The sequence below is a fragment of the Azospirillum sp. CT11-132 genome, from assembly GCF_047302835.1.
Taxonomy (GTDB): Bacteria; Pseudomonadota; Alphaproteobacteria; order Azospirillales; family Azospirillaceae; genus Azospirillum.
In genome coordinates this window covers 375,450-431,674 of the sequence record NZ_JBGLZA010000008.1, presented here as the reverse complement: position 1 = coordinate 431,674, position 56,225 = coordinate 375,450, and the positions used below count along the sequence as shown (strand labels likewise).

General features: G+C 68.9%; 53 protein-coding genes (2 of these 53 cut by a window edge). 35 read left to right on the top strand and 18 right to left on the bottom strand.

Features of this window, described 5'->3' with window-relative positions:
- The 10 genes from ACCD06_RS30600 to ACCD06_RS30555 form a co-directional block, all read left to right on the top strand.
- A protein-coding gene (locus tag ACCD06_RS30600) for an FAD-binding oxidoreductase (RefSeq protein WP_413345884.1) crosses the window boundary here: on the top strand, window positions 1-910 show its 3' portion. Its footprint begins 680 nt before the window's first position; the window shows 910 of its 1,590 coding nt (coding positions 681-1,590); the start codon falls outside the window, past its left edge; the stop codon is at window positions 908-910.
- A gap of 26 nt (window positions 911-936) precedes the next feature.
- Window positions 937-2,193, top strand: a complete 1,257-nt coding sequence (locus ACCD06_RS30595; RefSeq protein ID WP_413345882.1) for a 3-isopropylmalate dehydratase large subunit — start codon at window positions 937-939, stop codon at window positions 2,191-2,193.
- Between the two features lie 8 nt (window positions 2,194-2,201).
- Window positions 2,202-2,765 carry a 3-isopropylmalate dehydratase gene (locus ACCD06_RS30590; protein WP_413345880.1) on the top strand — a complete coding sequence of 188 codons (564 nt, stop codon included), beginning with the start codon at window positions 2,202-2,204 and terminating at the stop codon, window positions 2,763-2,765.
- A complete protein-coding gene (locus ACCD06_RS30585; protein ID WP_413345878.1) occupies window positions 2,749-3,609 on the top strand; it encodes an isocitrate lyase/PEP mutase family protein in 861 nt (286 codons plus the stop codon). The genes ACCD06_RS30590 and ACCD06_RS30585 overlap by 17 nt, the downstream gene beginning before the upstream one ends.
- A gap of 105 nt (window positions 3,610-3,714) precedes the next feature.
- Window positions 3,715-4,857 (top strand): ABC transporter substrate-binding protein, encoded by a 1,143-nt coding sequence (locus ACCD06_RS30580; protein ID WP_413345876.1) that lies wholly within the window; start codon window positions 3,715-3,717, stop codon window positions 4,855-4,857.
- A 194-nt stretch (window positions 4,858-5,051) separates the two neighbouring features.
- Complete coding sequence (locus ACCD06_RS30575; RefSeq protein ID WP_109073187.1) at window positions 5,052-5,930, top strand: branched-chain amino acid ABC transporter permease; 879 nt, start codon at window positions 5,052-5,054, stop codon at window positions 5,928-5,930.
- Entirely contained in the window at window positions 5,927-6,931 is a 1,005-nt protein-coding gene (locus tag ACCD06_RS30570; protein WP_109073188.1) for a branched-chain amino acid ABC transporter permease, read from the top strand. The genes ACCD06_RS30575 and ACCD06_RS30570 overlap by 4 nt, the downstream gene beginning before the upstream one ends.
- A complete protein-coding gene (locus ACCD06_RS30565) occupies window positions 6,928-7,719 on the top strand; it encodes an ABC transporter ATP-binding protein (RefSeq protein ID WP_413345873.1) in 792 nt (263 codons plus the stop codon). Before ACCD06_RS30570 ends, ACCD06_RS30565 begins: the two co-directional genes overlap by 4 nt.
- Window positions 7,712-8,419, top strand: a complete 708-nt coding sequence (locus tag ACCD06_RS30560; RefSeq protein WP_109073190.1) for an ABC transporter ATP-binding protein — start codon at window positions 7,712-7,714, stop codon at window positions 8,417-8,419. Before ACCD06_RS30565 ends, ACCD06_RS30560 begins: the two co-directional genes overlap by 8 nt.
- 5 nt (window positions 8,420-8,424) lie before the next feature.
- Window positions 8,425-9,873: an FAD-binding oxidoreductase gene (locus ACCD06_RS30555; protein ID WP_413345871.1), complete on the top strand. Its 1,449-nt coding sequence runs from the start codon at window positions 8,425-8,427 to the stop codon at window positions 9,871-9,873.
- Here the strand turns inward: ACCD06_RS30555 and ACCD06_RS30550 are convergent.
- Both ACCD06_RS30550 and ACCD06_RS30545 read right to left on the bottom strand, forming a co-directional pair.
- The gene (locus ACCD06_RS30550) at window positions 9,863-10,669 is read right to left on the bottom strand and encodes a class I SAM-dependent methyltransferase (protein ID WP_109073192.1); all 807 of its coding nucleotides are present in this window, start codon (window positions 10,667-10,669) and stop codon (window positions 9,863-9,865) included. The genes ACCD06_RS30555 and ACCD06_RS30550 overlap by 11 nt on opposite strands.
- 192 nt (window positions 10,670-10,861) lie before the next feature.
- Window positions 10,862-12,058 (bottom strand): MFS transporter, encoded by a 1,197-nt coding sequence (locus tag ACCD06_RS30545; RefSeq protein WP_247871420.1) that lies wholly within the window; start codon window positions 12,056-12,058, stop codon window positions 10,862-10,864.
- Between the two features lie 153 nt (window positions 12,059-12,211).
- Here ACCD06_RS30545 and ACCD06_RS30540 point away from each other — a divergent pair, with 153 nt between their 5' ends.
- Both ACCD06_RS30540 and ilvA read left to right on the top strand, forming a co-directional pair.
- Entirely contained in the window at window positions 12,212-13,150 is a 939-nt protein-coding gene (locus tag ACCD06_RS30540; RefSeq protein WP_109073194.1) for a LysR family transcriptional regulator, read from the top strand.
- 23 nt (window positions 13,151-13,173) lie between these two features.
- Entirely contained in the window at window positions 13,174-14,736 is a 1,563-nt protein-coding gene (gene ilvA, locus ACCD06_RS30535) for a threonine ammonia-lyase, biosynthetic (RefSeq protein WP_109073195.1), read from the top strand.
- A gap of 23 nt (window positions 14,737-14,759) precedes the next feature.
- On the opposite strand, the gene ACCD06_RS30530 is transcribed toward ilvA, so the two are convergent.
- Window positions 14,760-15,242: a cupin domain-containing protein gene (locus tag ACCD06_RS30530; RefSeq protein WP_158281936.1), complete on the bottom strand. Its 483-nt coding sequence runs from the start codon at window positions 15,240-15,242 to the stop codon at window positions 14,760-14,762.
- A gap of 235 nt (window positions 15,243-15,477) precedes the next feature.
- On the opposite strand from ACCD06_RS30530, the gene ACCD06_RS30525 reads away from it, so the two are divergent.
- Window positions 15,478-16,251, top strand: coding sequence for an SDR family NAD(P)-dependent oxidoreductase (locus ACCD06_RS30525; RefSeq protein WP_109073197.1), 774 nt, complete (start codon window positions 15,478-15,480; stop codon window positions 16,249-16,251).
- A gap of 39 nt (window positions 16,252-16,290) precedes the next feature.
- Here ACCD06_RS30525 and vapC read toward each other — a convergent pair whose 3' ends face one another.
- Together vapC and vapB are read right to left on the bottom strand one after the other, a co-directional pair.
- Complete coding sequence (vapC, locus tag ACCD06_RS30520) at window positions 16,291-16,707, bottom strand: type II toxin-antitoxin system tRNA(fMet)-specific endonuclease VapC (RefSeq protein WP_109073198.1); 417 nt, start codon at window positions 16,705-16,707, stop codon at window positions 16,291-16,293.
- Window positions 16,707-16,931, bottom strand: coding sequence for a type II toxin-antitoxin system VapB family antitoxin (vapB, locus tag ACCD06_RS30515; RefSeq protein ID WP_136701964.1), 225 nt, complete (start codon window positions 16,929-16,931; stop codon window positions 16,707-16,709). The genes vapC and vapB overlap by 1 nt, the downstream gene beginning before the upstream one ends.
- 185 nt (window positions 16,932-17,116) lie before the next feature.
- Here vapB and ACCD06_RS30510 point away from each other — a divergent pair, with 185 nt between their 5' ends.
- Window positions 17,117-18,601 carry an L-lactate permease gene (locus ACCD06_RS30510; protein WP_109073200.1) on the top strand — a complete coding sequence of 495 codons (1,485 nt, stop codon included), beginning with the start codon at window positions 17,117-17,119 and terminating at the stop codon, window positions 18,599-18,601.
- Window positions 18,602-18,610: 9 nt separating this feature from the next.
- Here the strand turns inward: ACCD06_RS30510 and ACCD06_RS30505 are convergent, their stop codons facing one another.
- Entirely contained in the window at window positions 18,611-19,486 is an 876-nt protein-coding gene (locus ACCD06_RS30505) for a DMT family transporter (RefSeq protein ID WP_413345865.1), read from the bottom strand.
- 136 nt (window positions 19,487-19,622) lie between these two features.
- On the opposite strand from ACCD06_RS30505, the gene ACCD06_RS30500 reads away from it, so the two are divergent.
- Window positions 19,623-21,116 carry a PLP-dependent aminotransferase family protein gene (locus ACCD06_RS30500; protein ID WP_413345863.1) on the top strand — a complete coding sequence of 498 codons (1,494 nt, stop codon included), beginning with the start codon at window positions 19,623-19,625 and terminating at the stop codon, window positions 21,114-21,116.
- Here ACCD06_RS30500 and ACCD06_RS30495 read toward each other — a convergent pair.
- The 5 genes from ACCD06_RS30495 to ACCD06_RS30475 form a co-directional block, all read right to left on the bottom strand.
- A complete protein-coding gene (locus tag ACCD06_RS30495; RefSeq protein WP_413345861.1) occupies window positions 21,113-23,938 on the bottom strand; it encodes a PAS domain S-box protein in 2,826 nt (941 codons plus the stop codon). The genes ACCD06_RS30500 and ACCD06_RS30495 overlap by 4 nt on opposite strands.
- A gap of 180 nt (window positions 23,939-24,118) precedes the next feature.
- The gene (locus tag ACCD06_RS30490; protein ID WP_413345859.1) at window positions 24,119-24,379 is read right to left on the bottom strand and encodes a GlsB/YeaQ/YmgE family stress response membrane protein; all 261 of its coding nucleotides are present in this window, start codon (window positions 24,377-24,379) and stop codon (window positions 24,119-24,121) included.
- A gap of 5 nt (window positions 24,380-24,384) precedes the next feature.
- Window positions 24,385-25,248 (bottom strand): YihY/virulence factor BrkB family protein, encoded by an 864-nt coding sequence (locus ACCD06_RS30485; protein ID WP_413345857.1) that lies wholly within the window; start codon window positions 25,246-25,248, stop codon window positions 24,385-24,387.
- A 60-nt stretch (window positions 25,249-25,308) separates the two neighbouring features.
- Window positions 25,309-25,485 (bottom strand): CsbD family protein, encoded by a 177-nt coding sequence (locus ACCD06_RS30480; protein WP_136701967.1) that lies wholly within the window; start codon window positions 25,483-25,485, stop codon window positions 25,309-25,311.
- Between the two features lie 82 nt (window positions 25,486-25,567).
- Window positions 25,568-26,575 carry a LysR family transcriptional regulator gene (locus ACCD06_RS30475; protein WP_109073206.1) on the bottom strand — a complete coding sequence of 336 codons (1,008 nt, stop codon included), beginning with the start codon at window positions 26,573-26,575 and terminating at the stop codon, window positions 25,568-25,570.
- Window positions 26,576-26,888: 313 nt separating this feature from the next.
- Here ACCD06_RS30475 and ACCD06_RS30470 point away from each other — a divergent pair, with 313 nt between their 5' ends.
- From ACCD06_RS30470 to ACCD06_RS30425, 10 genes are all read left to right on the top strand, one after another.
- The gene (locus ACCD06_RS30470; RefSeq protein WP_413345855.1) at window positions 26,889-28,211 is read left to right on the top strand and encodes a M20 family metallopeptidase; all 1,323 of its coding nucleotides are present in this window, start codon (window positions 26,889-26,891) and stop codon (window positions 28,209-28,211) included.
- A gap of 26 nt (window positions 28,212-28,237) precedes the next feature.
- A complete protein-coding gene (locus ACCD06_RS30465) occupies window positions 28,238-29,029 on the top strand; it encodes a class II aldolase/adducin family protein (protein ID WP_413346215.1) in 792 nt (263 codons plus the stop codon).
- A 204-nt stretch (window positions 29,030-29,233) separates the two neighbouring features.
- Window positions 29,234-30,889 (top strand): ABC transporter substrate-binding protein, encoded by a 1,656-nt coding sequence (locus ACCD06_RS30460; protein ID WP_413345853.1) that lies wholly within the window; start codon window positions 29,234-29,236, stop codon window positions 30,887-30,889.
- A gap of 183 nt (window positions 30,890-31,072) precedes the next feature.
- On the top strand, window positions 31,073-32,053 hold the full coding sequence (locus ACCD06_RS30455) for an ABC transporter permease (protein WP_413345851.1): 981 nt from the start codon (window positions 31,073-31,075) through the stop codon (window positions 32,051-32,053).
- Complete coding sequence (locus ACCD06_RS30450; RefSeq protein ID WP_109073211.1) at window positions 32,050-32,892, top strand: ABC transporter permease; 843 nt, start codon at window positions 32,050-32,052, stop codon at window positions 32,890-32,892. Before ACCD06_RS30455 ends, ACCD06_RS30450 begins: the two co-directional genes overlap by 4 nt.
- Before the next feature lie 4 nt (window positions 32,893-32,896).
- Entirely contained in the window at window positions 32,897-34,588 is a 1,692-nt protein-coding gene (locus ACCD06_RS30445) for an ABC transporter ATP-binding protein (protein ID WP_413345849.1), read from the top strand.
- A complete protein-coding gene (locus ACCD06_RS30440) occupies window positions 34,589-35,584 on the top strand; it encodes a ketopantoate reductase family protein (protein ID WP_413345847.1) in 996 nt (331 codons plus the stop codon).
- 189 nt (window positions 35,585-35,773) lie between these two features.
- A complete protein-coding gene (locus ACCD06_RS30435; RefSeq protein WP_413345845.1) occupies window positions 35,774-37,015 on the top strand; it encodes a Zn-dependent hydrolase in 1,242 nt (413 codons plus the stop codon).
- Window positions 37,016-37,043: 28 nt separating this feature from the next.
- Window positions 37,044-38,096 carry a histone deacetylase family protein gene (locus ACCD06_RS30430; RefSeq protein WP_413345843.1) on the top strand — a complete coding sequence of 351 codons (1,053 nt, stop codon included), beginning with the start codon at window positions 37,044-37,046 and terminating at the stop codon, window positions 38,094-38,096.
- Window positions 38,093-39,004, top strand: coding sequence for a DMT family transporter (locus ACCD06_RS30425; protein ID WP_413345841.1), 912 nt, complete (start codon window positions 38,093-38,095; stop codon window positions 39,002-39,004). The genes ACCD06_RS30430 and ACCD06_RS30425 overlap by 4 nt, the downstream gene beginning before the upstream one ends.
- A gap of 160 nt (window positions 39,005-39,164) precedes the next feature.
- Here the strand turns inward: ACCD06_RS30425 and ACCD06_RS30420 are convergent, their stop codons facing one another.
- From ACCD06_RS30420 to mdcA, 7 genes are read right to left on the bottom strand one after another with little or no spacing between them, the layout of a single operon-like run.
- Entirely contained in the window at window positions 39,165-40,082 is a 918-nt protein-coding gene (locus tag ACCD06_RS30420) for an ACP S-malonyltransferase (protein WP_413345839.1), read from the bottom strand.
- On the bottom strand, window positions 40,079-40,954 hold the full coding sequence (gene mdcB / locus ACCD06_RS30415; protein WP_413345837.1) for a triphosphoribosyl-dephospho-CoA synthase MdcB: 876 nt from the start codon (window positions 40,952-40,954) through the stop codon (window positions 40,079-40,081). Before mdcB ends, ACCD06_RS30420 begins: the two co-directional genes overlap by 4 nt.
- Window positions 40,951-41,616: a malonate decarboxylase holo-[acyl-carrier-protein] synthase gene (gene mdcG, locus ACCD06_RS30410; RefSeq protein WP_413345835.1), complete on the bottom strand. Its 666-nt coding sequence runs from the start codon at window positions 41,614-41,616 to the stop codon at window positions 40,951-40,953. Before mdcG ends, mdcB begins: the two co-directional genes overlap by 4 nt.
- The gene (gene mdcE / locus ACCD06_RS30405; protein ID WP_413345833.1) at window positions 41,606-42,310 is read right to left on the bottom strand and encodes a biotin-independent malonate decarboxylase subunit gamma; all 705 of its coding nucleotides are present in this window, start codon (window positions 42,308-42,310) and stop codon (window positions 41,606-41,608) included. Before mdcE ends, mdcG begins: the two co-directional genes overlap by 11 nt.
- A 3-nt stretch (window positions 42,311-42,313) precedes the next feature.
- Entirely contained in the window at window positions 42,314-43,189 is an 876-nt protein-coding gene (locus ACCD06_RS30400; protein ID WP_413345831.1) for a biotin-independent malonate decarboxylase subunit beta, read from the bottom strand.
- Window positions 43,186-43,521 carry a malonate decarboxylase acyl carrier protein gene (gene mdcC, locus ACCD06_RS30395; RefSeq protein ID WP_413345829.1) on the bottom strand — a complete coding sequence of 112 codons (336 nt, stop codon included), beginning with the start codon at window positions 43,519-43,521 and terminating at the stop codon, window positions 43,186-43,188. The genes ACCD06_RS30400 and mdcC overlap by 4 nt, the downstream gene beginning before the upstream one ends.
- Window positions 43,522-43,531: 10 nt before the next feature.
- Entirely contained in the window at window positions 43,532-45,175 is a 1,644-nt protein-coding gene (mdcA, locus tag ACCD06_RS30390) for a malonate decarboxylase subunit alpha (protein WP_413345827.1), read from the bottom strand.
- A 362-nt stretch (window positions 45,176-45,537) separates the two neighbouring features.
- Between mdcA and madL the strand changes: the two genes are divergently transcribed.
- The 10 genes from madL to pgk all read left to right on the top strand — a co-directional run.
- Window positions 45,538-45,960, top strand: coding sequence for a malonate transporter subunit MadL (gene madL, locus ACCD06_RS30385; RefSeq protein ID WP_109157229.1), 423 nt, complete (start codon window positions 45,538-45,540; stop codon window positions 45,958-45,960).
- A gap of 5 nt (window positions 45,961-45,965) precedes the next feature.
- A complete protein-coding gene (gene madM / locus ACCD06_RS30380) occupies window positions 45,966-46,733 on the top strand; it encodes a malonate transporter subunit MadM (RefSeq protein ID WP_413345825.1) in 768 nt (255 codons plus the stop codon).
- 78 nt (window positions 46,734-46,811) lie between these two features.
- Window positions 46,812-47,516 (top strand): GntR family transcriptional regulator, encoded by a 705-nt coding sequence (locus ACCD06_RS30375; protein ID WP_169054812.1) that lies wholly within the window; start codon window positions 46,812-46,814, stop codon window positions 47,514-47,516.
- A gap of 204 nt (window positions 47,517-47,720) precedes the next feature.
- Window positions 47,721-49,397, top strand: coding sequence for a diguanylate cyclase domain-containing protein (locus ACCD06_RS30370; RefSeq protein WP_413345822.1), 1,677 nt, complete (start codon window positions 47,721-47,723; stop codon window positions 49,395-49,397).
- Window positions 49,398-49,601: 204 nt separating this feature from the next.
- A complete protein-coding gene (locus ACCD06_RS30365; RefSeq protein WP_413345820.1) occupies window positions 49,602-50,483 on the top strand; it encodes a formate/nitrite transporter family protein in 882 nt (293 codons plus the stop codon).
- A 73-nt stretch (window positions 50,484-50,556) separates the two neighbouring features.
- Window positions 50,557-51,834 (top strand): phosphopyruvate hydratase, encoded by a 1,278-nt coding sequence (eno, locus tag ACCD06_RS30360; protein WP_413345818.1) that lies wholly within the window; start codon window positions 50,557-50,559, stop codon window positions 51,832-51,834.
- 445 nt (window positions 51,835-52,279) lie between these two features.
- The gene (locus ACCD06_RS30355; protein ID WP_413345816.1) at window positions 52,280-53,722 is read left to right on the top strand and encodes a bifunctional enoyl-CoA hydratase/phosphate acetyltransferase; all 1,443 of its coding nucleotides are present in this window, start codon (window positions 52,280-52,282) and stop codon (window positions 53,720-53,722) included.
- Between the two features lie 12 nt (window positions 53,723-53,734).
- On the top strand, window positions 53,735-54,961 hold the full coding sequence (locus ACCD06_RS30350) for an acetate/propionate family kinase (protein ID WP_413345814.1): 1,227 nt from the start codon (window positions 53,735-53,737) through the stop codon (window positions 54,959-54,961).
- 153 nt (window positions 54,962-55,114) lie between these two features.
- On the top strand, window positions 55,115-56,068 hold the full coding sequence (locus ACCD06_RS30345) for a DMT family transporter (RefSeq protein ID WP_413345812.1): 954 nt from the start codon (window positions 55,115-55,117) through the stop codon (window positions 56,066-56,068).
- A 17-nt stretch (window positions 56,069-56,085) separates the two neighbouring features.
- Window positions 56,086-56,225, top strand: the start of a protein-coding gene (gene pgk / locus ACCD06_RS30340) for a phosphoglycerate kinase (RefSeq protein WP_413345810.1). The gene runs 601 nt beyond the window's last position; only the first 140 of its 741 coding nucleotides appear in the window; it begins with the start codon at window positions 56,086-56,088; the stop codon falls past the right edge of the window.

The following is a 56,225-nucleotide window of genomic DNA, read 5'->3' as shown; positions in this document are numbered from 1 at the left end:
CCACCGCCGGCCGGAGCACACCGATTTCCTGTCCTTCGGCTTCACCACCATGCAGGCGATGGCCGCCGCGCAGGTGGAGATGGCGCGGGCGCGCTGCGTGTCGGAAGGCTTCGGCATCGACCGCACCAAGGTCGAGCATTCGGCCAGCGTCAACAAGCTGTCGGACGGGCTGAAGACCCTGGGCAACGTGGCGAAGGCCGGCAAGTCGCTGTTCCAGGGCGCCAAGGAAGCGCTGAGCGTCGCCACCGCCGGCACCGCCTTCCTCAAGGACCACAACTTCACCCTCCATCTGGTGATTGAGGGACGCAGCGAGACCCAGCTGCGCGAGGCGATGCAGACGGTGCGCGAGATCGGCGCCCGCCACGGCAAGGAGATCGAGAACAGCGTGCCGAAGGTCATGCGCTCCAAGCCCTTCGGGCCGGTGCGCGGCATGCTGGGACGCGAGGGCCAGCGCTGGGTCCCGATCCACGCCATCTTCCCGCTGGGCGACGCCGACAAGGTGGTCGCCGCCAACGACGCCTTCTTCGCGGAGAAGCGCAGCTTCATGGAACAGCACGGCATCATCTATTCGGTGATGACCATGACGGTCGGCAACGACTTCTTCCTGGAGCCGGCCTTCTACTGGACCGACGAGATCACGCCGCTGCACGCCGCCAGCCTGGGCGACGAGGTGGTCAAGCCCTGGCGCGACCGTCCGGCCAACCCGGCGGCGCGCAACGCGGTGGCCGAACTGCGCCGCGCGACGCAGGAGCTGTATTGCAGCCTGGGCGGCGTCAGCTGGCAGGTCGCCCGCGACTATCCGTTCCGCGAGATCATGACCCCCGAAACCTGGTCGCTGCTGGAGGGCGTCAAGCGCGCCGTCGATCCGCAGGGACTGATGAATCCCGGCTCCCTCGGCCTCGGCCGCTGAGGACCGGGAGCGGAGACATCCACGCCATGGGCTACACCATCACCGAGAAGATCCTGGCACGCGCGGCGGGGCTGCCCGCCGTCCGCGCCGGACAGGACATCAAGGCGAAGCCGGACTTCGTGCTGGCCTACGACTTCCCCGGCTACACCGACGTCTATTTCAAGACGATGAAGGAGGATTTCGGCATCGAGCGGGTGGCCGAGCCGGAACGCTTCGGCATCTTCATCGACCACATGGTGCCGACCGCCACCGCCAAGGAGGAAGAGCTTCACATCAACACGCGCACCTGGTGCGCGGAGAACAATGTGCCGCTGTTCGAACGGCACGGCATCGGCCATCAGGTGGCGGCGGAGGTCGGCTATGCGACGCCGGGCGCCTTCGTCGTCCATTTCGACGGGCATGTCAGCCAGCTCGGCACCTTCGGCACGCTCGCCATCGGCCTGCGCCGCAACGTGATGGAAGCCTTCGTCAGCGACACCGTGTCGATCCGCGTGCCGGACACCGTGCGGGTGAACCTGCGCGGATCCTTGCGGCCCGGCGTGATGGCGCGCGATGTCTTCCACCATCTGGTGCGCCGGCTGGGGCCGAGCTCCTGCCGCTTCCAGGTTCTGGAGCTGGGCGGGCCGTCGGTGGCGGCGATGTCGACGGAGGGGCTGCAGACCATCACCGGGCTCGCCATGTTCACCGGCGCGCTGACCGCCATCGTCAATCCCGACCCGGTGCGGCTCGACTATGCCCTGCCCCGCGCGCGGAAGAAACTGGAGCCGGTGTCGAGCGATTCGGATGCCCATTATTCCGCCGTTCACGACATCGATCTGTCGGACCTGGAACCGATCGTCGTCGCCCCGCCGACCCCGGCGGACACCCGCAACCTGACCGAGTTCCTCGGGCTGGAGATCAATGCCGGTTATCTCGGCTCCTGCGCCTCGGGCCGCCTGGAGGATCTGCGGGCGGCGGCCAAGGTGCTGGAAGGACGACGGGTCAAGACCGGCGTGTCGCTCCACATCGTGCCGACCAGCCAGGAGTTGATGGCTGCGGCGGCGCGCGAGGGGCTGGTATCCACGCTGGTGGAGGCCGGCGCCTTCGTCTCCTCCCCCAGCTGCGACTATTGCTTCGGCCGCATCGCGACGATGACGGCGGGCCAGCGCGCAGTGTCCACCGGCACGCTGAACGTCCGCGGCCGGATGGGCAGCCCGGATTCGGAGATTTACCTCTGCAATGCGGCGGTGGTCGCCGCCTCCGCCATCGAAGGCCGGATCGCCGATCCGCGCCCCTATCTGTGAGGCCGGCGATGAGCGAAGCCACACTTCAAATGCCGGTGATGAAGGGCCGCGTCGCCTTCATCTTCGACGAGGTGAATTTCGACGTCGACCAGATCGTCGGCGTCAAGAACATCAAGATCACCGACGTGGCCGAGCTGGCGCAGCTCGCCATGCAGGCCTACGACCCGGATTTCGCCAAGTCGGTGCGGCCGGGCGACCTGCTGGTCGGCGCCGACAATTTCGGCTACGGCCACCCGCACTACCCGCCGATGAAGGCGATGCGCCACCTCGGCATCGCCGGGGTCATCGCGGAGTCCTTCTCCCCCGGCTATTGGCGCGGCGAGGTCAGCATGGGCTTCCCGCAGGTCAGCTGCCCCGGGATCCTCGGCTTCGTCCAACGCTGGGACGAGATCGAGGTGGACTGGGCGGCGGGCGTGGTCCGCAACCACACCCAAGGCACCGAAATTCCCTATGAGCCGCTGCCGCAGGCGGATGCCGAGATGATCGAGGCCGGCGGTCTCGTCCCCTTCCTGAAGCGGCAGGCGGCCCAGCAACGCGAACAGAAGGACCATGCCAATGTCTCGGGGCTCTGAATTCCGCAACCGCGTGCTGGCGCAGAAGACCGTCTGGTCGGCCGGCGCCTATGACGCCCTGTCCGCCCGCTTCATCGAGGCGGCCGGCTTCGACGCGCTGATGACCTCGGGCTTCGGCGTATCGGCCTCTTTCCTCGGCCAGCCGGATGCCGAGCTGTACACCATGTCGGAAAACCTGACGGTGGTCCGCAACGTGGTGTCGGCGGTCAATGTCCCGGTCATCGCCGACATCGACACCGGATACGGCAACGCCATCAACGTGATGCGCACGATCCGCGAGTTCGAGGCATCGGGCGTCTCCGCCGTCATCATGGAGGACCAGGTGGCGCCCAAGCGCTGCCCGATCTGCGTCGGCGGGGTCGAGGTGATCCCGATGGACGAGGGCGTCGCCAAGATCCAGGCGGCGGTCGAGGCCCGGCGCGATCCCAACATGCTGATCATCGCCCGCACCGACGTCGTCGATCCGGCCGCCGCGATGGAGCGCGGGCGCGCCTATGTCGCCGCCGGCGCCGACATGATCCAGCCGATCAGCAAGTGCTTCAAGGACATCGAGGGCTTGCGCGCCATGCGCGAGGCCGTCGGCGTGCCGCTGTCGCTGCAGCTTCTCGGCTGGCTGGAAAAGCTGTCGGCCGACGAAGTGGAGGAGGTTGCGGGCATGGCGACCTACGCGCTGGTGCCGCTGATGACCGTCGCCTCGGCGCTGAAGGAGAATCTGGCGGCGCTGGCCGAACGCCGCTCCACCCGCGATTTGCCGCGGCCGGTGACCGACCACAACAGCTTCATCGACTTCATCGGCTTCCCGCAGATCGAGGAACTGCAGAAGCGCTACCTGAAAACCGCCTGACGATCCTTTGCCGGCGCGCACCACCCGCCGGGACTAAGGGGAAATCAAAAGCCGGCCGGGCAAAAGACGGCCAACCAAAAGACGACCAACCCACGGAGGAACCCCATGTTCGGTAGGCGCACTCTCCTTGCCGCCGCGGCGGCCCTGGCCCTCGCCATTCCCGTCGCCGGCACCACCGGCGCTCAGGCGCAGCAGCCCCCGGTCCGCATTGCCCTCATCGGCCCGATGAGCGGCACCGGCGCCTTCGAAGGCCAGCTCGGCCTGGAAGGCGCGCAGGCGATGGCGGCGGTCATCAACGCCAAGGGCGGCGTCGCCGGCGGCCGCAAGATCGAGCTGCTGACCTACGACGACAAGGGGTCCCCCGAGGACGGCGTCAGCGCCGCCAAGCGGGCGATGGAGCAGGACAACGTCGACATGATCATCGGCGGCTGGTTCAGCGCCGTCGCCCTGTCGATGAAGGAAGTGACGCGCGACAAGATCATCACCGTCATGACCAGCTCCCAGCACCCGAAGGTGACGGAGGAGGGGCACAAGTACCTGTTCCGCCTGAACGCCACCTCGGCGATGATGTCGGAGTTCTATTCGAAGGCGATCTGCGACCGCATCAAGCCCAAATCCATCGCCTTCATGAACGTCAACGACGACTGGGGCCGGCTGGAGCTGGAGAACTACACCAAGCTGCTGACCGCATGCGGGATCGAGGTGAAGGGGCACGAGTTCTATAACCGCACCGACACCGACTTCACCACCGCCCTGACCAAGCTGAAGTCGCTGAACGCCGACGCGATCTATGTCGCGGCGATCAACACCTCGCAGGGTGCGACGATCTACCGGCAGATCAAGCAGACCGGCTATCGCGGCAAGGTCATCGCGTCGGCCGGCAACATGAACCCGAAGCTGGTCGAGCTGTCCGGGAATTCGCTGGAACAGGTCTATTCGGCCTCTCCCTTCACCGCGGACGGCAGCGCCCCGTCGCTGAAGCCGTGGCTGACGGAATACAGCAAGGACTACAAGAACGATCCGTCCTTCATCGCCGCGCTCGGCGCCCAGGCGGTTCAGGTTCTGGCCTTCGGCATCGACGCCGCCGGCGGCGACCCGCGCGCCTACGACAAGATCGCCGCAGCCCTGAAGTCGCAGACGGTCCCGACCGTGATGGGCGACCTGCGCTTCTCCGACAAGGGGCAGGCGAGCCAGGCGATCCATCTGGTGCAGGTCCAGAAGAAGCAGATCGTCAGCGTCCGGGACTGAGGGGCCGGCAGCAAAAAGCCCTCTCCCGTCCCGGGAGAGGGAGGGGACCCACGAAGTGGGGAGGGTGAGGGGGAGTCCAAGAATCCCGAACCGCATGGTTCCTTGGATCACCCCTCACCCTTCCCACCGCTGCGCGGCGGGCCCCTTCCCTCTCCCGGGGCGGGAGAGGGGGACTCCCGACAGGAAGAATCGACATGGATTTCACCGTCTTCGCCCAGCAGATCGCGAACGGCCTGGTCAACGGGATGGCCTATGTGCTCATCGCCACCGGGCTGACGCTGGTCTTCGGGGTGCTGCGCATCGTGAATTTCGCCCATGGCGAGTTCTATATGCTCGGCGCCTACATCACCTATTTCGTCGGTACCCTGCTCGGGCTCGACTATATCGCTGCGGCGGCGATCTCGGCCGTGGTGGTGGCGGGGCTCGGCGTCGTCGCCAACAAGCTGATCTTCTGGCCGCTGCGCCGCGACCATGAATTCACCATCCTGCTGTCCAGCCTCGGCCTCGCCCTGCTGATCGCCAACGGCGGCGAGCTGCTGTTCGGCGCCGATCCGAAATATGTCGAGAGCCCCTTCGCCGACGAGGTGCTGGACATCGGCACGGTGACGCTGACCCAGCAGCGCGTGCTGGTCTTCGCCGCCGCGGTGGTGGCGCTGATCGCGGTCTATCTGTTCATCCGCTATTCGCGCTTCGGCAAGATGATGCGGGCGACGGCGCAGAATCCGGACGGCGCGGCGCTGACCGGCATCAACATCGGGCTGGTCCACACCTACACCTTCGCGCTGGCCTGCGGGCTGGCGGCGCTGTCGGGCGCGCTGGTCGGTCCCACCGTGATGATCTTCCCGACCATCGGCAACTGGGCGGTGCTGAAGGGCTTCATCGTCGTCATCATGGGCGGTCTGGGCAGCGTCACCGGCGCCCTGTTCGCCGGCCTGCTGCTGGGCGTCATCGAATCGCTGGGCGGCGGCTACATCTCCCTCGGCTTCATGGAGGCGATCGGCTACGCGATGATCATCGCGGTCCTGCTGTGGCGCCCCAACGGCCTGTTCAGCACGGCGCGGGGTCTGCGATGAACACCAACTCCCACGGCCAAACCCTGGCCATCGCCGGCGGCGTGGCCGCATTGGCCGTCCTGCCCTTCCTGGCCGGCAACGCCTATCTGGAACATCTGCTGGTGCTGTGGATGCTGTATGCGCTGCTGGCGCTCAGCCTCAACATCGTCATCGGCTATCTCGGCGAACTCACCTTCGGCCATGCCGCCTTCGTCGGTGTCGGCGCCTACACCTCCGCCATCCTCTCAACGCAGCTCGGCCTGCCGCCGCTGCTTGGGCTGCCGCTGGCCGGGCTGGTGGCGGCGGCGTTCGGTCTGGTGATCGGCTATGCCGCCCTGCGGGTGGTCGGTCCGCAGTTCGCCATCCTGACTCTGGGCTTCGGCGCCATCCTGTTCACCATCACCAACCATTGGGTGGACCTGACGCGCGGGCCCATGGGCATCACCGACATCCCGCCGATGGCGATCGGTCCGCTGGCCTTCGACAGCGCCCGCCCGACCTATTATCTGGTGCTGGCGCTGGTGCTGGCGACCGCCTGGCTCTGCCACGCGCTGGTCGGCAGCCGCACCGGCCGCGCCTTCCTGGCGGTGCGCGAGAATGCGCCGCTCGCCGCCTCGCTCGGCATCAACGTCTTCCATACGAAGCTGCTGGGCTTCGTCGCCGCCACCGCCATCGCCGGCATCGGCGGCGCCATCTACGCCCACTACATCCGCGTCATCACCCCCGACATCATGGGCGTCCACAATGTCGCCGCCCTCATCATCGTCGTCATCATCGGCGGGCGCGGCACCATCCTGGGGCCGATCCTGGGGGCGCTGGTCTATATCGGCCTGCTGGAATCGCTGCGCGTCGCCGGTCCGCTGCGAATGGTCATCTTCGCGGCCCTGCTGACCGGCACCGTCGTCTTCCTGCCGGGCGGCTTGGTCAGCCTGTGGCAGCGCTGGCGCAACGCCCATAAGTCGGAGAACACCCAGCCGGCGGCGCCCACCGGCCTGCCCAGCACCGAGGGAGGTGCGAAATGAACCCCGCCGCCAACGCAGGCGAAATCCTGGCGGTCAGCAACCTGACCCGCATCTTCGGCGGCCTGACCGCGGTCCGCGACGTCACCATGACGGTCAAGGCCGGCGAGGTGGTTGGGCTGATCGGGCCGAACGGCGCCGGCAAGACGACGCTATTCAACATGCTGGGCGGCTCGCTGCCGCCGTCGTCGGGCAGCATCCGCTTCGACGGCACCGACTGCACCGGCGCACCGTCGCACGTCATGGGCCAGCGCGGCGTCTCGCGGACCTTCCAGATCACCAGCCTGTTCCCCAGCCTGACGGCGCTCGACAATGTGCGCAGCGCCGCCTACCGCACGACGCGGACCGGCTGGGGCGCCGCCATCCTGCGCAACGCCGCTTATCGCCGGGAAGAGGCGGAGCTTCGGCGCAAGGCCATGGAGATCCTGGCCTTCTGCGATCTCGACCACCGGGCCGACACGCTGGCCGACGCCATGTCCTACGGCGAGCAGCGCCGGCTGGAGATCGCCATCGCGCTCGCCGCCGAGCCGCGCCTGCTGCTGCTGGACGAGCCGGCCGCCGGCATGAACCCGGAGGAGGGCCAGCGGCTGGTGGAGATGATCCGCCGCATCCGCGCCCGCGGCGTCACCGTGCTTCTGGTCGAGCATCACATGCGGGTGGTCGCCAGCGTCTGCGACCGGCTGGTGGTGCTGGACCATGGGGTGAAGATCGCCGAAGGGGCGCCGGCACAGGTGCTGAACGACCCCGAAGTGATCCGCGTGTATCTGGGACGGGAGCCGGTCGATGCTTAAGGTCGAAGGTCTGAAGGTCCGCTATGGCCACCGCGAGGCGGTCCACAACGTCTCCCTGACCGTCGAGGAAGGGGAACTGGTCACCCTGGTCGGTTCCAACGGCGCCGGCAAGACGACGACGCTGAAGGCGATCTCCGCCCTGCTGCGGCCGAGCGGTGGAACGATCACCTTCGACGGCGAGCGCATCGACCGGCTGGCGCCGCATCAGGTGATCGAACGCGGGCTGGTCCATGTGCCGGAAGGCCGCCAGCTTTTCCCCGAAATGACGGTGCTGGAGCATCTGGAGCTGGGCGCTCTGCGCGGCCGGCCGGGCAGCATGGGCTTCGCCGAGCGGCTGCGCTGGGTCTACGAGCTGTTCCCCATCCTGGCCGAACGCCGCACCCAGAAGGCCGGCACGATGAGCGGCGGGCAGCAGCAGCTTGTCGCCTTCGGCCGCGGCCTGATGGCCAATCCGAAATGCCTGATGCTGGACGAGCCGACGCTGGGGCTGGCGCCGATCATCGTCGACACGCTGGCCGACACCATCAAGAACCTGCACGGCGCCGGCATCACCATCCTGCTGGTCGAACAGCGGGTGGATCTGGCGCTGCGACTGGCCGACCGCGCCTATGTGCTGGAGACCGGGCGGGTGGTGATGGAGGATTCGGCCAAGACCCTGCTGGCCGATCCGCGCATCAAGACCGCCTATCTCGGGCTGTGACGGCCATGTCAGGCATGGAGGTGGTGGAGCGGGCGCGGACGATCCTCGGGTCGGCGCATGTGCTGGTCGATCCGGCGGACACGGCGCCCTTCCTGGCGGACTGGCGCGGACGCTACCGTGGCGCCGCGCTGGCGGTGCTCCGCCCGGCCGATGCGGCACAGGTGGCGGCCATCGTCCGGCTGTGCGGCGAGACGGGCACGCCGCTGGTGCCGCAGGGTGGCAACACCGGCGTGGTCGGCGGCGCCATTCCCGATAACACCGGCCGCAGCCTCGTGTTGTGCCTGTCGCGCCTCAACCGCATCCGCGGGGTCGATCCGATCGGCGACAGCCTGACGGTGGAGGCCGGCTGCACCCTGGCCGCCGTCCAGGCCGCCGCCGAGGAGGCCGGCCGGCTGTTCCCGATGAGCCTGGGCAGCGAGGGCAGCTGCCAGATCGGCGGCACCATCGCGACCAACGCCGGCGGCACCGCCGTCCTGCGCTATGGCCCGATGCGCGACCTCGTGCTGGGGCTGGAGGTGGTTCTGCCCGACGGCACGCTGTGGAACGGGCTGCGCGCCCTGCGCAAGGACAACACCGGCTATGCCCTGAAACACCTGTTCATCGGGGCGGAGGGCACGCTGGGCATCGTCACCGCGGCAACGCTGAAGCTGTTTCCGCGCCCGCAGAGCGTCGCCACCGGCTTCATCGCCCTGCCGTCTCTGGAGTCGGCCTTGCAGGTCTTCGCCCGGCTGCGCGGCACGCTGGGCGATCGGGTAACCACGGCGGAAGTCCTGTCGGAACCACAACTGGCCGCGGTGCTTGCCCATGTGCCCGGCACGGTCCGGCCGCTCACCACAATCATGCCGTGGTATCTGCTGGTCGAGATCACCGACCCGTTGTCCGGCCTGGAGCTTGTTGAAAGGCTCGAAGAGCTGCTGGCGACCGGGCTGGAGGACGGCTGCATCGCCGACGCCGCCGTGGCCCGCAGCCATGCCCAGGCCGAGGCGATGTGGAAGCTGCGCCACAGCGTGTCGGAGGCCAATCGCAAGAGCGGCATCGTCATCGGCCACGACACCGCGGTGCCGGTCGCCCGCATCCCCGACTTCGTCACCCGCGCCACCGCGGCCATCGCGGCGGTACGGCCGGACGCCCGCGTCGTGGCGGTGGGTCATATCGGCGACGGCAACATCCATCTGGTCGCCATCCTGCCGGAAAGCCTCCGGGCATCGGCCGAACCGCTGGACCGCATCGCCCACGCGATCAGCGCCGCGGTCCACCGCGAAGCCATCGAACTCGGCGGCACCATTAGCGCCGAGCATGGCATCGGCCAGAGCATGCGTGACGCGCTCGCCGCCTTCAAGGGACCGGCGGAGATGGCGCTGATGCAGGGCATCAAGCGCCTGTTCGACCCGCAAGGACTGATGAATCCGGGCAAGGTGGTGGCGGCCGACCCGCGCCGAGGGGTCAGGCAATAGCCGTTATCACATGCGCCTGGATCTTGCCGTCGATCGGGCCGTCGCCGAAATGCCGGGCGACGGCCTCGGCGGCGAGGTCCGTCACTTCGTCGAGACGGCCGGCATCCCGCGCCTCGATCTCAAGGCGCAGGGGCGTTCCCTTGCAGAATCCGATGGCGGGATCGGCGGGCGAGGCAGCCCGGCCGCGGAGGGTGACGGTCTCGATCCGGATATCGGCGAATCCCACCCCGCGAAGCTCCTCGCGGATCTGCTCCTTGTCGTAATAGCCGTGGGGCGTGCGCGCGACGAAGCGGGGCGGGTCGTCCGGGAAGGCAGCCGCGACGGCGGCATCCACGACCGCCGTGATCTCGTTTTCCTCGATGCGGTCCCACACGCTGAACAGGAAGCGGCCGCCCGGCTTCAGCACCCGGCGCGCTTCGGCGAAACCCGCCGGCTTGTCCGGGAAGAACATCGCGCCGAACTGGCAGACGACCGCATCGAAGCCGGCATTCTCGAACGGCAGGCTCAGCGCGTTGGCCTGCCGCCACGTCACCTGCGGCGCGTCGAGCTTTTGCGCCGCGTGGTCGAGCATCGGCTGGTTGAGGTCGGTGGCGACGATGTCGATGCCGGACGGAAGGGTCTGGACCAGGGCGCGCGTCACGATCCCGGTTCCGGCCGCGGTTTCCAGAATCCGACCCTCCATTCCCGCAAGCCGGGCGGCCAGATCGCGCGCATAGGGCTCGAAGATGAGGGGGCCGAGATAGCGGTCATAGAGCGCCGGGATCGCCCCCGCGAATGCCTTGTCGATCTCGGCCATGACACCCCCCATTTCCGCATGTGGGATTGAAAAGCTTATTCCCCGGCGATGGCGCTTACGACAGCCCTTTGGAGGGCGGGAGCATTCCCCTTGGGTCCGCCGTTCGACGAATTCGCGACGGCGAAGCCTCCCGGACTTGTGCGGTGTCGCACAACTCCGGGAGGCTTGAAGTCTTCACCAAGAAAGCAGCGATCAGCGGTCCGATTTGGTGAAGAGCCGCAGGGCCAGCGCGGCGGCCGAGGCGGCGGTGGCGACGGCGACCACGCCGTTCCAGCCCCAGGCGGCCAGCGCCTGACTGCCCAAGGTGGCGCCAGCGGCCATGCCGATGAACATGCCGACCATCAGCACCGCGTTCAGGCGGCTGCGGGCGGCCGGGTCGATGCCGTAGACGATGGTCTGGTGGGCGATCAGTGAAGCCTGGACGCCCAGGTCGAAGCCGATGGCGCTCGCCACCAGCAGCCACAGGCGGGCACCCTCGGGCAGCAGCGGCGACAGGGTCATGGCGGCAAAGGAAACCACGGCCAGACCGGCGCCCAGCCGGGTCATCATGGCCGGGCCGCGGCGGTCGGCGATGCGGCCGGCGACCGGCGCCACCAGCGCACCCGCCGCGCCGGCCAGACCGAAGGCACCCGCGGCGGCGGCACCCAGATGGAACGGCGCGCCATGCAGCATCACCGCCAGCGTCGACCAGAAGGCGCTGAAGCCCAGCGACAGCAGGCCCTGCGCGATGGCCGCCCGGCGCAGGCCCGGATGATTGCCCCACAGGGTGACCAGCGACCCCAGCAGTTCGCCATATCCCAGATCGGTCGTCGGCGTGAAGCGCGGCAGCCCGCGCCACAGGGCGGCCCCCAGCAGGGCGATGCTGCCGGCGGCGGCGACGAACACGGCGCGCCAGCCGAACTGCTCGGCGATGACGCCGCTGACCACCCGCGACAGCAGGATGCCCAGCAGCAGCCCGGTCATCACCGTGCCGACCACCCGTCCGCGATGTTCGGCCGGCGCCAGCGTCGCGGCGGCGGGCACGATGTCCTGCGCCAGCGTCGCCGACAGGCCCATCACCAGGCTGGCCGCCAGCAGCCCGCCGATGGACGGCGCGAAGCCCGCCGCCAGCAGCGCCGCGACCAGGACCGCCACCTTCGCCAGGATGATGCGGCGGCGGTCGAAGCGGTCGCCCAGCGGCGCCAGCAGCAGGATGCCGAAGGCGTATCCCAGCTGCGTCAGCGTCGGCACCCAGCCGACCGTCCGGTCCGCCGCGCCGATGTCGGCGCCGAGAACGCCCAGCATGGGCTGGCTGTAATAGAGCGACGCCGCCGCCAGACCGGCGCCCGCCGCCAGCAGGAACACCAGCGGCCGGCTCATTCCGCTGTCGCGCGCGGACACCAGGGGCATCGGATTTGCCATCGGCGTCGCATGCGCGGATTGAATGGTTGACATCGGTTTATCCCCTCAAGGAGGTGCGAGTGCGTGATTGAGGGGGAGTATGGCGGCCGGTCCGATCGGACGGTAGTCGAAGCACGTGTAGATTTGCTATACGTTGTACGTATGAGCGCTGATCTTTCCGCGGTCGGCAGCGACCGCATCGCCCTGCTTGAGACCTTCGTCCGCATCGTCGAGTCCGGCAGCCTGTCGGCCGCCGCGGCGCAGATGGGCAGCACCCAGCCGACGGTCAGCCGACGGCTGCAACAGCTGGAGCGGCTGCTGGGCATCCGGCTGCTGCAACGCTCCACCCACCGCATGAACCTGACCGAAGACGGAACCCGCTGCTACGAGCGGGCCAAGGATCTGCTGGCGGGCTGGCAGATGCTGGAAAGCGACGTGCGCGGCGCCGACGACCAGCCCACAGGCCATCTGCGGATCGTTGCGCCGCACGCCTTCGGGCAGCAGCAGTTGATCGGGCCGGTGGCCGATTACCTGCGCCGTTACCCGCGGATGACGGTGGAGTGGTTCCTGCACGACCGCATGCCGGACTTCATCGGCGAGGGCATCGACTGCGCCATCCGCGTCGGCGAGGTGGCCGACCCGTCGGTCGTCGCCCTGCGGCTGGCGGAGGTGCCGCGGATCGTCGTCGCCTCCCCCGACCTGCTCGGCGACCGGCCGTTGCCGCGGCATCCGGACGAGCTGGCGGAGCTGCCTTGGCTGGCTCTGCGCACCTTCTACCGGGACGAGGTGGAGCTGACCCATGCCGGAACCGGCGAGACGGCCCGCTTCCCCATCCGACCGCGCCTGTCCACCGACGGGTTGCAGGCGATCCGCAACGCGGCGATTCTCGGGCTGGGCGCCGCCATCGGCTCGCAATGGGCGCTGGTGGACGATCTGGCGGCGCGGCGGCTGGTGCAACTGGCGCCGGACTGGCGGGCGGCAACCCTGCCCGTCAGTCTGGTCTATCCGCCGTCCCGCCACCAGCCGGCCCGCCTGCGCCGTTTCATCGAGGTGATGCGCATCGCCGTGCCTCTCGCCTTCCGCGCGGTCCAGGCTCCCTAGCGCAAGACCGCGCCGGATTTGCTATGGTCGCCGCGACCTGTTCAGGAAGGCCGATGTTCATGCACGAGTATGTCCGCAAGATCCTCACCGCGCGCGTCTACGACGTCGCCATCGAAAGCCCGCTCGATCCGATGCCGCGGCTGTCGCAGCGCCTGAACAACATCGCGCTGCTGAAGCGCGAGGATTTGCAGCCCGTCTTCTCCTTCAAGCTGCGCGGCGCCTACAACAAGATGGTCGGCCTGTCGCCGGAGGCGCGGGAGCGCGGGGTGGTCTGCGCGTCGGCCGGCAACCATGCGCAGGGCGTTGCGCTGTCGGCGCAGAAGCTGGGGATCAAGGCGGTGATCGTCATGCCGCGGACGACGCCGGCCATCAAGGTCCAGGCGGTCAAGAGCCGCGGCGGCAAGGTCGTGCTGCATGGCGACGTCTTCGACGACGCCTATCTCCATGCCCGGCAGATCGAGGCGGAGAAGGGTCTGACCTTCATCCACCCCTATGACGACCCCGACGTGATCGCCGGCCAGGGCACCGTCGGCATGGAGATCCTGCGCCAGCACCCGCACCCGCTGGACGCCATCTTCGTGCAGATCGGCGGCGGCGGGCTGGCCGCCGGCGTGGCCGCCTACGTCAAGTTCCTGCGTCCCGACGTGAAGGTGATCGGCGTGGAGCCCGACGACGCGGCCAGCATGGGCGCGGCCATCGCGGCGGGAAAGCGCGTGCAGCTCGATCAGGTCGGGCTGTTCGCCGACGGCGTTGCGGTTCGTCAGGTCGGATCCGAGACCTTCCGGCTGTGCAGCGAGCTGCTGGACGAGGTCATCACCGTCAACACCGACGAGATCTGCGCCGCCGTCAAGGACATCTTCGAAGACACCCGCGCCATCACCGAACCGTCGGGCGCGGTCGGTCTGGCCGGCCTCAAGAAATACGCGGAGCGCGAAGGGCTGCAGGGCAAGGGTCTGGTGGCGATCGGCAGCGGCGCCAACATGAACTTCGACCGGCTGCGCCACATCGCCGAACGGGCGGAGATCGGCGAACGGCGCGAGGCGCTGCTGGCGGTCACCATCCCGGAACGCCCCGGCGCCTACCGGCAGTTCATCCAGGCGCTGGGCAAGCGGTCGATCACCGAGTTCAACTATCGCTATGCCGACGACCGCGAGGCGCAGATCTTCGTCGGCGTCCAGCTGACCGAGGGCGACGCGGAAAAGCGCCAGATCATCGAGTTGCTGCGTGGCCTGGACTGCCCGGTGCTGGACATGAGCGACAACGAGATGGCGAAGCTCCATGTCCGCTACATGGTCGGCGGCCGGGTGCGCGGGCTGAAGGACGAGTTGCTCTACCGCTTCCAGTTCCCGGAACGGCCGGGCGCCCTGCTGAAGTTCCTGAATGGCTTGGCGCAGGACTGGAACATCTCGCTCTTCCACTACCGCAACCATGGCGCCGATTACGGGCGGGTTCTGGCCGGGATCCAGGTGCCGGAAAAGGACCGCACGCGGTTCCGGCGCTGCCTAGACGATCTCGGATACCCCTACTGGGACGAGAGCGGCAACCCGGCCTATCGGCTGTTCCTGGCAGAACCCCGGTCGGACTGATGTGGCCGGAGTGACGCAGCTCCCTATTTCTTCGGCAGGGTGTGCGGACAGCCGGCGGTGCGGTCCTTCTCGCCGGTGTAACGGGTCAGCATGTGCGCGCCCGCCTTGCCGATGAAGGTGGCGGTGTAGACGAGCGGCTCGGTTTCGCTGCCGTTGTGCTGCTGGTGAAGCGTGCCGGGCTGAATTTCCACCACGACGCCGGGTTTCAACTCCACGTCCGGCTTGCCGTCGATGGACAGACGCCCGCTTCCGCTCACCACCTCCATCATCTCGTCGATGTCGTGCTTGTGCCGGTGGGCGTCGGACCCGGGCGGGACCGTCAGCTTTTCCACCATGCGCAAGGTTCCCGGCAGGCCCGGAACCGGGGCCGGCGGCAGCAGGACCGTGCAGCTCACCGCCATCGGCTGGGTGGGCGATGGAGTCGAAGACGTATCGGTCGCCGCCACCGCGGGCATCGCCACGGACGACAGGAGAAGGCCGGCAGCGGACAACAGACGGAACATCATGAAGGGTGCTTCCCGATCCGTAGGAGATTGGAGGGTCGAAGGCGGCAGCGATGCGATACTGCATGCGAATCGTTGCACCACCGTCCCGATCCTGTCAAAGCCGACGTGCCCCGATGCGGCGGCACCGGACCCGGAGCGCGGCCGACGTTCTAACCGCGCCGGCCGTGCTATGGTCGGGGCTATCGACCCCTTCGCCGGGCCTGAGCGTCCAACCGTCATGAGGAAAGATTACACAATGTCGAACATCGCCCCGAAAACGGCAATCGTCACCGGCGCCACCTCCGGCTTCGGCGATGCCATCGCCCGGCGGCTGGTCGCGGAAGGTTGGCGGATCGTCGCCACCGGCCGGCGCCAGGATCGGCTTGATGCCCTGGTCGAGGCGCTGGGCGGGCCGGCGGTGGTCCACCCGCTGTGCTTCGACATCCGCGACGAGGAGGCGACCCGCGCCGCGCTGGAGTCGCTGCCGCAGGAGTTCGCCGACATCTCCGTCCTGGTCAACAATGCCGGTCTGGCGCTCGGTACCGCGGCGGCGCAGGACTGCGACCTGGAGCAGTGGCGGACGATGATCGACACCAACGTCACCGGGCTGGTGACGATCACCCGGCTGCTGCTGGCCCGGCTGATCGCCCAGCGCGGGCTGATCGTCAATCTCGCCTCCGTCGCCTCCAACTGGCCCTATCCCGGCGGCAACGTCTATGGCGGCACCAAGGCCTTCGTCCGGCAATTCTCGCTCGGCCTGCGCAGCGACCTGTCGGCCCAGGGCGTGCGCGTGACCTCCATCGAGCCCGGTCTGGCGGAAAGCGAATTCACCCTGGTGCGCACCGGCGGCAACAAGGACGCCTACGACGCGCTCTATGCCGGCGCCAACCCGCTGCAGCCGGAGGACATCGCCGAGACGGTGCGCTGGGTGGTCTCCCTGCCGCCGCACGTCAACATCAACAGCGTCGAGATCATGCCGGTGAGCCAGTCCTGGGCGCCGTTCAAGATCCACCGCGACACGCCGGCCTGAGGCCGGGCCCGCAGGACCGGACGGCGGCGGGCGATCCGGTCAGGACCCACGCGGTTCGTCCAGCCAGTCCTCGCACCGCAGGCCCGCCACACGGTCGAACTCGCCAAGATTACCCGTGATCACGACGAGTCCGCGGCTGCGCGCATGGCCGGCGATCATCAGATCATACGGGCCGATCACGCAGCCCCGGCGCTCCAGATCGGCCCGGATGTCCCCGTAATGTCCGGCCGCCTCGTCGTCGAAGGGCAGCACCTCCAGTCGGGCGGTCAGCCGTTCGACCTCCCGGCGTTTCTCGGCCGGGTGGTCGGATTTGGCCGCACCGTGCAGAAGTTCCGCCAGCGTCACCGTCGAGATGCACAGGCCGTCCGCCTCCGCATTGAACCTGACGCGGGCACTCTGTGGACGGTCGCGCAGGACGCGGATACAGACATTGGTGTCCAGCATGTAGCGCAGCATCACCACGCCTCGCGTTCCTGCATCTCCGGCTGGTCGCGGTCGGGGAAAGCGATGCCGGGAGACTGGAAGAAATCGTCCCACACGCTATCGGCCGGCACGATCAGCCGCCGCGCGCCATCACGCAGGATGACCACCTCGCGGACATGCGCAGGAAACGACACGTCCTTGGGCAGACGAACGGCCTGAGTGCGGTTGGACTGGAACAGGGACGTCCGGACCGTCATGGCGCACCTCCATTGTATATCCCCATCGTATATCCCCGCTGTTTGCGCGTCAAGAAACCGATGTCCCGGCACGCGGTCACCACAGCCGACGCAGATTGTTGCGCCACCGCAGATATATTAGTATGCATTAACCCCGGCCAAGGTCCCGCGCCGGCACTCTCATACCGGAACGCGCCTGCCCCACCATGCCCCTTGCCTTCCATATGATGCCGCTCGTCGGCACGATCCTGCTGCTCGCCTCCCGCCGTGTCAGCCTGCTGTTCGCCGGGATCGTCGGCATGGCGCTGGCGCTCGTCACGATGGTCGTCACCATGGCCGCGGCCCAGCCGTCGGCCGGCCCGGTGCTGGGGATGGTGCTCATGGGGGCGGCAACCAAGGCGGGGGAAGGCGCGTGGCTGGCATGGCACGCGATGTCGATCATCGCCGCCGGACTGCTGTTCCACCGCGCCTTCGAGGCGCGCGGCGCCCGGTCCGCCGCGGTCGCGCAGGAGAACCGCCGGCGCGCCGTCTTCGTCGCCTGCTTCCTGGTCGGCCCCTTCGCGGAGTCGGTGACCGGCTTCGGCGTCGGGCTGGTGGTCGCCCTCGCCATGCTGCGCACCATCGGGCTGCCGCCGGTGCAGTCCGCGGCACTCGGCCTGTTCAGTCAGGTGCTGGCCGCCTGGGGCGCGATGGGCGTCGGCACCCGGGTCGGGGCCGAGTTGATCGGCGTGTCCTTCACCGAACTCGGAACGGCCAGTGCCCTGCTGATGGCGGTGGTTCTGCCCTGTCTTCTGCCGGTGTTCTGGGGGCTGATCCATTCCTCCGGGCTGCGCTCCAGCTTTGCCGACCGGGTGTCGGACGTTGCGCTCCTTCTTTGTTTGGCCGGGCTGATCTGGCTCACCAACCTGTTAGTCGCGCCGGAACTGGGCGGCGGGCTGGCGACCGGTCTGCTGTTGCTGGTGGTGGAGGGGCCGCGCCTGCTGCGCAGCGGCATCCGCGTCCGCGATCTGGTCGGGCGGCTCTGGCCTTACGGGCTGCTGATCGCTGCGCTGATGGCGACCCGCCTGCTGCCGCCGCTGTCGGACTGGACCGGGCGGTGGCTGGTGCTCGACCCGTTCAACGGCCTCGCTCCGCTGGCGCTGCTGCGCCATCCGGCGACATGGCTGGTGCTGATCGCCGGCATCCTGCTGTCCGGCCTCTCGTCGACCGAGGCCGGGAAGGTGGTTCGGACTTCCCTGCGCGCCGCCCTGGTGCCGATGGCGGCCACGCTGGTCTTCGTCGAGTTCGCCACCTTCATGGCCGCGTCCGGCGGGGCGGCGATGTTCGGCGAGGCCTGGCGCGAGGCGGCTGGACGCTTCGCCGTGTTGGCCAGCCCGATTTTCGGCGCCGCCGCCGGGATGCTGACCGGCTCCAACACCGCATCCAACGCCCTGATGATGCACATCCAGTTGAGCCTCGCCGCCGAAAGCGGCCTGCCGTCGATGCTGATCGCGGCGATCCAGACCGTGTCGGGAAGCATCTGCACCATGCTCACCCCCGGCCGCATCGTGCTGGCCGCCGGTCTTGTCGGGCTGGAGCGGTCGGAGGGAGCGATCTACCGCCGCGCCCTGCCGATCGGGCTGGCGACCGTTCTCGCCCTGCTCGCCGTCATCGTTGTGATGGCCGGCGTCAAGGCTCAGGGCCTGGTTTAACCACCCCGCTCAGGCGAACCGCTTCGCCCCGGCAACGCACAGCACGACCAGCCCGGCGGCGGCGATCATGGTCCAGGCCACCGGCTCGCCCAGCAGCAGCCCGGCCAGGATCAGGCCGAAGGCGGGCTGGAGCAGCTGCAGCTGCCCGACACCGGCGATGCCGCCCAGCGCCAGCCCGCGATACCAGAAGACGAAGCCCACCAGCATGCTGAACACCGAAACATAGCCGAGCCCGATCCAGGCCGGCGCCGCGATGCCGGTCCAGTCGTCCGGCATGGTCGCCAGCGCCGCCACAGCCATCGCCGGCAGCGCCAGCAGCAAGGCCCACGAGATCACCTGCCAGCCGCCCAGCCGGCGCGACAAGGCCGCCCCCTCGGCATAGCCCAGTCCACAGAGCAGGATCGCCAGAACCATCAGCAGGTCGCCGGCCAGCGACGCGCCGCCGCCCTGCCACAGGGCGAAACCGGCGACGGTCAGGCTTCCCGCCGTTGCGAACAGCCAGAAGGCGGGGCGTGGCCGCTCCCTGGCCCGCAGCACCCCGAACAGGGCGGTGGCGAGCGGCAGCAGGCCGATGAAGACGATCGACTGCGCCGACGTGATGTGCTGGAGCGCCAATGCGGTCAGCAGCGGAAAGCCGGCGACGACGCCCAGCGCCACGATGGCGAGCGAGGGCAGGTCGCGGCGCGCCGGCCGTACCTGCCGCAGCAGCGCCAGCAGCGCCGCCGCCAGGGCCGCCGCGATCACCGCCCGCGCCGCCGTCAGGAACAGCGGCGTGAAGCTGCCGACCGCAACCCGCGTCGCCGGCAGCGACCCGCTGAAGATGAGCACGCCGAGCAGCCCGCTGCCCCATCCCGCCGCCCCTTGTCCCTCTGTCGACCGTCGCATCCCGTCTTCCTTTTCTGCCTCCGACTTCGCACCGCGATGCTAGCGCGATGGATGCTGGCGGCGACAGCGACAGTCCAATACAATTCCGCCGAACTGTACTGGTTTACAGAGCAGTACACCTTCCTGTGGTGGAGCCATGACGGGCAGAACGGGCACGCGAACCGGCGAGGTGATGGACGCGATCCGCCGCAGGATGGCGAGCCGCACCCTGTCGCCGGGGGAAAAGCTGCCCTCGATCCGCAGCTTCGCCGCCACCATGGGCGTGTCGGCCTCGACCGTGGTGGAGGCCTACGACCGGCTGGCGGCGGAAGGCGTGATCCGGTCGCGGCCGGGGTCCGGCTTCTATGTGGCCGGCGCCACGCCGCCGCTGGCCTTGGCCGAGGCGGAGCCACGGCTCGACCGCGCCATCGATCCCTTCTGGGTGTCGCGGCAGTCGCTGGATGCCGGGGCCGACATGCTGAAGCCGGGATGCGGCTGGCTGCCGGCCGACTGGATGCCGAACGCGGCGATCCGCCGGGCGATCCGCCAGCTCGCGCGCGCCGACGACGGGCTGCTGGCGGATTATGGCGGCACGCGCGGATCGCTGCCGCTGCGCCGGCTGCTGGCGCGCCAGTTCGCCGACGAAGGGATGGCGGCGGGCGCCGACCAGATCCTGCTGACCGCCTCGGGAACCCAGGCCATCGACCTGATCTGCCGCTTCCTGCTGCGGCCGGGCGACACGGTGCTGGTCGACGACCCGTGCTATTTCAATTTCCAGGCCCTGTTGCGCGCCCATCAGGCGCGGGTGGTCGGCGTGCCCTATACCCGAACCGGTCCGGACACCGACCTGTTCGCCCAGGCGCTGGCGACGCACCGGCCACGCCTCTACATCACCAACTCGGCGCTCCACAACCCGACCGGCGCGACGATGACGCCGCAGACCGCCCACCGGCTGCTCTGCGCCGCCGCAGCCCATGATCCTGCCGCCGATACCCTCACCATCGTCGAGGACGACATCTTCGCCGGCTTCGAGCCGGAGCCGTCACCCCGCCTCGCCGCCCTCGACGGGCTGGCCCGCGTCATCCGGATCGGCAGCTTCTCCAAGACGCTGTCCGCCTCGATCCGCTGCGGCTACATCGCGGCGCGGCCGGAGTGGGTGGAGGCGCTGGTCGATCTGCAGGTGGCGACGAATTTCGGCGGCCCCAGCCCGGCCGCGGCCGAACTCGTCCTTGCGACCTTGAACGACGGCAGCTATCGCAAGCATCTCGACGGTCTCCGCCGCCGACTGGCGCGGCTTCGGCGCGAGACGGCCAACCGGCTGGAAGCGCTCGGCCTGCGGCCATGGCTGATGCCGCGCGGCGGCTTCTATCTCTGGTGCGGCCTGCCGGACGGGCTTGACGCCGCCGACGTCGCCCGCGCCGCCCTCCGTGACAACGTCGTGCTCGCCCCCGGCAACGTGTTCAGCGTCTCGCGATCGGCATCCGGGTTTCTGCGCTTCAACGTCGCCCAGATGGGTGACCCGCGCGTCTTCGAGGCTTTGGGACGGGCGATGGCGAATACTCCCTCTCCCCCCCGGGGAGAGGGTCGGGGTGAGGGGGATGCACATACTGGATTTTTGGAAGAGTGCCGCCGCGCGCCCCCCTCACCCTAACCCTCTCCCCGGGGGGGAGAGGGGACCTTCCCCACCGCCTTGTGCAGCGCCTGCAGCAGCGTGTCGATCCGGTAGGGCTTCGACAGCACGGCGATGCCTTCGGTGCGCGCCACATCCTCGCTGTAGCCGGTGGTCAGCACCACCGGCAGGCCGGGGCGCAGGATCGCCGCATCGCGGCTGAGGTCGATGCCGCTCAGCCGGCCCGGCATCACCACGTCGGAAAAGAGCAGGTCGATCCGCTCGTCGCCGGCCAGCAACGGCAGCGCCTCGTCGGCGGAGCCGGCGCGCAGAACGGTCCAGCCGCTTTCCTCCAGCGCCGCCGCGACGGAGGAGGCGACGACCGGATCGTCCTCCACCATCAGCACCCGCGCACCCGTGATGAACGGCCCGGCCACGTCGGCGGAAACGTCGGCGGAAACGGCCGGCGCCCGCGGCACCCGCGCCGTGGCGCGCAGCAGCAGGACGATGCGGGTTCCCTCCCCCGGCCGGCTTTCGATCCAGACGGTGCCGCCCGCCTGCCGAGCCAGCCCATAGACCTGCGCCAGACCGAGGCCGGAGCCCTTGCCGACCTCCTTGGTGGTGAAGAAGGGGTCGAACGCCTTCGCCGCCACCTCCGGCGCCATTCCCGTCCCGGTGTCGGCGACCGTCAGACGCAGGAACCGCCCCTCCAATCCCTCCCCATTCAATCCTGACGCATCGCCGGGACCGAGCGTCAGGTTCTCCGCCTCGATGGACAGCGTACCCCCCTCCGGCATCGCGTCGCGCGCGTTCACCGCCATGTTGATGAGGGCGAGTTCGAACTGCGTCGGGTCCGCCTCGATCGGGCGGAGGCCGGGGGCGAAGCGGGTTTCCAGCCGGATGTCGGCGCGCATGGCGCGTTCCAGCAATCCGGCCATGCCGAGCACGCGGTCGCGCACGTCGATCGGCTCCTGGCGCAGGCTGTTTCGGCGGGCGAAGCCCATCAACTGCTGCACCAGCTTGGCGCCACGGTCGACCGCCTGCATGCCCGCCTCCAGCAGCGGCGCCAGCTTCGGCTCGGCGCTGCGGCGGCCGATCATGGTCAGGCAGCTGCTGAGCGCCTGGAGCAGGTTGTTGAAGTCATGCGCCACGCCGCCGGTCAGCTGGCCGATCGCCTCCATCTTCTGCGCCTGACGCAGCTGATCCTCGGCCCGGCGCAGCGCCGCCTCGGAGTCCTTGCGCGCCGTCACGTCGCGTCCCACCGCGTGGATGAAGCGGTCGTCCGGCACCGCGGTCCAGGAGATCCAGCGATAGGATCCGTCCTTGTGGCGATAGCGGTTCTCGAACCGCAGGGTGGTCAGGCCCGATTTCAGCCGGCCGACCTCCGCCACGGTCGCCGCGCGGTCGGCGGGATGGATGAATTTGAGGAAATCCGCGTTCTGCAGCTCCGCCTCGTCCCAGCCGAGCAGGGTTGTCCAGGCCGGGTTGACCGCGGTCATCGTGCCGTCGAACCGGGCCACCAGCATGACGTCGGTGGACAGCCGCCACATGCGGTCGCGGTCGGCGGTCCGCTCCGCTACGCGCTGCTCCAGCGTCGCATTCAGCGCGCGCAGTGCGTCTTCGGCGCATTTGCGGTCGGTGATGTCGTAGCAGGCGCCGAGAATCCGCGTCTCCTCGCCGTCCCGGCCTCCCATGACCGCCTGCGCCCGCCGGGCGATCCAGCGCTCCGCCCCACTGTCCGGCCGATTGATGCGGTATTCGACATAGCCCAGCCCATCCGTCGGCACCTGTCCGGGCCGCAGCGTGTTCAGATTGGGCCGATCATCCGGGTGGATCAGGGCGACCAATTCCTCCAGCCGCACCAGCGGGCGTTCCCCGATGCCCCACAGCCGGCAGAATTCGGGCGACACCGCCAGCATGCCGTCGGCGCGCAGTTCGAAGGTGCCGATCCCGCCGGCATCCTGGGCGATGTGCAGCCGCTGCTGGCTCTCGCGCAGCGCCTCCTCCGTCCGCTTCATGCCCGTCACGTCGCTGCCCTGGACGAACAGGCCCATGACCTGACCCTGGTCGTCGCGGATCGGCTGGAGGACGAAGGTGACGAAACGCTCCTCCAGCGGCGCGCCGGGCCGCCGGGCGATCCGCGCCGGCATCCCCTCGCCGACGAAGGGCTCCCCCGCCGCATAAACCTGATCGGCCAGTTCGAAGAAGCCCTGGCCGACGATCTCCGGCAGCGCTTCCCGCGCCGGTTTGCCGATGATGTCGCGGCGGCCGATCAGGTCGAAATAGGCGTCGTTCGCCATCTCGAAGACATGGTCGGGCCCGCGCCAGACATACATGAAGCCCGGCGCCTGCCGGAACAGCGCCCGCAGCCGCTCGCCCTCCGCCCGCAGCCGTTCGTTGGCGCGCCGCACCTCCTCTTCCGTCCGCACGCGCTCCACCGCCGACGTCGTCTCGGCGACGATGCAGAGGAAGCCGCCGGTCCGCCCGGCCTCATCGGCGATCGGCGTGTAGGAGAAGGTGAAATAGCAATCCTCGGCCGCTCCGTGCCGCACCAGCGGGATGCGCAAATCCTCTTGCAGCAACGGCTCGCCGTCATAGACGCGGCGGACGAGGTCACGGACCTGCGGCCAGGCGTCGGGCCAGACCTCGCTCATCGGCCGGCCCAGCGCCTGCGGGTGACGGGGTCCGAGAATGTTCAGATAGGCGTCGTTGTAGAGGAAGGTGACGTCCGCTCCCCAGCCGATGAACATCGCCTGCCGCGACCGCAGCATCAGACGGACCGTGGCGCGCAGGTCCTGCGGCCAGCCCTCCATCGCGCCGAGCGGCGTGGCCGCCCAGTCATGGCCGTGCATGAGCGAACCCATCTCTCCCGCCCCGGTCGGAAAGACGGGCGGAGAATCCCCGGCCGGTAGAGGCCTCACCGGCGCCGTCCGGCGCCGGCAGGAAGCGGATAACCTTGGACGTTCATCAATACGGTCGGGTGATCGGAGTCGAATGGACAGCTTATCCCATGCCGACGGAGCATTGTGATAGCTGTCCAATCGTCAGCCCACCGTCCGCCGGCCCGCGACCGCGTGGTAAATCCACAGGACGACGATGGCGCCGAAGATGGCGACCAGAATGCTCCAGATGTTGAAGCCGGTGATCCCGGCGCCGCCGATGATGCTCACGAGGAAGCCGCCGACCAGCGCGCCGACGATTCCCAGCACGATGTCCATCATGACACCCTGGCCCGAATTGTTCACGATCTTGGAGGCGATGAAGCCCGCGATCAGGCCCAGGATGATCCAAGCGATGATACCCATGGCCGTTACTCCTTTGCGGTGAGTGGTCGTTGGTGTCGGCTGCCGCCGTATCGCCTCCACAGAACGTTGATTTCCGAACCGAGGAGGATCACCAGCCCGGCGATGTAGAGCCAGAGCATCAGCGTGATGACCGCGCCGATGCTGCCGTAGGTGGCGTCGTAATCGGCGAAATGGCCGGCATAGAGCGAGAAGCCCAGCGAGGCGGCGATCAGCAGGGCGGCGCCGACCACGCTGCCGGGGGTGATGAAGACGAAGCGCTCCCTGACGTTCGGGCCATAGCGGTAGATCACCGCCAAGCCCAGCAGCAGGGCCAGGACGATGACGACCCAGCGGAAGGTCGCGAAAAACGTCAGCAACAGGCCGGAAAAGCCGTACCGGTCGCCGATCCAGTCCTGCAGGATGCCGCCCAGCACGATCAGCGAGAAGGCGCCGATCACCAGCACTTCGAACAGAAGGCTCAATCCCAGCGCCACCAGCCGGGCGTGCAGGAAACTCCGCGCCTCCTTCACGTCATAGGTGATGTTGAGCTGCTGCATCACGGCATACATGCCGGTGGTGGTCGCCCACACCGTTCCCAGCAGGCCGAAGGACAGCAACCCGCCGCGCCGCTCCCCCGTCACCTGCCCCACCACGTCGCGGACCATGCCGGACGCCTGATCGGGCAGCGCCTGCCCCAGCAGATCCATGATCGCCCGATCCACATTGTCGATGGGCAGATAGGGGATGATGCTCATCGTCGCGATCAGCGCCGGGAACAGGGCGAGCGTCAGGTAGAAACCGAGTGCGGCGGCTCCGTTGAAGACATTGTCCTCGGTCGTCGCGCGATAGAGGTCCCGGAGGAAGCGTCCGGGCGAGACCCCACTGAGCATGGCGGGCTTTCCCTGGTGGGGGGAGGCCCCGCAGCGACCGTGCCGCGGGGCCTCGTCGCCTCAGCTCTTGCCCTTCAGGGCGTCCTTGACGCCGCCGACGGCACTCTCGGCCTTGCCCTTCGTCTTGTCGGCCGCGCCTTCGGCCTTCATCTTCTCGTCGCCGGTGACCTCGCCGACGCCCTTCTTGATGCTGCCCTTGGCCTTGTCCATGGCGCCTTCAGTGCGATTCTTATCCATGACGTCCTCCTGATTTCGGGGGGCGGCCGGGGATGAAGCCGGCCGTCGTCACAACAACCGCCGAGCGGAGGTATCGTTACGGTCAGAGCGGCTGTGACGTCGCCAGCGGCGGCGATTCCGCCGCCTCTCCGGCCAATTCCCTGGCCGGCGCCGTCGCCAACGCCGTTTGCAGATACTCCAGGAACGCCCGCTCGGCGCGGTTCGGTTTGGCTTGGTCGTTCCAGATCAGGTGGACGTTGACCGGCGCGATGCCTTCGTAGGGCGGCAGTTCCCACAGCAGCCCGTCATCGACGTCGCGGGCGGCGATGTGTTCCGGCAGCGGGCCGATGCCGAGGCCGCAGAGAATCATGCGCCGCACCTCCTCCAGATTGGCGGACGACGCGACGACACGGCCGGCGAACCCCTCCCGCGCGCGGAACAGGGTCAGCGGCGACAGGGCGCCGTCGATCTGGTCGGAGGTGAAGGAGACGAAATTCTCGTGCCGCAGTTCGGCGATGTCGATGTCGTGCTGGCCGAACAGGCGGAATCCGGGGCCGCAATAGAGCCGGTAGGTCTGGCGCAGGAAGATCTGGCTGGACAGGCCGGGGATCGGTTCGCGGAGCAGACAGATCGCCATCGCGCCGACCCGCTGCTGCAACGCGATGTGCGCGTCGGCCGACGCCATCACGTCGATGCGGAAGGTCACCTGCGGGTACATCCGGTGGAACTCCCGCAGCGAGCGGTCGAGCAGCGGGGTCTGGATCCGGCTGGTCATCAGGATATGGACATGGCCGCTGATCTCGTCCTTGGCGTCGCGCACCAGGGCGCCCAGCCGGGACACGGTGGCATGGATCGACACCGCCTCGTCATAGACCTGCTCGCCGGCGGCGGTGACGGCGAAACGTCCGGGGCCGCGGTCGATCAGGGTGCGGCCAAGCTGTTCCTCCAGCCGTTTCAGCGCGAGGCTGACCGCCGGCTGCGTCAAAAACAGGCGGACCGCAGCCTTGGTGAAGCTCCCTTCCTGCACGATCACCATGAATGTGCGCAGCAGGTTCCAGTCCATCTGCTGGCCCAGACGGGCCAATGCCTGCCGTTCCGCCTCGCTTTCCATCAACGCCCTGCCTTCTTCATCGGTGCCCGATTCCGGTGCATCCCTGCCGCCGCCCAAATTCTACGCACATGATCGTGCTGTGAGCAACTGCGGCATAAATCAGATTCATGGGCAAAATGAAAAATGCTTATTTGCCTGATCGATTTGTTCGTCGCCTAATCGACACATGGCGACCCTCAAACATCGCCAAACCGGACACTGCATAACGCGCCGATATGGCGGCCATATCCATTGGGGATAGGCTGCGACGCCACTGCCTCGTCTTTTTCCACCAGCCTGCGCAGTCCTGCTGCAATGGCGAAGAGGATTCTGAATGACACGAGATACGGCCGACCGTCTCGACCATGCGTTGCCGGACACCGGCCTGCGCGCCGCGATCCTGGAAGCCGCCGACGCGGCGCAGGGCGGGTGCGTGTCGCATCTGACCGACCTCGTCCGCCAGCCCTCGCTGCTGGGGGAGGAGGCCGGGGCGCAGGCGCTGATGGCCGACCGCTTCGCCGCGCTGGGGCTGGAGGTCGACCGCTTCGACATCGACGAGCAGGCGATCTCCCGCATGCCCGGCTTCTCGCCGCCGGTTCTCCCCGGCGCCTATGCCGGGCGCGAGAATGTCGTCGGCGTGCACAAGCCGCGTGAGGCGAAGGGCCGCTCGCTGATCCTGAACGGCCACATCGACGTCGTGCCGGCCGGCCCGGCGGAGCTGTGGACCACCCCGCCCTTCGAGCCGCGCATCGCCGACGGTCGCCTCTACGGCCGCGGCGCCGGCGACATGAAGGCCGGCATCGCCGCCTACACCGCCGCCTTCGCCGCCCTGCGCACGCTGGGCTACCAGCCGGCCGCCCCGGTCTATCTGCAGTCGGTGATCGAGGAGGAGTGCACCGGCAACGGCGCTCTCGCCTGCCTGCATCGCGGCTACCGCGCCGACGCCGCCGTGATCCCGGAGCCGTTCAACCACTCCATCTCCATCGCCCAGGTCGGGGTGATGTGGCTGCGGCTGGTGCTGACCGGCACGCCGGCCCATGTGCTGGACACCTCGGCGGGTGTGAACGCCATCGAGGCGGCCTATGCCCTGGCCGCCCATCTGAAGGCGCTGGAGGTGCGGTGGAACGAGCCGTCCTGCCGCCACCCCGCCTTCTGTGGCCATGCCCATCCCGTCAACGTCAATCTCGGCCGGATCGAGGGCGGTGAGTGGCCGTCGTCAGTCCCGACGCGCTGCGCGCTCGACCTCCGGCTCGGCTTCTTCCCCGGGCAGGAGCCGGAGGCGGTCCGCGCCGAGGTCACCCGGGCGGTGGAGCTGGCGCGCTCCAACGACCCGGCCCTTTCCGGCGTCGGCATCGAACTGCAGTGGAACGGCTTCCAGGCCGCCGGCTGCGAGATCGACCCGGCCCATCCGCTGGTCACCATGCTGGCCGACAGCCATCGCGCCGTGCGCGGCGGCGATCCGGAACTGGTGGCGCTGACCTGCACCACCGACGCCCGCTTCTTCCAGCTCTATGGCGACACGCCCGCCACCTGCTACGGGCCGGAGGCGACGCGCATCCACGGCATCGACGAGTCGGTGTCGCTGGACAGCCTGCGCGACGTGACCCGCGTGCTGGCGCTGTTCATCGCCGGCTGGTGCGGCCTGGAACCCGTTTGACCTCCAATCCCGACGAGACCCGCCCGATGATCGCCGAGACGCTGACCGCCACCGCCGCCCACGCCCCCCGTACCAGCCATACCTATTCCGACGTGGAGTGGAAGGTGCGCACCGATCTGGCCGCCGCCTACCGGCTGTTCGACCGGCTGGGCATGACCGACCTGATCTACACCCACATGTCGGCGCGGATCCCCGACACGCCCGACCATTTCCTGATCAACCCCTATGGCCTGATGTTCCACGAGGTCACGCCCGACAACCTCGTGAAGGTCGACATCGACGGCAATCTGGTGGATGGGCGCGACGGCGACGCCATCAACCCCGCCGGCTTCACCATCCACAGCGCGGTGCACCACGCCCGCCCGGACGTCGGCGCGGTCATCCACTTGCACACCGATGCCGGCATGGCGGTCAGCGCCCAGGCCGACGGGCTGCTGCCGATCACCCAGCATTCGCTGCGCTGGTACAACCGCATCGCCTACCACACCTACGAAGGCATCGCTTTGGATCTGGCCGAGCGGGAGCGGCTGGTCGCCGATCTCGGCAGCCACCACAGCATGATCCTGCGCAACCACGGCCTGCTGACCGCCGGCCAGGACGTCGCCGAGGCGGCGGTGCTGATGTACTACCTGGAGCAGGCCTGCAAGCAGCAGATCATGGCGATGGCCGGCGGCCGTCCGCTGATCTATCCGTCGCCGGAGGTCTGCGAGCATACGGCGCAGCAATATGAACGCGCCTATCCCCGCGCCGGCGTCCTGGAATGGGACGCGCTGCTGCGCTGGCTGGACAGCACGTCCGGGCCGGTGGGGCCGCGGTGAAGCACAGGCGATTGCCCCCTCCCCGACCCTCCCCCGCTTCGCGGGAGAGGGTGCCTTACCCGAAGCGGCGGCAGTCCCCTCCACCGCCAAAGGCGGGGGAGGGTTAGGGAGGGGGCACTCGAAGCCGACACCTTCCCAACAAAAAACACCGACACGACAGGGTCGCAAACCACACCGACACACTTCTGGAGACGAGGACACCCGATGACCAGACGCCTTACCGGTATCCCCGCCAGCTTCCAACGCGGTTTCACCCGCGGGTTCCACCGCGCCGCCGCCGCCGGCCTGCTGGCCGCGGCACTCGCCATTCCCGGCACGGCGGCGCTCGTCGCCGCCCCGGCCATGGCCCAGGAGACGCCGGTCCGCGGCGGTGTCCTCAATTCCATCGTGCAGCCGGAACCGCCGACCCTGATGCTGGGCCTGAACCAGCAGGGTCCGACCCAGACCGTCGCCGGCAAGATCTATCAGGGCCTGCTGACCTACGATCAGAAGCTGAACCCGATGCCGTCGCTGGCCAAGAGCTGGACGATTTCGCCGGACGGGCTGACCTACACCTTCAAGCTGTTCGAGAACGTCAAGTGGCACGACGGCAAGCCCTTCACCGCCAATGACGTGGTCTTCACCACCTCCAAGTTCCTGATGGAGGTCCACCCGCGCGCCCGCGCCGTCTTCAGCCGCTGCGAATCGATCACGGCGCTGGACGATCACACCGTCGAATTCAAGCTGAAGGAACCCTTCCCGGCCTTCATCCAGGCCTTCGAAGTGTCGTCGGCCCCGATCGTGCCGGCCCACCTCTATGAGGGCAGCGATTACCGCGCCAACCCGGCCAACAACACCCCCATCGGCACCGGCCCGTTCAAGCTGAAGGAATGGGTGAAGGGCAGCTATATCCAGCTCGTGCGCAACGAGGATTACTACAAGGAAGGCCTGCCCTATCTCGACGGCATCACCTTCCGCGTGATCCCGGACGCCGCCAGCCGCTCGCTGGCGCTGGAAAGCGGTCAGGTGCAGCAGACCCAGTACAGCGACCTGGAACCCTTCGAGGTTCCGCGCATGAAGGCGCTGCCCAACCTGACCATGACCACCGCCGGCTACGAGTTCGTGGCGCCGCTGTCGTGGCTGGAGATCAACCACCGCGTCAAGCCGCTGGATGACAAGCGCTTCCGCAAGGCCATCGCCTACGCCATCGACCGCAAGTTCATCCGCGACAAGATCTGGTTCGGTCTGGGCCGCGTGCCGACCGGTCCGATCAATTCGGTCGTCAAGTTCTACGACCCGAAGGTCACCACCTACGAGCCCGATCTTGCCAAGGCCAAGGCCCTGCTGGACGAGATGGGCCTGAAGCCCGACGGCAAGGGCGTGCGCGCCACCGTCAAGATCATGCCGATGCCCTATGGCGAGACCTGGACCCGGCTGGGCGAGTATCTGAAACAGGCGCTCGGCAAGGTCGGCATCGCCGTGGTGCTGGAAAGCACCGACGCCGCCGGCTGGAACCAGCGCGTCGCCAACTGGGACTACGAGATCACCACCAACTTCGTCTACCAGTACGGCGATCCGGCGCTGGGCGTGGCCCGCACCTACATCTCGTCGAACATTCGCAAGGGCGTGATGTTCTCCAACACCATGGGCTATTCCAACCCGAAGGTGGACGAACTGTTCGCGAAGGCCTCGCAGGAGATCGACCCGGCCAAGCGCCAGGAGCAGTACAGCGAGGTCCAGCGCATCCTGTCCGACGAGCTGCCGGTCGTGTGGCTGCTGGAAATGGAATTCCCGACCTTCCTCGACAAGCGGGTGAAGAACGCCAACACGACGGCCATCGGTGTCAACGACACCTATGAGAGCGTCTGGCTGGCGAAGTAGTCGCCCGATTTCCTCAAGGATCCCCTCTCCCCCCCGGGGAGAGGGTTAGGGTGAGGGGGACGCGCGGCGGCCCCTCCCCGAGAATCCACGCTGTGCCTCCCCCTCACCCCGACCCTCTCCCCGGGGGGAGAGGGGGAATCTTCGCTTATGCGACAGCGCGGCAATTGAAATAGGACCACGCCCATGCTGGGATTCGCCCATCTCTTCGCGAGCCGCCTGGTCAAGGCCGCCGCGATCCTGATCGCCATCGTGGTGATGAACTTCTTCCTCGTCCACGCCGCCCCCGGCGACCCGGCCATGGTGATGGCGGGCGAGGCGGGGGCCGCCGACGAAAAGTTCGTGACGCAGCTGCGCGAGCAGTTCGGGCTCGACCGGCCGCTCTACGAACAGCTCGGCACCTATGTCGGCAAGATCGTGCAGGGCGATCTCGGCTTCTCCTACCGGCAGCAGCGGCCCGTCTGGGACATTCTGGCGGAACGGCTGCCGGCCACGCTGGTGCTGACGCTGACCGCCTTCCTGCTGGCGCTGGCGCTGGGCGTGGCGCTCGGCACGCTGGCGGCGATCACCGTCGGCACCTGGGCCGACAGTGCAATCACAATCGTGGCACTCCTGGCCTACGCCACGCCGATCTACTGGATCGGGCTGATGCTGAGCCTGTTCTTCTCCATCCAGCTGGGATGGCTGCCGGCCTTCGGCTACGAGACCATCGGCGCCGGCTATACCGGCCTCGCCCATGTCGCGGACGTGGCGGTCCACCTGATCCTGCCGGTCATCACGCTGGCGCTGTTCTACATGGCGAGCTACGCCCGCCTGACCCGCGCCTCGATGCTGGAGGTGCGCAGCCTCGACTTCGTCAAGACCGCCAAGGCCAAGGGGCTGACGCAGAGCCGCATCGTCACCCGCCACGTCCTGCGCAACGCCATCCTGCCGGTCATCACCGTGGCCGGCATCCAGGCCGGGCAGCTTGTCGGCGGGTCGATCCTGATCGAGACGGTGTTCGCCTGGCCCGGCATCGGCCGGCTGGCCTTCGAGGCGGTGCTGCAGCGCGACTATCAGGTGCTGCTGGGCATCTTCCTGGTCACGTCGATCATGGTGATCCTGTTCAACATCCTGACCGACATCCTCTACGGCCTCGTCGATCCGCGTATCCAGGTGTCGCAATGATGAAATCCGATTTCTGGCGGGCTTTCGCCCGCAACAAGGGCGCGGTCCTGGGGCTGGTGATCCTGCTCGCCATCGTCGTGCTGGCCGTCTTCGCCTCCGTCCTGTTCCCCGGCGATCCGTGGGACATGGCGACCGCCCCCTTCCAGCCGCCGCTGTCCGACGACGCACTGCTCGGTTCCGACATGCTGGGCCGCGACATCGCGTCGGGCATCGCCCACGGGGCGCGGGTGTCGCTGCTGATCGGCCTGACCTCGACCGCCGCCGCTCTCGCCATCGGCGTCACGCTGGGGGCGCTGGCCGGCTTCCACGGCGGCAAGGTGGACGACGCCATCATGCGCTTCACCGAGCTGTTCCAGACCATCCCCAACTTCGTGCTGGCCGTGGTGCTGGTCGCCATCTTCACCCCCAGTCTGACCACCATCGTGCTCGCCATCGCCATCGTCAGCTGGCCGCCGCTGGCCCGCTTGGCCCGCGCCGAGTTCCTCAGCCTGCGCACCCGCGAGTTCGTCCAGGCCGCCATCACCACCGGCCAGAGCAACACCACCATCATCCTGCGCCAGATCCTGCCCAACAGCCTGTCGCCGATCATCGTTTCGGCCTCGCTGATGGTGGCGACCGCCATCCTGCTGGAAAGCTCGCTCAGCTTCCTCGGCCTCGGCGACCCGAACGCCATGAGCTGGGGCTACATGATCGGCGCCGCCCGCACGGTGATCCGGCAGGCCTGGTGGATGAGCGTCTTCCCCGGCCTCGCCATCGTGCTGACCGTGCTGGCGCTGAACCTCGTCGGCGAGGGGCTGAACGACGCCCTGAACCCGAAGCTCGCCCGGTCGCGGGGGTGATCCGATGAGCCAGTTCGAACTGTTGCGCACCTCCGTGGAGACCGCCGCCATGAACACCCCCCTGCTGGATGTGCGCGGCCTCAGCATCGCGCTGCCGCCGGGCGCCGACCGCCCGCTGGCGGTGGACAATCTGACCTTCACCCTGAACCCCGACGAGATCCTCTGCGTGGTCGGCGAGTCCGGCTCCGGCAAATCGATGACCGCGCATGCGATGATGGGTCTGCTGCCCGCCCCCCATGTGCGCGTCGCCGGCGGCAGCCTGCTGTTCAAGGGCAAGGACGTGCTGACCATGCCGGAGGCGGAGCAGCGCAGCCTTCGCGGCGGCCGCATCGCCATGGTGTTCCAGGAGCCGATGACCGCGTTGAACCCGCTGATGCGGGTCGGCCGCCAGATCGGTGAGAGCTTGCGCGAGCACACCGACCTGCCCGCCCCGGCGCGCCGCGCCCGCGTGGTGGAGCTGCTGGCCCAGGTCGGCCTGCCCAACCCGGCCGAACTGGCCGAGGCCTATCCCTTCCGCCTGTCGGGCGGCCAGCGTCAGCGCGTGATGATCGCCATGGCATTGGCCTGCCAGCCCGACATCCTGATCGCCGACGAGCCGACCACGGCGCTGGACGTCACCACCCAGAAGCAGATCCTCGACCTGATCCGCGCGATCCAGGCCGAACGCCACATGGGCATGATGTTCATCACCCACGACTTCGGCGTGGTGGCGGAGATCGCCCACCGGGTGGCGGTGATGCGCCACGGCAAGCTGGTGGAATACGGCCCGGCCTCCGAGGTGCTGAACCGGCCGCAGCATCCCTACACCCGGCAGCTGATCGCCTCCGTCCCGCATTACATCGAACACCGCGACGACCATGCCAAGGCGGGCGCCCCGCTGCTGGTCGCCGACAAGGTGCGCAAGGTCTTCCATGTCGGCGGCGGCCTGTTCAAGAAGTCCAAGGAAGTCGTGGCCGGCGACGACCTGTCGCTGACCATCCATCCCGGCGAAACCGTCGGTCTGGTCGGCGAATCCGGGTCCGGCAAATCGACGCTCGGCCGCTCCATCGTCGGCCTCATCAAGCCGGACTCGGGCCGCATCCTGTTCGAGGGCACCGATCTGCTGTCGCTCGACCGCAGGGGCTTCCGGCCCTATCGCCGGGCGGTGCAGATGGTGTTCCAGGACCCTTACGCCTCGCTGAACCCGCGTCACCGCGTCGGCGACATCGTGGCCCAGGGGCCGGTGGCCTTCGGCGAGGATAGGAGCAAGGCACTGACCCGCGCGCGGGAACTGCTGGCGATGGTCGGCCTCGACGGCTCCGCCGCCGACCGCTTCCCGCACGAGTTTTCCGGCGGCCAGCGCCAGCGCATCGGCATCGCCCGCGCGCTCGCCATGGAGCCGAAGCTGCTGGTCGCCGACGAGCCGGTCTCGGCCCTCGACGTCTCGGTCCAGGGGCAGGTTCTTGAGTTGCTGGACGACATCCGCAAGCGGCTGAACCTCGCCATGCTGTTCATCACCCACGATCTGCGGGTGGCCGCCCAGGTCTGCGACACCATCGCAGTGATGCGCCGCGGCAAGATCGTCGAGTTGGGCACGGCGCGTGAGGTGTTCACCCATCCGCGCGACGCCTACACCCGCAGCCTGCTCGAAGCCATTCCCGGCAAGGGTTGGCACATCCCGGACGACCTGCAGCAATCCCCAGCGGGAGCGCACTGAATGAAGGTTGCCATCATCGGGGCTGGTGCTGTCGGCGGTCTGCTGACCGCCCGGCTGGGTGCGACGGAGGCGGAGGTTACGTTGGTCGCCCGGCCGAACTCCGCCGCCGCCATCCGCCGCAACGGCCTGACCATGGTGACGCCGCTGAACCGCGTCGCCCGCCTGAACCCGCGCGTCACCGACGACAGCCTGTCGCTTGGGCCGCAGGATTTGGTGTTCCTCTGCGTCAAGTCGCATGCGCTGCGCGGCACCATCGACACGCTGACCCCGCTGCTGGGGCCGGAGACCGCCATCGTGCCGATGGTCAATGGCATCCCCTGGTGGTATCCGCACCGCCAGCCGGAGCCCTTGGCCGACCGGCCGCTCGCCAGCATCGATCCCGACGGGCTGCTGTGGCGCTCCATCGACCCCGACCGGGTGGTCGGCGCGACGACCTTCGTCGCGGTGGAGGGCGACGGTCCCTGCCGGCTGCGCCATGTCAGCGACCAGCGCTTCGTGTTCGGTGATATCGGGGGCGATGTGGCCGGCCGCGACAACCCGGCGGTGGACCGCATCGTGACGCTGTTCGGGCAGGCCGGGTTCCAGCCGGCGAAGACCGCCGACATCCGGCAGGCGATCTGGGTGAAGCTGTGGGGCAACCTCGCCTTCAACCCGCTGAGCGTGCTGACCGGATCGACGCTCGGCCGGCTGTGCAACGATCCCGGCACCCGGGAGACCGGCCGCGCCATGATGCTGGAGGCCAAGGCGGTGGCGGAGCGGCTGGGCGTGGTCTTCACCACCAGCGTCGACGAGCGCATCGCCATGGCCGCCGGCGTCGGCGACTTCAAGACCTCGATGCTGCAGGACTACGAGGCCGGCCGCCGGCTGGAGCTGGAGGCGATCCTCGGCTCGGTGATCGAGCTGGCGGAGCGCACCGGCGTGCATGTGCCGATGCTGCGCGCCGTGCTGGCGATGGTCGATCTGCGGGCACGGGAGCGGCGGGAGGTGGCGGCATAAGTGCCTCAACCGTCTGACTCTTGCCCCCACCCTAACCCTCCCCCGCTGGGCGGGGGAGGGGACCAAGCGCTTGTTCGAGAAGCGGCGGCAGTCCCTCCCCTGCGAAGCGGGGGAGGTTAGGTGGGGGCATCGCCAGCCGACACCTCCCCACTCCCCCAAGAAACCAACAAACACCCACCCGGAGCCACCATGTCCCTCCCCTCCAACCTGCCGATCGACGCCAACCGCCTGTGGGACAGCCTCGCCGAGATGGCGAAGATCGGCGCCACCGCAAAGGGCGGCAGCTGCCGCCTCGCTTTGTCGGACGAGGACAGGGCCGGCCGCGACCTGTTCGTCTCCTGGTGCGAGGCCGCCGGCTGCACCGTCAGCGTCGACCGCATCGGCAACATCTTCGCCCGCCGCAAGGGCGGTGACGACAGCCTGCCTCCGGTGGTGATGGGCAGCCATCTCGACACCCAGCCGACCGGCGGACGCTTCGACGGCGTGTTCGGCGTGCTGGCGGCGCTGGAGGTGGTGCGCTCGCTGAACGACCGCGGCGTGGAAACCCTGCACCCGGTCGAGGTCGCGGTCTGGACCAACGAGGAAGGCTCGCGCTTCTCGCCGCCGATGATGGGATCGGGCGTCGTCACCGGCGTCTTCACGCTGGAGGAGATCCTCGACAAGGTGGCGCAGGACGGCGCGCGGCTGGGCGACGAGCTGGTCCGCACCGGCTATGCCGGCGAGGCGCCGGTAGAGCACCCGATGCACGCCTATCTGGAGGCCCACATCGAACAGGGCCCGGTGCTGGAGGTCGAGGGCAAGGAGATCGGCGTCGTCACCGGCGCCCAGGGCCAGCGCTGGTACGAGGTGACGGTGACGGGTGTTGAGGCGCATGCCGGCCCGACGCCGATGCGCCTGCGCCGCGACGCGCTGGTTGCCGCCTCGGCCATGGTGCAGGCGGTGCAGCGCGTCGGGCTGGAGACCGCGGGCGATCCCTGCGCCACCGTCGGCATCCTCGACGTCCACCCGCATTCGCGCAACGTCATCCCCGGCCGCGTCTTCTTCACCGTCGACCTGCGCCATCCCAATGCCGACACGCTGGCCGACATGGACCGCCGCTTCCGCGCCGCCGTCGCTGCGATTTCCGAAGAGCATGGGGTAAGCGCCGAGATCGCCGATTTCTGGCACTTCCCGCCGACGCCCTTCGCCAAGCCGCTGGTCGACAGCGTGCGCGACGCCGCCGCCGGCTTCGGCTTCAGTCACCGCGACATCGTGTCGGGCGCCGGCCATGACGCGGTCTATGTGGCGGGCAAGGTGCCGACGGCGATGATCTTCATCCCCTGCGAGGACGGCATCAGCCACAACGAGGTCGAGAACATCTCCCCCGCCGACGGCGCCCGCGGCGCCGCCGTGCTGTTCGAAACACTGGTCGCCACGGCCGGACGGCCCTGAGCACGTTCGCTCTCTGGAGAGTCCCCCCATGAAGTTCGTCCATCACCCCGACGCCGCCCTGCACCGCCCTGCCACCTACTTCAACAAGGGCCTGCTGCGCGCCCTGCCGGAGAAGCCGGAGCGGCTCGGCGCGCTGGCCTCGCTGATCGAGAAGCGGGGCGAGACGCTGATCCGGCCCGACGATTACGGCTCCGCCCCGCGCGCCGCGGTGCACACGCCGGCATATCTCGCCTTCCTGGAGACGGCGCACGCGCGCTGGGTGGCGGAAGGCGACATGGGCGACGTGGTGCTGCCCAACGTCCACCGGATGCAGGCGGCCCCCAACTACCCCACCAGCATCGTCGGGCAGGCCGGCTGGCACATGTTCGACACCGCCTGCCCGATCGGCGAGGGCACCTGGGCCGCCACCTGCGCCGCGACCAACGCCGCCATCCATGCGGCGAAGCTGGTCGCCACCGGGGCGGACAGCGCGGCCTACGCCCTGTGCCGGCCGCCGGGGCACCATGCCACCCGCGATATGGCCGGCGGCTTCTGTTACCTGAACCATGTCGCCGTCGCCGCGGAATCGGTGCTGCCGATGCTGCGCGCCCAGGGCCGGCCGGCCCGCGTCGCCATCATCGACGTGGATGTCCATCACGGCAACGGCACGCAGGACATCTTCTACGAGCGCGACGACGTGTTCTTCGTCTCGGTCCATGGCGACCCGGCGGAGTTCTATCCGCACATGGCCGGCTATGCGCAGGAACGCGGCATTGGCCGCGGCGAGGGCTACAACCTGAACCTGCCGCTGCCGATCGGCAGCGACGAGGCGACGGTTCTGGCGACCATCGGCCGCGGGCTGGACGAGATCCGCCGGTTCGCGCCGGAGATTCTGTTCGTCTCGCTGGGCTTCGACACCTTCATCGGCGACCCGCTGGCCGCCTTCGGCGTCACCACGCCGGGCTTCGCCCGCATGGGCGCGCTGATCGCCGCCGCAAACATGCCCACCGTGCTGGTGCAGGAGGGTGGCTACGCCATCGACGACCTGTCCGCCAACCTGTCCAGCTTCCTTGACGGGTTTGAGGGCAAGACGACAGCATGACCGCCATCGCCGCCACCGGAGCCGGCCGCGACCCGGTCAAATACCTGCTGATCGCCACCATCAGCCTGTTCTGGGGCCTCAACTGGCCGGCGGTGAAGACGATCCTGACGCAGGTGCCCATCTTCAGCCTGCGCGCCATCGGCTTCACCGCCGGGGCGGTGCTGCTGCTGGGGGCGGCGCGTCTGGCCGGCCACCGGCTGCGGGTGGAGCGGGCGGAATGGCCGGCGCTGGCGGCGGCGGGACTGTGCAACGTGCTGGTCTTCAACCTGTGCACGGCACTTGGACAAAGCCTGATGGCGACCTCGCAGGCGGCAATCATCGCCTTCACCATGCCGGTGTGGGCGACGCTGCTGGCGATCCCGCTGCTGGGCGAACGGCCGGGACCGCGCCAGATCGTCGGGCTCGCCAGCGGGCTGGCCGGGCTGCTGGTCCTGCTGGGGCCGGCAGCGCTGTCGGCGCCCCCGTCGGAATTGGCCGGCCCGGCGGTGATGCTGGTGTCGGCGCTGGCCTGGGCGCTGGGCACCATCGTGATGAAGCGGCGGGTCTGGCGCACCCACCCGATGGTCATCACCGGCTGGCAGTATGTGCTGTGCGCCCCGCCGATGATCCTTCTGGCGGCGACGGAGACGAGGCCGGCGCTGTCCGAAATCCACCCCGAGGTTTGGGTCGGCTTCGCCTGGCACATCGTCTGTTCGCTCTGCGCGGCGCAGGCTCTGTGGTACGTCACCGTCCGCCGCCTGACGGTGGGTGAGGCGGCGGTCAGCACCCTGCTGATCCCGGTCGTCGGGGTGAGCGGCGCGGTGCTGCTGCTGGGCGACCCGGTGACGGCGCGGCTGGCGGCGGCGCTGGTGCTGATCCTGGCCGCCGTCGCCTGCGTGCTGGGACCGAAACCGGCTGGGCGTCGGTGACACTTTCCCTTGGAGCCTCCCCCCTCTCCCCCCCGGGGAGAGGGTCGGGGTGAGGGGGATGCACATGCCGGACTTCCTTGAGAATCCTCGCCACGCGCCCCCCTCACCCTAACCCTCTCCCCGGGGGGAGAGGGGATTCCTCTTGCGACCTACAGCCCGTTCACCCGAGTTGCCGCTCCACCCAGGTGGCGGCACCGGACAGACTGCGGAAATCCGCCACGGCACGGACGGCCAGACCGGGACGCCGCTCGGCGGCCATGCGTGCCAGCGCGTTGCAGGGGCCGGTTTCCAGCAGGACGGTGCAGCCCATCTCGATCAGCCCGTCCAGGCAGGCCGCCCAGGTGACCGTCTCGGTCATCTGCCGGGTCAGTGCCGCCACCGCCCGCTCGCGCGTGTAGACCGGGGTGCCGTCGATGCCGGCCAGCACCGGCAGCGGCGGAGCCTGCAGGCCGCTCGCCGCCAAAATCGGTGAAAACTCCGCCGCGGCGGGCGCCATCAGGCGGGTGTGCGAGGCGATGGTGACCGACAGCGGCGTGACCGCGGCGCCCAGCGCCAGAACTCCCTGCTCCACCGCAGCCAGTGTCGGCCGATGCCCACCGACCACGAACCGGTCGGCGCCATTCTCGATGGCGATGTCGGCACCGCAGTCGCTGCAGATCGCCTCCAATCGCGCCCGGTCCAATCCCCGCACGGCCAACAGCCCACCCGGCTCCGGGTCGGCGCGGTCCATCGCCTCGGCCCGCCGCATCGCCAGCCGCAACAGCTCGTCCGCATCGAGCGCCCCCGCGACATGGTAGGCAGACAACTCCCCCAGGCTGTAGCCGGCGACCGCCCGAACCGGCGGCAGATGCGGCCGCAGCGCCGCCCAGGTCGCTGCCTGGACCGCGCAGAGCAGTGGCTGGGCGACCGCGTTGCGCTGCATCTCTGCCTCCGGCCCGGCGACCAGCGTGCGCGGGTCCTGCCCAATGACGGTGGCGGCCCGGTCCAGCACCGCCTGCGCCGCCGGATCCCGCCGCAGCAGGTCGAGCATGCCCGGCCCCTGCCCGCCCTGGCCGGAACAGAGAATCCCCAGGCTCATGCCCAGCCCTCCCGCAGGGCGTGGACGAAGTGGGCCGCCGCCAGCATGTCGGCGCTGCCGCCGGGCGACAGCCGGCGGGCGACGCAGGCGCGGTGCAGGGCCAGTGCGTCGCCCCGCCAACCCTCCCGGAACACCCCGCCGCGATCGAGGAAACGGCGCGCCTCGCCCTGGACGAAAGCCAGACCGGCAGGGCCGCCGCGATGCAGCAGGTTGGTGTCCTCCAGTTCCGCCATCAGCGTGAACAGGGTCTGCACCAGCGCCCGTTCCGCATCGGCGCCGTCGGCCAGCGCGCGCTCAAGCGCCGGCAGGGCCAGCGTGAACAGCGTCGGGAATCCCTCCGCCGCCTCCTGCCGGGCACCACGGGCGCCATAGCGCTGCACCGCCCGCGCGCCGTGGCTGTCCGGCGCCTGCGGTGCGGCGCCCAGAATCCCGCCGCCCCACAGATCCGCGACGGTCTCGCCCAGCGCCGCCCCACCCAGCGACCGCCCCCGCCGCATTCGCCAGCCGGCCGCAGCGGCGAGGAAGCCGATGCCGAACACGGCCCCTCGGTGGGTGTTGATCCCGCCGGTCGCCGCCAGCATCCGGCGCTCGGCGGCGATGCCGAGGTCGCGCAACGTGGCGAACCCGACCCCCTCCGCACCGGCAGCGGCGATGGCGCGGAAATAGCCGCGCAGGGCGAACAGGCTGCGCAGGAAGGTGCCCATGTCCATGTCGTCATGGCTGCCGCTGTCGAGCGGGCTGACCAACCCCGGCTTCGGGTGAAGCGCCAGTTCGGCATAAAGGGCGCGAACCGCCGTCCGCCCGACCACTGCCGCGAGCGGGCCGGCAAGATCGGCCGGAAAGAACGAAACCGCGGCGCTGCTGCGGGTCATGCGGCATCCTCCCGGTCGAACAGCGTCAGCACGGACGGCAGGTCGCGCAGGCTGACCTCCGCCGGTCCCTTCACCAGCAGGCGGGCGGGCCGTCCGGCCAGTTCCCGCCACGCGACCGCCGCGCCGTCCGGCAGCAGGATCTCCCCGTCCAGCCGCGGAGTCCCGTCACAGGCCGCCGTCAGCAGGTCCAGCAGCCCGTCCAATTGCCACCGCTCGCGCGGGGCGAACAGCAGGTCGATGTCGGAATCCGGCCGGACATAGCCCAGCTCCGTCCGATGCTGCCAAGCCAGCGAGCCGTATACCGCCGGCCTCACCCCCAGCGCCAGCGCCCGCAGCACCAGCTCCGCCAGCATCGCCCGCCACGCCTCCGGCGCCGTCTCCACCGCCTCGGCCAGCGGCAGCGGCCTCCAATGCTCGGCCACGGCATCCGCCGCCACGTGCAGGCCGATCCGCCGCTTGTCAGGCGTGGCGAGACCCAGCCGAAGTTCCCCCGCCCCATCCCCCGTCCGGCCGCGCGCGATCACCAGCGGCCGGCCGGCCCGGCACCAATCCGCCACCTCCTCCCGCTCCGCCTCGGCCAAAGGGGAGCGCAGGCAGCCCGCCCAGCCCTCCCCCAGCCGGACCCAGCCGTGGCGCGACCAGCCGACCATCTCAGGCGGCATCGCGCCGCACCCGGTCGGCCACCTTGCGGGCAAGCTGCCGGCCGCCACGTTCCTCGCCCAACTCCCGGCGCGAGTCTCCGTCCACCGGCGCGGCCAGCGCTTCGGCAAGGCAACTCGCGAGGTCGCCGTCCCACAGGCCGGCAATGGCGCCCATGCGGCGGTAATTCTCCACGCCCGGCGCGAACACCGGGGAGGAGGCGCTCAGTTCCGTCAGCCGCTCCAGCGGGATCTTGGTGACGCGCGCCATCGCCGGCAGGTTCATCACCCGGATCTCGGCATCCGGCAGGGCATAGCAGCGGTCGGCCAGCAGGCTGGTGGCGAGGAAGCCGCCGCTGACCGCCTGCCCATAGACCAGCCCGATCACCCGATGGCCGTTGCGCCGGGCAAGGTCGATGCATTTGGCCAGATGCGCCATGTAGCCGTTGATGCCCAGCAGTTCGTCGCGATGGCTCAACCGCTGGCCCTGGGTGTCGACCAGCAGCAGGATCGGCCGGCCGGGATGGCGGCGCACCACCTCCAGCACCGCGCCGGCCATGCGGAAGGCCAGCTCGATGCCGATCGGCGTGTTGTCGATGGTGCCGATCACCGCGACCTCGGCGCCATAGACCCGGCCGCTGCCGTCGAAATAGACGCCATCTGCGGCGACCTCGTGCCCGTCCGGGAACAGCCGGTCCAGAAGTATGGTCAAATCCATGGCTCAGGCCCTCCGGTCGCGGACGGTGGCGAGGAAGTCGGCGGTGTCGAGGATCGGCAGCTTTTCCGGTTCCTCCACCCCCAGCTTTTCCCAGATGTCGAGCGCGTCGCGGCAGTCGCCGAACCGCTCCAGCCGGCTGCCCAGCGCCGCATGCTCGGCTTCCAGCGCCGCCAGCGACAGGTCCGGCTTGCCGTCCAGCAGTGCCAAGGCGGCGGCGCGGAAGGCCGCAACATCGTCCTCGACCAGACCGGCCGCCTCGCCCAGCAGATAGCGGTGCTTGCCGCCGACGGTGCGCCAGACCAGTGCGCGGTCGCGGCTGTCGAACTCCTCCACCCCCATGGTGGTCTCGATCACCTCGGGGCCCGACAGGCCGAGCCGCCCCTCCTCGCTCATCACCACCGCGTCGCACAGGCGCGAGACGATGCCCATGCCGCCGAAGCAGCCGAAGGTGCCGCCGTCCAGCACGATCACCGGGATGCCGGATGCCCGCACGGCCAGCACCGCGCGCATCACCTCCGACACCGCGATCAGCCCGGCATTGGCCTCATGCAGCCGCACACCGCCGGATTCGACCAGCAACAGGACACCGTCGGGGCGGGTGTCCAGGGCACGTTCCAGGAGACCGGTCAGCTTGGCGCCATGCACCTCGCCCACCGCACCGCCCATGAAGCCGCCCTCCTGCGCCGCGACCAGCACGCGGCGGCCGGCCAGCCGCCCCTCGCCCACCACGATGCCGTCGTCGAAGGCGGCGGGGGTGTCGAGCTGGCGCAGGTGCGGGCTGACCATGCGTACGGTCGGCGGCAGGATCTCGCGGAAGCTGCCGGGATCGAGCAGGCTGTCCAGCCGGCCGCGGGCGCTGTCCTCATAATAGCTGCTCATGGCTGCGATCCTCCGGGCTGCGCTCCTCCGGCGAAGGCGTCCAGCGCCTGGTCCAGCCGCAGGCCGACCACGGCCGGCGTGGCGCCGACATCGTTGATGGAGATGCGGACGTCGGCCAGCGGATGGCGGGCGAAGACGTCGTCCAGCACCGCCTGCCACGTCGCGCCGAAGCCGACCGCGGCGGTCTGCACCTCGACGCGGCAGAGGCCGCCGAGCGGCGCCGGCTCCACCAGCACCTCCAGATTGCCGGAGCCGACGACGCCCACCAGGACGGACGGCGGCGGGGAGGCCAGAGGATGGCCGCCGCGATAGTCAAAGGTCAGGGTTTCCATGGGTTTCGGCTCACCAGTTGCGGAAGCGCTTGGGCGGGTCGTACAGGCCGCCCGATGCACGCACGAGGTCCTTGACCGAGCGTGCGGCCAGCAGGTCGCGGGTCGCCATCCGCTTGTCGATGCCCAGATCCTCCGGCCGGCGGATGACGCCGCGGTCGCGCAAATTCTCAACCATTCGGCGGTCGCGCCCGCGCCCCACGGGCGTGTAGCCGGCAACGCCGCGGATCGCCTGTTCCCGTTCCTCGGCATTGCGGCAGAGCAGCAGGTTGGCGATGCCCTCCTCCGTCAGGATGTGGGTCACGTCGTCGCCGTAGATCATCACCGGCGGCAGCTCCATGCCGGCGCTTTCCGCCAGTTCCCAGGCGTCGAGCCGGTCGACGAAGGCCGGCTGCATATGCTCGCGGAAGGTCTCCACCATCTGGACGACCAGCTTCTGGCCGCGCGGCATCTGCCCGCTGCCCTCCCGCGCCTCCCGCCCCGCCTTCAGCCAGGCCGGGCTGGCATGGCGGCGCCCCCGGGCGTCGGCCCCCATGTTGGGCGCGCCGCCGAAGCCGGCGATCCGCCCCAGCGTGGCGGTGGAGCTGTTGCCGGCGAGGTCGATCTGCAACGTCGATCCGATAAACAGGTCGCAGGCGTAATGGCCGGCCGCCTGACACAGCGCGCGGTTGGACCGCATGCTGCCGTCGGCCCCGGTGAAGAACACGTCGGGCCGCGCCTGGATATAGGCCTCCATCCCCAGCTCCGAGCCGAAGGAATGGACGCTCTCGACGAAGCCGGCCTCGATGGCGGGGATCAGCGCCGGGTGTGGGTTCAGCGCCCAATGCCGGCAGATCTTCCCCTTCAGCCCAAGCGAGTCCGCGTAGGTCGGCAGCAGCAGTTCGATGGCTGCGGTGTCGAAGCCGATGCCGTGGTTCAGCCGCTGCACGCCATATTCGGCATAGATGCCCTTGATGGCCATCATCGCCATCAGCACCTGGATTTCCGAGATCTGCGCCGGATCACGGGTGAACAGCGGCTCGATATAGTGCGGCGTCGGGCTCTGGATGACGAAATCGACCCAGCCGCCGGGAATGTCGACGCGCGGCACGCTGTCGACCAGCTCGTTCACCTGGGCGATGACGATGCCGCGCTTGAAGGCGGTCGCCTCGACGATGACCGGCGTGTCCTCGGTGTTGGGACCGGTGTAGAGGTTGCCGGCGGCGTCGGCCGCCTGGGCGGCGACGAGGCTGACCCTGGGCGTCAGATCGACGAAATAGCGGCCGAACAGCTCCAGATAGGTGTGGATGGCGCCGACCGCGATCCGCCCGTCCGCCACCATACGCGCCAGCCGCGCGCCCTGCGGGCCGGAGAAGGAGAAGTCGAGCTTCGCGGCGATGCCACGCTCGAACACATCGAGATGCTCCGGCAGGGCCAGAACCGACTGCACCATGTGCAGCCCGTTCACCCGCGCCGGATCGACCGAGGCCAGGGTGCGGGCCAGGAAATCGGCCTGCTTCTGGTTGTTGCCCTCCAGGCAGACGCGGTCGCCCGGTTCCAGCACCGCTTCCAGCAGCGCACGGGCATCGGCGGTGGCGACGCGCTTGCCCTCCGTCAAACCGGCGGCGCGGGCCAGCCGCTCATCGCGGTTCCGCCCTTGCAGATTCCAGTCGCGCATGGCGGTCAGCCCCCGCGATGCCGGCGGGCCGTCGGCGCGCACACTCCGCGCCCGACAGGCTGGCGGTCGACCTGTGCGGACATGCTGTCCCTCCCTCTCGCTTGCGATGTGAATGCCAGCTTGCCGTATCCAGACGGTCCCGTGAAGCCCGATTTTGTATACATCAAGAAAAAAATGGCAGTCACGGAATACGAGTTGCGATCAGGATCGGATTGCCGTATACCGTGGCTGCACCAACAATCTTTAAATCGAGCAATCCGTGCCCGACGGCGAAAGCCGCGGCCGGGCGACGGCTGCCGCACTCTCGGCAAACTGTCACCACGCCCCCTTCGTGGGCTTGAGCAACGGAGAGGAGAAGGACCATGGTCGTCTATGGTGTCGCCCTGCTGTCGGCCTGCATGCTTGCGGGGCTGGTGGTCGGCGATCTGCTGGGCATCCTGATCGGGGTGAAGGCGAATGTCGGCGGCGTCGGCATCGCCATGCTGCTGCTGATCCTGTTCTCCGACCATCTGAAGCGGACGCTGCGCATGAACGCGCTTGCCGAACAGGGCATCCTGTTCTGGAGCGCGATGTACATCCCCATCGTCGTCGCCATGGCCGCGCAGCAGGACGTGGTCGCGGCGGTGAAGGGCGGTCCGGCCGCCCTGATCGCCGGGGTTCTGGCGGTGGTGCTCAGCTTCGCGCTGGTCCCGGTGATCGCCCGCATCGGCCAGCCGGTGGACGAACGTAATGAAATGTCGGAAGCCGATGCCGCCTGCGCCCTGCCCCTGAAGAGCGGAGAGTGACCGCCATGTTCGACGTCCTGACCAGCGTTCTCGTCAAGAACGGCCTGCTGACCGCCTTCGCCGTCGTCGGCGCCACCATCTGGGTGTCCTACTGGCTGTCGCGCATCCTGACCAACGGGCGGCTGCACGGCTCCGCCATCGCCATCATGATCGGGCTGTCGCTCGCCTATGCCGGCGGCGTGTCCACCGGCGGACACAATGGGCTGGCCGACATCAAGCTGCTGTCGGGCATCGGCATCATGGGCGGGGCGATGCTGCGTGATTTCGCCATCGTCTCCACCGCCTTCGGCGTCAGCTTCGGCGAGATCCGCAAGGCGGGGCTGAGCGGCGTGGTGTCGCTGTTCACCGGCGTGCTGCTGTCCTTCGTCGTCGGCGCGGCGGTGGCGCTGGCCTTCGGCTATTCCGACCCGGTCGCCATGACCACCATCGGGGCCGGCGCCGTCACCTACATCGTCGGGCCGGTGACCGGTGCGGCGCTGGGGGCGAGTTCCGACGTGATGGCGCTCAGCATCGCCGCCGGGCTGGTGAAGTCGGTGCTGGTGATGATCTCCACCCCCTTCATGGCGCCCTATATCGGTCTGGACAACCCGCGCAGCGCCATGGTCTTCGGCGGGCTGATGGGCACCACCAGCGGCGTGGCCGGCGGGCTGGCCGCCACCGACCCGAAGCTGGTCCCCTATGGCGCGATGACCGCGACCTTCTACACCGGGCTGGGATGCCTGATGGGTCCGTCGGTGCTGTTCATCGCCACCCGCGCCCTGATGGGCGGCTGAGACGCCCCCCATCCTCTTCCACCATCGGCAAAGCCTGTCTATCCTGCCCGCTGGCGACGCCGCTCCGGAGATCCAGCCTTGGACCAGTTCGACCCCCAGTTCCCCGCGTCCGAGACCGACCTCGTCGCCGAGGAGAAGGGCCTGCTGTCGGACCAGATCCGGCTGGCGCTGGCCGACGAGATCGCCACCGGACGGCTGAAGCCGGGCACCCCGCTCGACGAACAGCAGATCGGCCAGCGGTTCGGCGCCTCCCGCACGCCGGTGCGCGAGGCCCTGCGCCAGCTCGCCACCACCGGCATGGTGGAGGTCCGGCCGCGCCGCGGCGTGGTCGTCGCCACCATGACGGCCGAGCGCATCATGGACATGTTCGAAATGACGGCGGAGATGGAGGCGATGTGCGTCCGCCTCGCCACCTACCGCATCACCCCGGTGGAGCGCAGCCGGCTGCAGACCATGCATGAAGCGGCGGCGGAGATGGTCGCGGGCGGCGATCTCGGTGCCTATGACGACTTCAACCGCCGTTTCCACGAGGCGATCTATCACGCCACCCACAACCAGTTCATGGCCGAACAGGCGGTCGGCGTCCGCGCCCGCCTCGCCGCCTTCCGCCGCACGCAGCTGCGCCACGGCAACCGGCTGGCGACCTCCCACGCCGAGCACGGCGAGATCCTCGCCGCCATGGCGCGCGGCGACGGGGAGGAGGCGGCCCGCTGCATGCGCGCCCACATGCTGAACGCCAGCTGCGCGCTGACCCGCTACATCCAGGAACTGGACCTGACCTGACGGAACCTGACCTGATCCGGCGGCCGGTTGGCCGAACACGGAGCGGTAATATTCCAACAGAGCCACGAACGAATATTACTGGCGCTGGCGCGCGATCCTGTTTGCCTGATTCAATCAGGGTCGTCCTGCAATGTTACATTTGCGTGAACTTAACGTTTCGGCCCGATAAAATGCTCGAACCTATCACCTTGGACTTTTGCCAACATGGGCGTCGCAGCCTGCACCAGCCAAGCGTCCGATCAATGTTGGTCTACGAATGATTTATCGGCATTTGACCTGATCGCCGATCCGGTCTGGCTGGTCGATCTGCAGACGGGCCGCACCCTGTGGGCGAATGCGGCGGCCTGCGCGCTTTGGGGCGCCCGGTCTGCCCGGGACCTCGCCGCGAGCGGTGGCCTTCCCGATGCGGTCCGGCAGCGGCTGCCCGAGTATGCCCGGCGCCTCTCGGCAGGCGAGCGGGTCGGCGAGTGCTGGACGGTCGCGGCCAATGGCGCGCAGGCCGTCCTGTCCTGCGACTGCAGCGGGCTTCACCTGACGGACGGGCGGTTGGCGATGCTCGTCCATGCCAGGCCGCTCGCCGCCACCACCACCGCCAATTCTTCCCCTTCGCCGCAGATGCGCCTGTCGCGCATGGTGGAGCATCTGCCGATGGCCGCCGCCTATGTCGAAGGCGAGCGGATCTTCATCAACCGCGCGGCGGAACGGCTGACCGGCTACCGGCAGGAGGATCTTCCGTCGATGGACGCGTGGTTCGCGGCCGCCTACCCCGGCCGCGACCATGAGGTCCGCCAGCGCTACGACGCGGCACGGCTGGCGGAAGCCTCGGTGCTGACCGAACTGCAGGTCACCTGCAAGGACGGCAGCCGCCGCTGGATCCGCTTCTTCGCCTACCTGACCCAGGGCGGGGAGGTGTGGCTGATGGAGGACGTGACCGACCACCGCGCCACGCTGGAGGCCCTGCACCACGAGCGCGCCGTCCTGCAGAGCCTGATCGATTCGATGCCGGACATCGTCTTCTTCAAGGACCGCGACGGCACCTATCTGAACTACAACCATGCCGCCCTCGACTATGTCGGCTGGAAGCCGGATGCGGACCGCCCGCTACGCGACCTCGACATGGTCGATGCCGAAACGGCGGAGCGCCGCCGTCAGGCCGACCTGCGCACCATGCGGGAGGGAATGACGCGCGGTGAAGAGTGGTTCGTCTACCCCGACGGCCGGCGGCGCCTGATGGAGACCGTCAAGACCGCGTGCCGCGATCCGGAGGGCAGCATCCTGGGCGTCGTCGGCATCTCCCGCGACATCACCGACCGCCGCCAGATGGAAGAGATGCTTCGGCGCAGCGAGGCGGAGAAGGACCATCTCGCCAACCACGATCCGTTGACCGGCCTCCCCAACCGCCGGCTGTTCTTCGCCCGCACCCACGGGGCGCTTGCCCGTGCACGGCGCATCGGCCAGCCGCTGGCCCTGCTGTTCATCGATCTGGACGGCTTCAAGCCGGTGAACGACCGGCTCGGCCATGACGCCGGCGATCAGGTGCTGCGGGTGACGGCGGAGCGGCTGACCGGTTGCCTGCGCGCCTCCGACCTCGTGGCGCGGATCGGCGGCGACGAGTTCACCGTCCTGCTGGAGGGCGCCGGGTCCGTCGCCGACGTCGAGCGTATCGCCGACAAGCTGATCCATGCCGTGTCGGCGGAGATCACGCTCGGCCGCCAAACGCTGTCGGTGGGCGCCAGCATCGGCATCGCGCTCTTCCCGCAGGATGCGGACGATGCGCAGGACCTGCTGAAGGCCGCCGACGATGCGCTCTATCGGGCCAAGCATGCCGGCCGGGGCTGCTTCGTCGTCTGCGGCGCCCGCCCGAACGCCCGTCCGGCATGATGTAGCAACACTACAGAAGCGCAGCCGGTGCGAGAGCGATGCTGCGCCCTTTCAATACCCTTGAAAATCCGCCGTTTCCTTGTGCCGCCCTCTTCGATATGCGCCCCTCCCCTGCGACCGAATGGCCCAGGCGGTGCGCTTGCCAGCGCCGTCCCGACGGGAGTATGTAGTAAAGCTACATGGCGGCAGCGAGGGCATCGACCGATGAACATGGACAGCAAGGATGTGGAAGGCTGGAGCCAGCCCACCCCGCAATCACTCGACGCGCTGATGCCCGACGCCATCGCGCTCGCCGCCGAAAATCTGGGCGTCAAGAAGGCCCATTACGACACCCCCACCCTGTTCGCCCTGGCGGTGCTGGCCGGCGCCTTCATCGCCTTGGGCGGCCTGTTCGCCACCGTCACCATGTCGGGTGCGGAAGGCATGCTGCCCTATGGGGTGACCCGGCTGCTGGGCGGTCTGGTCTTCTCCATGGGGCTGATCCTGGTGATCGTCGGCGGTGCGCAGCTGTTCACCGGCGACGCGCTGATGGTGATGGCCTGGGCCAGCGGCCGGCTGCATGCCCGCGAGATGCTGCGGGTGTGGACCACGGTGTGGATCGGCAATTTCGTCGGCGCCGCCGGCACGGCGCTGCTGGTCTTCCTGTCCGGGCAATACACCTTCGGCCATGGCGCCGTCGGCGCCTCGGCGCTGTATTTCGCGGTCGCCAAGAGTTCGCTGCCGACCAGCCAAGCCTTCTTCCTCGGCATCCTCTGCAACGTGCTGGTCTGCCTCGCCGTCTGGCTGGCGCTCGGCGCCCGCAGCGTCGGCGACAAGATCCTGGCGATCACCTTCCCGGTCGCCGCCTTCGTCGCCGCCGGCTTCGAGCACTGCGTCGCCAACATGTATTTCGTCCCGCTCGGCCTGCTGATCGAATGGGGCGCGCCGGACAGCTTCTGGCACGACCTCGGCCGCGCCGCGCCGTCGATCCCGGTCGGCCATTATCTGGTCAACCTCGCCGCGGTCACGCTCGGCAACTGGATCGGCGGAGCGGTGATGGTGGGCGCCGTCTACTGGTTCATCTACCGGCGCCCCAAGCTGCACTGAGCGCCACGACCTCCAAACGTCTCCCGACACGTCCACGAAACGCCATTCCTCAAGAAACGGGACATCCCTTCCCATGAGCGCCATCACCGAAATCCGCGCCCGCGAAATCCTCGACAGCCGCGGCAACCCGACCGTCGAAGTCGACGTCACCCTCGAGACCGGCGCCTTCGGCCGCGCCGCGGTGCCGTCGGGCGCCTCCACCGGCGCCCATGAGGCGGTCGAGCTGCGCGACGGCGACAAGGCCCGCTTCGGCGGCAAGGGTGTGCTGAAGGCCGTGCAGTCGGTCAACGGCGAACTGGCCAAGGCGCTGACCGGCATGGATGCCTCCGACCAGCGCGTGCTCGACATGACGATGATCGAGATCGACGGCACCGAGAACAAGGGCCGGCTCGGCGCCAACGCCATCCTGGGTGTGTCGCTGGCGGTCGCCCGCGCCGCCGCCGAGGATGCCGGCCTGCCGCTCTACCGCTATGTCGGTGGCGCCTTCGCCTCGCTGCTGCCGGTGCCGATGATGAACATCATCAACGGCGGCGCCCATGCCGACAACCCGATCGACATCCAGGAATTCATGATCATGCCGGTGGGTGCCGAGACCGGCGCCGACGCCATCCGCATGGGTTCCGAGATCTTCCAGTCCCTCAAGAAGAAGCTGAAGGACGCCGGCCACAACACCAATGTCGGCGACGAGGGCGGCTTCGCCCCCAACATCGGCTCCACCGACGAGGCGCTCGGCTTCGTCATGAAGGCGATCGAGGCCGCCAGCTACAAGCCGGGCGACGACGTCATGCTGGCGCTCGACGCCGCCTCGACCGAGTTCTTCAAGAACGGCAAGTACGAGCTGGCCGGCGAAGGCAAGTCGCTGTCGCCGGAGCAGATGGTCTCCTACTGGTCCGATCTGGTCGGCCGCTTCCCGATCATCTCGATCGAGGACGGCATGGCCGAGGACGATTGGGAAGGCTGGAAGGCGCTGACCGACGCCATCGGCAACAAGGTGCAGCTGGTCGGCGACGACCTGTTCGTCACCAACCCCAAGCGTCTGGCCCAGGGCATCCGCCAAGGTGTCGCCAACTCGATCCTGGTCAAGGTCAACCAGATCGGCACGCTGTCGGAGACGCTGGAAGCGGTGGATATGGCGCACAAGGCCGGCTACACCGCCGTCCTGTCGCACCGCTCGGGCGAGACCGAGGACAGCACCATCGCCGATCTGGCGGTCGCCACCAACTGCGGCCAGATCAAGACCGGCTCGCTGAGCCGGTCCGATCGCCTCGCCAAGTACAACCAGCTGATCCGCATCGAGGAGCAGCTCGGCGCAGCATCCCGCTTCGCCGGCCGCGGCATCCTGAAGGCCTGAGTTTCACGAGCTTCCTGAAGTCCCCTGCCCGGCGATCCCTCCGCCCGCCCTCTCCCGCCCCCGGAGGGGCATCACGGCGGCCGGGAACGCACCTGAAGGGACTTCACGGACGGGCGGCGGGCGTCACGATCGCTGAGGCGTCCCGCCGTTGTGCCCCCTCCTCCCGTCTCTCCCCGGGGGGAGGGGGAAGCCCCGCCAAGCAGACCGGCCGCCCCCTGCGGCAAAGTGTCAAGGGCCGGGCTTTCCGACAGTTCTATGTTGCGATGCACAGTTAATATATTAATATATCTACGGTTCCCCGCGCGGCGCAGAACGCCGGCGCAAAACGGGCGACGCCCTTCGGATGAAACACTGGACGGCCACTGATCCCGTCCCTTCCCGACGCCGCCCCATCGGACCGAAAAACGGGCCGCTTGCTCGACCCGGTCAACCGGAGTGTTCAAAAATGCGTGCCAGTGGTGAAGCTTCCGGCAATGGCGCCTGCGCCGTGGTCGAGAATGTGACCTTCGACGAAATCCAGATCGGCCAGTCGGCCAGCCTGTCGCGCCAGCTCACCCTGATGGATGTGGAGCTGTTCGCCACGGTGTCGGGCAACATCAACCCGGCCCACCTCGACCCCAAATTCGCGGCCGACAGCCGGTTCCAGAAGGTGATCGGTCCGGGCATGTGGTCGGGGTCGCTGATCTCCGGCGTGCTGGGCACCTATCTGCCGGGCGCCGGCTCACTCTATGCCGGCCAGAGCCTGCAGTTCCGCCGTCCGGTCGGGCTGGGCGACATCGTCACCGCCACCGTCACCGTGATCGAGAAGCGTCCGGCCAGGAACGTCGTCGTCTTCGACTGCGTCTGCACCAACCAGGACGGTGAGATCGTCGTGCTCGGCACCGCCGAGGTGATCGCGCCGACCCAGAAGGTCGCCCGTCCGGCGCACGAGCTGCCGCAGATCCAGATGATCCGCCATGACAAGCACGACGCCCTGCTCGCCAAGTGCGACGAGCTGCCGCCGGTCGTCACCGCCGTGGCCTATCCCTGCGACGCCAGCTCGCTCCAGGGTGCCGTCGAAGCCGCCCAGGCCGGGCTGATCGAGCCGATCCTGGTCGGGCCGGAAGCCGTCATCCGCAAGGTCGCCGCTGCCAACGGCCTCGACATCGCCCGCTACCGCATCGTCGACGCCGCCCACAGCCGCGCCGCCGCGGCCGCCGCCGTGGCGCTGGCCCGCACCGGCGAGGCCGAGGCGGTGATGAAGGGCAGTCTGCACACCGACGAGCTGATGGGCGAGGTGGTGAAGAAGGAAACCGGCCTGCGCACCGCCAGCCGCATCAGCCACGTCTTCCTGATGAATGTGCCGACCTACTCCAAGACGCTGCTGATCACCGACGCCGCGATCAACATCTACCCGACGCTGGAGGACAAGGTCCACATCGTCCAGAACGCCATCGACCTTGCCAAGGTGCTGGGCGTCGCCACCCCGCGCGTCGCCATCCTGTCGGCGGTCGAGACGATCAACCCGAAGATCAACACCACGCTGGAAGCCGCCGCGCTCTGCAAGATGGCTGACCGCGGTCAGATCACCGGCGGCATCCTCGACGGTCCGCTGGCCTTCGACAATGCCATCTCCGCCGAGGCGGCGCGCACCAAGGGCATCACCTCCCCCGTCGCCGGCCAGCCCGACATCCTGCTCGCCCCCGATCTGGAGGCCGGCAACATGCTGGTCAAGCAGCTGTCCTTCCTGGCCAACGCCGACCTCGCCGGCATCGTGCTGGGCGCCAAGGTCCCCGTCATCCTCACCAGCCGCGCCGACAATGTGCGGGCCCGGCTCGCTTCCTGCGCCGTCGCCTCGCTGGTCGCCGCCGCTCAACGCCAGCCCAAGCTCGCGCTGGCCGCCGAATAGGACGTTACCGTCATGGCCGCACTGTCAAACTCCAGCGAGGACGCCTGCCTCGTCATCAACGCAGGCTCCTCCAGCCTCAAATTCTCCGTTTTTCAAGGTGGCAGCGCTTCGGAGATCGAACCGGTCGTCACCGGCCAGATCTCCGGCATCGGCACCGCCCCCCACTTCCAGGCCAAGGACGCGCAGCGCCGCGTCCTCGCCGACGGGGTGCTGGACGAGGTCGGCCCCGCCGACCGCGCCGGCCTGCTTGGCTTCTTGCTCAACTGGATACGGCACGAGCTGAAGGGCGCCACGCTGGTGGCCGCCGGCCATCGCGTCGTCCATGGCGGCACCCGCTTCTCCGCCCCCGTGCGCGTCACCGCGACGGTGCTCGACCAGCTGGAGGAGTTGATCCCGCTCGCCCCCCTGCATGAGCCGCACAACATCGCCGCCATGCGGGCGCTGGCCCAGGTCTACCCGTCGCTGCCGCAGGTCGCCTGTTTCGACACCGCTTTCCACCAGACCCAGCCCTGGCAGTCGCAGACCTTCGCCATCCCGCGCGAACTGACGGCGGAGGGCATCCGCCGCTACGGCTTCCACGGCCTGAGCTACGAGTACATCGCGCACCGCCTGCCCCAGGTGGCGCCGGAACTGGCGAACGCACATGTGGTGGTCTGCCATCTCGGCAGCGGTGCCAGCCTGTGCGCCATGCGCGCCGGGCACAGCGTCGACACCACGATGGGCTTTACGGCTCTGGACGGCGTGCCGATGGGCACCCGGCCGGGCGCCATCGACCCCGGCGTGCTGATCTACCTGATGCGCGAGAAGGGCTACGGCGCCGACGAGCTGGAAAAGCTGCTCTACCACAAGTCGGGCATGCTGGGCGTGTCAGGCCTCTCCAACGACATGCGCGACCTGGAGAACTCCGACCTGCCGGCCGCCGCCGAGGCGGTGGAGCTGTTCTGCCACAATGTCGCCAAGCAGGTGGCGGCGCTGGCCGGCTCGATGGGTGGGCTGGACGCGGTGGTGTTCACCGCCGGCGTCGGCGAGAACTCCACGCTGGTGCGGGCGCGGGTGGCGGAGAAGCTGTCCTGGCTCGGCGTCGCCATCGACCCGGCGGCCAACCGCGCCAAGGCCACCCGCATCTCCGCCCAGGAAAGCCGCGTGCCGGTCTTCATCATCCCGACCGACGAGGAACGGATGATCGCCCGCCACACGCTGGGCGTGATCGCCGCAACGCAGCTGAGCCGGGCGGCGTAAAGGCACTCTCCCGCCCGGAGAATCCCCTCTCCCCCCCGGGGAGAGGGTTAGGGTGAGGGGGGCGCAGGGCGAGGATTCTCGGGAAGGCACGCTGTGAATCCCCCTCACCCCGACCCTCTCCCCGGGGGGGAGAGGGAGATCGGAAACATCACCATGGAACAGCCCCCCACATCTCCCGCCGCCAAACAGCCGGAAAACGTCCGGCTCGGCATCCTGTCGATGCTGCTGGCGATGGTCCTGATGACCGTCATGAACGCGCTGGCCAAGCTGCTGGCGGAGAGCTATCCGCTGGGCGAGGTCACCTTCTTCCGCAACCTGTTCGCCCTGCTGCCGGCGGTCGCCATGGTCGCCGCGGCGGGCGGGCGGAGCTGCCTGCACACCGACCATTGGCAGGGGCATCTGTGGCGGGCGGTCATCGGGCTGGCGTCGATGGTGCTGCTGTTCTGGGCCTATCACCTGATGCCGCTGGCCAATGCCGTGGCAATCTCCTACTCCGCTCCGCTGTTCCTGACGGCGCTGTCGGTCCCGCTGCTGGGGGAGAAGGTCGGCGCCTTCCGCTGGGGGGCGGTGGTGGTCGGCTTCGTCGGTGTGCTCATCATGGTGCAGCCCGGCGCCGGCATGCTCGACCGCGGGGCGCTGGTCGCGCTGGTCGCCGCGGTCTGCTACGCCCTGGCGATGATCGCCATGCGCCAGCTGGGGCGTACGGAACGGCCGGTGACCACGGTCTTCTACTTCACCGTGATCTCCACCCTGCTCAGCGCGCTGGCCCTGCCCTTCGGCTGGACGATGCCGGACGGGCATGCGCTGGCCCTGATGGTGGCGATGGGGATCGCCGGCGGCGGCGCGCAGTATTTCAGCACGCGGGCCTATGCGCTGGCCCGGGCGGTGGTGGTCGGACCCTTCAGCTACGCCAGCCTGATCTATGCGTCGGTCCTCGGCTGGCTGGTCTGGGGCGACGTGCCGGCTCCGCATGTGGTGATCGGCGCCACCGTGGTGATCGGCAGCGGGTTGCTGATCCTCTACCGCGAAACCCGGCACCGCGAAATCGGGGGCGCAGCATCCCCCCTTCCACCGCGGCGGGCGGCACCGACAACGAGACTGGTTTGAAGGAAAGGACAGGCATCATGCTTACGATCGATGCCCAAGGCAGCCCAGCTTCGCACTTGACCGGCCGGCTTCGCCTGATCACGGGTGGCCGCGACACGGGAGGTCGGACTCCGGCCCACAAGATGGTACGGTCCGGCAACGGAATCTGCGCCATCGT

Coding starts and splice junctions, on each gene's coding strand:
- ACCD06_RS30595 (WP_413345882.1), top strand. CDS start 937: ATGGGCTACACCATCACCGAGAAGATCCTGGCACGCGCGGCGGGGCTG.
- ACCD06_RS30590 (WP_413345880.1), top strand. CDS start 2,202: ATGAGCGAAGCCACACTTCAAATGCCGGTGATGAAGGGCCGCGTCGCC.
- ACCD06_RS30585 (WP_413345878.1), top strand. CDS start 2,749: ATGTCTCGGGGCTCTGAATTCCGCAACCGCGTGCTGGCGCAGAAGACC.
- ACCD06_RS30580 (WP_413345876.1), top strand. CDS start 3,715: ATGTTCGGTAGGCGCACTCTCCTTGCCGCCGCGGCGGCCCTGGCCCTC.
- ACCD06_RS30575 (WP_109073187.1), top strand. CDS start 5,052: ATGGATTTCACCGTCTTCGCCCAGCAGATCGCGAACGGCCTGGTCAAC.
- ACCD06_RS30570 (WP_109073188.1), top strand. CDS start 5,927: ATGAACACCAACTCCCACGGCCAAACCCTGGCCATCGCCGGCGGCGTG.
- ACCD06_RS30565 (WP_413345873.1), top strand. CDS start 6,928: ATGAACCCCGCCGCCAACGCAGGCGAAATCCTGGCGGTCAGCAACCTG.
- ACCD06_RS30560 (WP_109073190.1), top strand. CDS start 7,712: ATGCTTAAGGTCGAAGGTCTGAAGGTCCGCTATGGCCACCGCGAGGCG.
- ACCD06_RS30555 (WP_413345871.1), top strand. CDS start 8,425: ATGTCAGGCATGGAGGTGGTGGAGCGGGCGCGGACGATCCTCGGGTCG.
- ACCD06_RS30550 (WP_109073192.1), bottom strand. CDS start 10,669: ATGGCCGAGATCGACAAGGCATTCGCGGGGGCGATCCCGGCGCTCTAT.
- ACCD06_RS30545 (WP_247871420.1), bottom strand. CDS start 12,058: ATGCCCCTGGTGTCCGCGCGCGACAGCGGAATGAGCCGGCCGCTGGTG.
- ACCD06_RS30540 (WP_109073194.1), top strand. CDS start 12,212: ATGAGCGCTGATCTTTCCGCGGTCGGCAGCGACCGCATCGCCCTGCTT.
- ilvA (WP_109073195.1), top strand. CDS start 13,174: ATGGTCGCCGCGACCTGTTCAGGAAGGCCGATGTTCATGCACGAGTAT.
- ACCD06_RS30530 (WP_158281936.1), bottom strand. CDS start 15,242: ATGATGTTCCGTCTGTTGTCCGCTGCCGGCCTTCTCCTGTCGTCCGTG.
- ACCD06_RS30525 (WP_109073197.1), top strand. CDS start 15,478: ATGTCGAACATCGCCCCGAAAACGGCAATCGTCACCGGCGCCACCTCC.
- vapC (WP_109073198.1), bottom strand. CDS start 16,707: ATGCTGCGCTACATGCTGGACACCAATGTCTGTATCCGCGTCCTGCGC.
- vapB (WP_136701964.1), bottom strand. CDS start 16,931: ATGACGGTCCGGACGTCCCTGTTCCAGTCCAACCGCACTCAGGCCGTT.
- ACCD06_RS30510 (WP_109073200.1), top strand. CDS start 17,117: ATGCCCCTTGCCTTCCATATGATGCCGCTCGTCGGCACGATCCTGCTG.
- ACCD06_RS30505 (WP_413345865.1), bottom strand. CDS start 19,486: ATGCGACGGTCGACAGAGGGACAAGGGGCGGCGGGATGGGGCAGCGGG.
- ACCD06_RS30500 (WP_413345863.1), top strand. CDS start 19,623: ATGACGGGCAGAACGGGCACGCGAACCGGCGAGGTGATGGACGCGATC.
- ACCD06_RS30495 (WP_413345861.1), bottom strand. CDS start 23,938: ATGGGTTCGCTCATGCACGGCCATGACTGGGCGGCCACGCCGCTCGGC.
- ACCD06_RS30490 (WP_413345859.1), bottom strand. CDS start 24,379: ATGGGTATCATCGCTTGGATCATCCTGGGCCTGATCGCGGGCTTCATC.
- ACCD06_RS30485 (WP_413345857.1), bottom strand. CDS start 25,248: ATGCTCAGTGGGGTCTCGCCCGGACGCTTCCTCCGGGACCTCTATCGC.
- ACCD06_RS30480 (WP_136701967.1), bottom strand. CDS start 25,485: ATGGATAAGAATCGCACTGAAGGCGCCATGGACAAGGCCAAGGGCAGC.
- ACCD06_RS30475 (WP_109073206.1), bottom strand. CDS start 26,575: ATGGAAAGCGAGGCGGAACGGCAGGCATTGGCCCGTCTGGGCCAGCAG.
- ACCD06_RS30470 (WP_413345855.1), top strand. CDS start 26,889: ATGACACGAGATACGGCCGACCGTCTCGACCATGCGTTGCCGGACACC.
- ACCD06_RS30465 (WP_413346215.1), top strand. CDS start 28,238: ATGATCGCCGAGACGCTGACCGCCACCGCCGCCCACGCCCCCCGTACC.
- ACCD06_RS30460 (WP_413345853.1), top strand. CDS start 29,234: ATGACCAGACGCCTTACCGGTATCCCCGCCAGCTTCCAACGCGGTTTC.
- ACCD06_RS30455 (WP_413345851.1), top strand. CDS start 31,073: ATGCTGGGATTCGCCCATCTCTTCGCGAGCCGCCTGGTCAAGGCCGCC.
- ACCD06_RS30450 (WP_109073211.1), top strand. CDS start 32,050: ATGATGAAATCCGATTTCTGGCGGGCTTTCGCCCGCAACAAGGGCGCG.
- ACCD06_RS30445 (WP_413345849.1), top strand. CDS start 32,897: ATGAGCCAGTTCGAACTGTTGCGCACCTCCGTGGAGACCGCCGCCATG.
- ACCD06_RS30440 (WP_413345847.1), top strand. CDS start 34,589: ATGAAGGTTGCCATCATCGGGGCTGGTGCTGTCGGCGGTCTGCTGACC.
- ACCD06_RS30435 (WP_413345845.1), top strand. CDS start 35,774: ATGTCCCTCCCCTCCAACCTGCCGATCGACGCCAACCGCCTGTGGGAC.
- ACCD06_RS30430 (WP_413345843.1), top strand. CDS start 37,044: ATGAAGTTCGTCCATCACCCCGACGCCGCCCTGCACCGCCCTGCCACC.
- ACCD06_RS30425 (WP_413345841.1), top strand. CDS start 38,093: ATGACCGCCATCGCCGCCACCGGAGCCGGCCGCGACCCGGTCAAATAC.
- ACCD06_RS30420 (WP_413345839.1), bottom strand. CDS start 40,082: ATGAGCCTGGGGATTCTCTGTTCCGGCCAGGGCGGGCAGGGGCCGGGC.
- mdcB (WP_413345837.1), bottom strand. CDS start 40,954: ATGACCCGCAGCAGCGCCGCGGTTTCGTTCTTTCCGGCCGATCTTGCC.
- mdcG (WP_413345835.1), bottom strand. CDS start 41,616: ATGCCGCCTGAGATGGTCGGCTGGTCGCGCCACGGCTGGGTCCGGCTG.
- mdcE (WP_413345833.1), bottom strand. CDS start 42,310: ATGGATTTGACCATACTTCTGGACCGGCTGTTCCCGGACGGGCACGAG.
- ACCD06_RS30400 (WP_413345831.1), bottom strand. CDS start 43,189: ATGAGCAGCTATTATGAGGACAGCGCCCGCGGCCGGCTGGACAGCCTG.
- mdcC (WP_413345829.1), bottom strand. CDS start 43,521: ATGGAAACCCTGACCTTTGACTATCGCGGCGGCCATCCTCTGGCCTCC.
- mdcA (WP_413345827.1), bottom strand. CDS start 45,175: ATGCGCGACTGGAATCTGCAAGGGCGGAACCGCGATGAGCGGCTGGCC.
- madL (WP_109157229.1), top strand. CDS start 45,538: ATGGTCGTCTATGGTGTCGCCCTGCTGTCGGCCTGCATGCTTGCGGGG.
- madM (WP_413345825.1), top strand. CDS start 45,966: ATGTTCGACGTCCTGACCAGCGTTCTCGTCAAGAACGGCCTGCTGACC.
- ACCD06_RS30370 (WP_413345822.1), top strand. CDS start 47,721: ATGGGCGTCGCAGCCTGCACCAGCCAAGCGTCCGATCAATGTTGGTCT.
- ACCD06_RS30365 (WP_413345820.1), top strand. CDS start 49,602: ATGAACATGGACAGCAAGGATGTGGAAGGCTGGAGCCAGCCCACCCCG.
- eno (WP_413345818.1), top strand. CDS start 50,557: ATGAGCGCCATCACCGAAATCCGCGCCCGCGAAATCCTCGACAGCCGC.
- ACCD06_RS30355 (WP_413345816.1), top strand. CDS start 52,280: ATGCGTGCCAGTGGTGAAGCTTCCGGCAATGGCGCCTGCGCCGTGGTC.
- ACCD06_RS30350 (WP_413345814.1), top strand. CDS start 53,735: ATGGCCGCACTGTCAAACTCCAGCGAGGACGCCTGCCTCGTCATCAAC.
- ACCD06_RS30345 (WP_413345812.1), top strand. CDS start 55,115: ATGGAACAGCCCCCCACATCTCCCGCCGCCAAACAGCCGGAAAACGTC.